A 57,671-nucleotide genomic window follows, 5' to 3' on the forward strand; every position below is an offset into this window, starting at 1 on the left:
CGCGCAGCGCTCCGGTAAATCGATATGGCCGATCGCCTCGCCTTGCGGGGTGAACACGCGCACGCCGTCCAGCTCGGCGTCGCCCATGCCCCAGCCGCACCACAGATTGCCGTGAATGTCGAGGCGAAAGCCATCGGGGGTGCCCGCTCCCGCATCGATCAGCGCACGCGGCTCGCCGAGTTTTCGGCCGCCGTCGAGCACGTCGAACGCGTAGATCTTGCGCGGCGTCGCGCGCGATTCGACGACGTACAGCACCGATTCGTCCGGCGAGAACGCGAGTCCGTTCGGACCGACGAAAGCGTCGATCATCATCGTGATTTCGCCGCTTCGGCCATCGACGCGATACACGCACGGCTTCAACTGCGCTTCGTGCTTCTCGCCTTCATAAAAGCCGTCGATGCCGAAGGTCGGATCGGTGAACCAGATCGAGCCATCCGACTTCACGACGACATCGTTCGGCGAATTCAACGGCTTGCCGTCGTAGCTGTCGGCGATCACGGTGATGGAGCCGTCGTATTCGGTACGCGTCACGCGCCGCGCCAGATGCTCGCAGGTCACGAGCCGGCCTTCGCGGTCGCGCGTGTTGCCGTTCGCGTTGTTCGACGGCTTGCGAAACACGCCGACCTGACCGCTTTCCTCGTCCCATCGCAGGATGCGGTTGTTCGGGATGTCGCTCCAGAGCAGATAGCGGCCGTCGCCGAACCAGACCGGCCCTTCCGACCAGCGCGCGCCCTGATAAAGACATTCCACCGACGCCGATGCGATGCGCAGCGCATTGAAGCGCGGGTCCAGCACGCGCACTGAGGGGTCGGGGTAGCGGCGCGAGTCGCTTGTCATGTGGGTTCATCTCCTTTTATGGATTTTTTGCAAACGCATTCTATTCGCTGCGCGGATCAATTCGGTCCGAGCTGGCCATCGCGCAAGCGCCAGAGCGACAGTGGATTGTCATCTGCCAGCGCCTCGGGCAACAGCGCCGCCGGCAAATCCTGATAACACACCGGCCGCAGAAAGCGTTCGATCGCCATCGCGCCGACCGAGGTCGAGCGGCTGTCGGAGGTCGCCGGATAGGGGCCGCCGTGCACCATTGCGTAGGACACTTCGACGCCCGTCGGAAAGCCGTTCGCGAGAATCCGCCCGGCCTTGCGCTCGAGCACCGGCAAGAGCCGCCGCGCGAGCTCTACATCGTCTTGCTCCATCAGGAGCGTGGCCGTCAGTTGACCCTCGAGACCGCGCGCGACGAGAATCATCTCGTCCTCGTCGCGGCATACGACGATCACCGAGGTCGGCCCGAAAATCTCCTCCGCCAGTTGCGGCTTCGCCAGAAACTCCTCCGCGCTCACGCGATACAGCGCCGGCAGCGCGCCGCTCGACGCCTCGCTCTTTTCACCCGTCGCAATGCGCTTCGCGGACGCATCGCGTTGCTTGACGCCGTCCTCGTAGGCCGCGGCGATGCCCGCCGTGAGCATCGTCTGCGTGCTCTTCTTTTCGATCGCCGCCGCGGCGTTGTCGATGAAGTCATCGAGATCCGGATCCGCGAGCCCGATCACGAGGCCCGGATTCGTGCAAAACTGGCCGACGCCGAGCGTGACCGAATCGATATAGCCCGCCGCCAGCGTATCGCCGCGCGCCGCCAGCGCGCCCGGCAGCGCGAATACCGGATTGACACTGCTCATCTCGGCGAAAACGGGTATCGGCACAGGGCGCTTCGCCGCGATATCGACGAGCGCCAGCCCGCCGCGCCGCGAACCGGTGAAGCCGACCGCCTGGATCGCCGGATGCGCGACGAGCGCCTCGCCGATTGCATTGCCCGCGCCGACGACGAGCGAAAACGTCCCCTCTGGCAAACCGCTGTCCGCGACCGCCTTCTGCACCGCGCGACCGACGAGTTCCGATGTGCCCAGATGGGCCGGATGCGATTTCACGACGACGGGACACCCCGCCGCGAACGCCGACGCCGTATCGCCGCCCGCCACCGAAAACGCCAGCGGAAAGTTGCTCGCGCCGAACACCGCGACCGGCCCGACGGGAATCTTTTGCAAACGCAGGTCCGAACGCGGCAGCGGCTTTCTGTCCGGCTGCGCGGAATCGAGGGTGGCGCAGAGCCATCGGCCCTCGCGCACGAGCGACGCGAACAGGCGCAATTGCCCGACCGTGCGGGCGCGCTCGCCTTCGAGCCGCGCCTTCGGCAGTGCGGATTCGGCCATCGCGCGCTCGATCAGCGTGTCGCCGAGCGCGGTGATGTTGTCGGCGATCGCTTCGAGAAACTGCGCGCGGGTTTCCAACGGTGCGTGGCGATAGTCGTCGAACGCCGCTTCGGCGAGCTCGCACGCGCGCGCGACTTCCGCCGCGCCGCCGCCGCCGAACGCGGGTTCGAGATCGGCATTGCGCGCGGGGTCGAACGCGCGGAGCGTGGCATCGGTGCCCCGCACGGCCGATGCGCCGATCAGCATGTCTCCGGTGATCTTCATGTCAGCTCCTCATCTCTGTTGGCGATGGGCGGCAAGCGCGTCGCGCGGCCGCCCGCACAAGCGAGTGACCCGCGGCCCGCGCAAGCGTTCCGCGCAGGACGTGCGAACCGCCGTCGAGGGAAGTGAAGCAAACGCGGTGCGCGGTCGCGGACAAGGCAGCTTCAGGCTCGAAGCTGTCCGTCCGGCGACGCAAAAACTATAGGCGCGACAAACCGCTTGTCAAAGAACCCGCGTCACGACTTCGGGACGGGCGTCGCGTGCTTCCTGAAGGTAATGTGCGCGATGCGCCGCACCAGCAGCGCGGCCGCGAGCGCCGCGACCGCCGTCAGCATCACGCCGATGTGGATCGACTGCACGAGCGCGTCGCGGGCGGCGTCGAGGAGCGCGGGCGCGTCGAGCCCGGCCGCGTTCAGTTCGGCGAGGATGCGCTCGCGCAGCGCTTCGTCGACGAGAATGCGCGGGTCGGAGAGGCGCGGCAGCCATTGCGTGGACGCCGACGCGCCGAGCACGCTGACCGTGCGCTGCACGACGCTCGCATAGTGATGCGCGACGATCGTCCCGACGATGCTCGTGCCCATCATGCCGCCGACCATGCGCGTCGATTGCAAGAGCGCCGTCGTGATGCCGAAGCGCTCGCGGCCCGCGATTTCCTGCCCGAAGATGTTCATGTTGTTCAGGACGAAGCCGAGGCCGATGCCGGTCGCGGCCATCGGCAGCTCGATCCACAGATGCGGCGTCGTCTCGCGTGCGAACGCCAGCGCGACCGACGCGAACAGGAGCAGCGTGAAGCCGATTGAAAGGATATTCACCGGCTTGCGCATATGAATGACGATGCGCGTATTGATGAAGCTGCCGAGCGCGATGCACGCGGCGATCGGCGTCGCGAGCAGCCCCGCGGCCTGCGGCGAAAGGCCGAAGCCGCCCTGCAGCAGGAGCGGCGCAAAGAAGATCAGCGAGAACATCACGAAGCCCGCCAGGAACGACAGCGTGAAAAGCGTGTTGAGCTGCGCGTCGCGGAAGATGTCGAGCGGGATGATCGGATGCGTCGCACGCCGCTCGCATATCAGGAGTGCCACGGCGCACACCGCCACGCCCGCGCCGAGCGCGAGATTGGCGGTCGTCAGGCCATCCTTCGGCAACGCCTCGATCAGCGCCTGAAAGCCGCCGAGGACCAGCGCGACGAGCGCAGCGCCCGTCCAGTCGATCTTCACGGCGCCTTCGCGCGGCCGGTGCAGGTTGGGCAGATGCGCCCATATGAAGTAGAGGGCGGCCGCGCCGACCGGCAGATTCACGAGGAAGGTCGAACGCCAGCCCCAGTGCTGGCTCATCCACCCGCCGAGCGACGGCCCCGCCGCCGTGCCGATGCCGTACGCCGCCGCGAGCACGACCTGCCAGCGCACGCGGGTGCGCGGATCGGGGAACATATCAGGAATCGCCGCGAACGCGGTGCCGACCATCATTCCCCCGCCGATGCCTTGCAGCCCGCGCGCGAGCACGAGGAACAACATGCTGGGCGCGAGCCCGCACAGCACCGACGCGACCGTGAACGTGATCACCGCCGCGAGCACGAAGGGCTTGCGCCCGAAATAATCGCCGAGCCGCCCGAATACCGGAACCGTGACGACCGACGCCAGCAGATAGGCGCTCGCGATCCACGCGTAGAACTCGAAGCCGTGCAACTCCGCGACGATCGAGGGCAGCGCGGTGCTGACCACCGTCTGGTCGAGGGCGACGAGCATGTTGACGAGACCGATGCCAAGCATCGCGTAGAGCGCTGTTCTGAACGGTAAAGCAGGCGGCGTTTGAGTCACGGTCGGTCGGGCGGGCTGGGTGGAGAAGTGCTAAAAAGAGGTCGCGCCGCCAATTTTTAAGCGGACGCTGATGTCGAAGAACCACGAATTGTACGGCCTGCCTTGCGCCGGATCGACTTATCGCCAAAGAGCGGCGCGGCGATGCAAGGCCCGGGCTCTATCATGCAAACGCATGAATGACAGCGCATGCCGCGCGCCAATCGATCGTTTCATGGGGAAAACCGACATGTTCAAACGCATTTTCGTCGCCATCGACGGCAGCCGGACTTCCGGGCGCGCCTTCACCGCCGCGTTGGATCTCGCCGTCACGCATCAGGCGATCGTGCAGCCGTATTACGTCGTCGAGTCCGGACCGATGTACTTCGACCTGCCCGGCTACGATCCTTCGTCGCTGCATGCGAGCCTGATGGAGCAAGGCGCCTCGCTCGCGCGCGAAGCCGCCGCGCAGATGAAGGCGCGCGGCGTGACGGGCGAAGTCGTGACCGTCGAGGCAACCGCGAGCGACGACGTCGCGACGCTCATCATCGACGCCGCCAACGCCTTCAACGCCGATTTGCTGATCATGGGCACGCATGGGCGCAAAGGCTTCCAGCGCCTGATTCTCGGCAGTGTCGCCGAGCGGTGTCTTCGTCAGGCCACACTGCCGGTGCTGTTGATTCCATCGGCAGCCGGCGAGGCCGTGGAAAAATCAACCCGATAAGGTAAAAAAGCTTGACGGATGCCCTGGCCGCGTCAATTTTTCACGCGGCCGGGCCGAGGGGCTATGGGACAATCGTTTTGTCATTCATCAACAAAACGAAGCCCAAATGACCGCCTTGTCTGACAACTCCCGCGCGCGTCGCAACTCGGCACATTGCTCGACGTGTGCGATGCGGCATCTCTGCATGCCCGAAGGCCTGTGCGCCAACGACATCGCCAAGCTGGAGAACATCATCTCCGTGACGCGCAAGGTCAAGCGCGGCGACGCCCTCTTTCGCGCCGGCGACCGCTTCGATTCCCTGTTCGCCGTGCGCTCCGGGTCGATCAAGACGGTCATCACGCACGACGGCGGCCGCGAGCAGGTGACGGGACTGTTGCTCGCCGGCGACGCGCTCGGCTTCGAAGGCATCGAGGAAGGCGAGCATACGTGCGCCGCGATCGCACTGGAAGACAGCTCCGTCTGCGTCGTGCCCTATTCGCTCTTCGAGCGCATGTGCCGCGAAACCGACGCGCTGCAAAGGCGCCTGCATCGCATGATGAGCCACGCCGTGAACCGCGAGGCGAACCATGTCGTGAGGCTCGGCATGTTGCGGGCGGACGAGCGTGTCGCGCGGCTGCTGCTCGATTTGTCGTCGCGCCTATCGAAGCGCGGGTACGCGTCCTCGGAGTTCACGCTGCGCATGACGCGCGACGACATGGGCAGCTACCTCGGCATGACGCTCGAAACGGTCAGCCGCACGCTGTCGCGCTTCGACAAGGCGGGTTTCATCGAAACGCAGGGCAAGTTCATCCGTATCCGCGACTTCGACGCCTTGCACGCCGTCTGAAGGAACAGCGCCCGCGATTATTGCGCGTGCGGAAATAATCGCCCTCCATATTTCGGTTGGCACGCGGTTCGCTAAGGTTTAGTCTCTTTTGTTCGGCCAAACGGGCGCTTCGGCGCCCTTTGATCGAATGCGAAGCCAACAGGCCAGCCACGGAGATTGGGCGACATGAACCGCGAACCTTCCCTGCGTCATCCGCTGCTCGAGCGCCTCGCCGAAGCGCGGCGCGTGACCGACGAACTCTTCGACGTCGTCAAACCCGAGCATCTCTACGACAGGCCGATCGCCGAGCGCCATCGCATCGTCTTCTATATCGGGCATCTCGAAGCCTTCGACCGCAATCTTCTCGATCAGCGCCTCTTCGACCTGCCGAGCCCGAATCCCGCCTACGACGAGCTCTTCGCCTTCGGCATCGATCCGGTGGACGGGGGGTTGCCTACCGATCAGCCGGCCGACTGGCCCTCGCTCGACGAAGTGCGCGCATACAGGGACGCGGTCCGCGCCGAGATCGACGCGCATTTCGATCCGATCAAAGTCGCCGCCGCGCCCGTGCGCGCTGGCGAATCGCCCGCGCAATTGCTGGAAGTGGCGATCGAGCATCGGCTGATGCATGCCGAAACGCTTGCGTACATGCTGCATCAATTGCCGGTCGATAGAAAAATTGCACCATCCGATGCCCGTTCGGAGCGCGCCTCCGATCGCGTGCCGACGCATGGAACCGTGCGCGTGCCGGCCGGCAGCGTGACACTCGGCCTGACGCGCGAAAGCGGCCGGTTCGGCTGGGACAACGAGTTCGGCGAGGAGCGCATCGACGTGCCCGCGTTCGAAATCGACCGCTTCATGGTGACCAACGGCGAGTACCTGCGGTTCATCGATGCGGGCGGCTACTGGAATCGAGATTACTGGGACGCCGCCGACTGGGCGTGGAAGGAAGAGCAGCGCATCGCGCATCCGGCCTTCTGGATTCCCGGCGCCGATGCGCAAGACACGTGGAAGCTGCGCACGATGTTCGATGAAATCGCGCTGCCGCCCGACTGGCCCGTGTACGTGAGCCATGCCGAGGCAAAGGCCTATGCACGCTGGTCAGGCAAGGCGCTGCCGACGGAGGCGCAGTGGCAGCGCGCCGCGCTCGGCACGCCTCACGTGACCGAGGGCAATTTCGATTTCCGCCGATGGGATCCGTCGCCGGTGCAGGCGCATCCGGAGAATCGAAGCGAGTTCGGCGTCGAAGGACAATTCGGCAATGGTTGGGAATGGACGTCGACCGAGTTCGGGCCGCTGCAAGGCTTCGAGCCGTTTCCGTTCTATCTCGGCTACTCGGCAAATTTCTTCGACGGCAAGCACTTCGTGATGAAAGGCGGCTCGCCGCGCACCGCCGCGTGCATGTTGCGGCCGAGTTTCCGCAACTGGTTCCAGGCGCATTATCAGTATGTCTATGCGGGGTTTCGGCTCGTTTCCTCGTCGTGATTTTTTGCCGAAGCGCCGGCCGATACGACATGCGGCCCCGGCGAGGTCGACGTTCGCGATCTCGTCACGACGATAACGATCCTCCGCGAGCCGCGCGCGCGCTCGCAACGGCCGCCGAATGACGGCGCGCGGAACGCTTCCTGAACCAGATGATGAGGCCCGTCGCGCTGAGCACCGCGACCGCGACGCCCAGCGCGCTCACGAGAATGCGCCCGCCGAGACCGACGATCCGCCCCGAGTGCAACGGAAACTGCGCCTGCATGAAGATGTCGCCGGCCGAGCCGCGGCCGGGAATCGACGAGCCCGCGAGCGTGCCCGTCTGCGCGTTGTAATAAAGCCATGCGTTGCCGAGTCCGACGTCGCCGTGATCGTGGCCGGGCGCGAAGAAGCCGACGCCGTAGGCCTTGAACATCGGCGCGTAGTAGAGCGCGCCCATCGGCTCGGTCAGGTTCTGGTGCTTCGCGTCGCGCGCGGCCATCTCCAGAATCTGCTCGCGCGTGGCGAGCGGCCTGCCCGGCGGACCGGCGCGCACGAGCTCCGCGTTATCGAGAAACGAAGGCGAGAGCTTCGAAAACATCGAAACGACCGGGCGCATCACAGGCTCGGAGAGATTCATCGAAATCGACGTGAGCGCCATCACGAGCAGCAGGCCCCAGATCCACACGCCGCCGGAGCGATGCAGGTCGAACGTGAGCGCATAGCCGCCGCGCTTCACGCGGAATGCGAAAGACTTGCGCCATGCCTTCACGCTCGGGAACGACAGGAACAGCGCGATACCGCTGTCGAAGAACCACAGGATGCCGACGATGCCGATCAGCCACGTGCCGATGTCGAAGCCGCCGACAACGGGCAGATGCAGCGTGTAATGCAGCTTGTAGAGGAACGGCATCAGGTCGATGCGCGCGAGCGACACGGCGCCCCACATGCGCCGCGCCTGCACCTGAGCGGTCGCCGGATCGACGGCGATCTGGTTGTACGCCACCTCGTAGGGCGCGTTCGTCGCCGGGTTCGTGCGCGGCATCACCATCATCTGCGCGGTGTGTCCCGGCTCGAAGCCGAGCGGCATATACGTCACTTCGATGCGCGGATCGGCAGCCTCGACGCGTCGCGCGAGTTCGAGCGGCGGCAGCGCGGGACCATCGGTGCGCGCGTGGAAGAAAGACGGATTGAGGAGCGCATCGATTTCATGGTCCCACGCGATGATCGCGCCGGTGAGACCCGAAACGAACAGAAAGAGCGCCGTCGCGACACCGAGCCAGCGATGCAGGCGAACCAAAACCGGCCTCATGCCGCCGATGCCTGGGTGCGACAGTTTTTTGCAACAGCGATCATTTTCTGGATGCCACGTAAATAGGAATTGTTCGCATTCTATCGACGTCTGACCGCACGCACAAGCTTGCCGTAAGCTGCTTACCTACATCACGATTGAGTGAATCGAGCGGCGCGGGGCCCGACTTCCTATAGCGGCCCTCGCGTCTTGTCCGGAAGCCCCGTCTCGAGCCGACATGCCTTGAAACAACTCCCGCGAATCGCCCGCCCCTTACGCCATAAGGCTTTGCGGCCGGCTCGTGACATTCCATGAAATAGTTTGTGCGTGGTTTTTAACCAGGCCGATCGCCACAATGGGCTCATTCGCAACCACCCACCAAGGCGAACCATCATGGAACTGGAACTGCTTGGAAAAATCTCGCTGTACGCGATGGGCATCGTTCTCACCGCGTCGATGATCGAAGCTGTCGTGCTGCATTTCAAAAACAAGGGCACCGACAAGGCATTCGACTGGCACGAGACGTGGATCTCGCTCGTCGATCTCATCGGCCGCAAACTGCTCACGTTCGTGCCGATCTCGCTCGCGACGCCGGTGTTCAACTTCGCGTGGGAGCATCGCGTTCACACTGTCACGACGAATACGGCGCTGACGCTCTTTCTGCTCTTCATCGGACAGGAGTTCTGCTACTACTGGTATCACCGCGCGTCGCACACGATCCGCTTCTTCTGGGCAAATCACGCGGTCCATCACTCGCCGAACCAGTTGACGCTGTCGTCCGCGTACCGTCTCGGCTGGCTGACCAAGATCGCGGGCTCGGCCATCTTCTTCACCCCGCTCGTGTGGTTCGGCGTGAAGCCCGATGTGGTGCTCGCAGTCGTATCGATCAACCTGCTCTATCAATTCTGGCTGCACGCGACGTGGATTCCGAAGCTCGGCTGGCTCGAATATGTGTTCAACACGCCGTCGTCGCACCGTGTGCACCACGCATCGAACGCGACGTATCTCGATGCGAACTTCGGCGGCGTGCTGATCATCTTCGATCGGCTGTTCGGCACCTACGTGGAAGAACGCGCCGAAGAGCCGTGTGTGTACGGTCTGACGACGCCGGTGACCTCGCATAACCCGATCGTCGTCGAGATGGAGCACTGGGTCAGTCTTGCGAAGGACATGGTCAACGCGAAGAGCGTGTCGGATGCCGCCGGCTTCCTGCTGCGTCCGCCGGGCTGGCTGCCGAACGGCGAAGGCCACACGACCGAAGAATTGCAAAAGCGCGCGAAGGCGATCGAACGACAACCGGCACACGCCGGCCAATAAGAAGCGCATCGAAAGCCGTACTTTCCAATCCCGATGACCGGTCTGGCCGGCATCGGGATTTTTTTATTTCTTGCGACGGATGGTTGCCGCGGCGACGCCCGCAGCCGCAAAGGCGCACACGGCGGACAGCGCGGCGACCGCGCGCAGGGCATCGGCGATGGCATCGGCCTGCGCGCGGGCGAGCGGCGTCGAAGGCGCGGCGGACTGTTCATCCGCATCGAGCACGCGCATGCGCTGGTGCGGCAAGTGCAGGCGATCGAGCCGCGCCGACAAGGCCGCATCGTGCGACCACACGAACGCGATGCCGAGCACCGCGACCGCGAGCAGGCTCGCCACGCGCGCAACAGCGTTGTTGATGCCGGACGCGATGCCCGCGCGTTCGCTGCCCACCGACGCCATCACGGTCGTCGTCAGCGGCGCGACGGTGATCGTCATGCCGAGCCCGAGCACGACGAGCGCGGGCAGGAACCCCGCCCAATAGCTGCCCGCGACGAACGGCAGCGCGAGCATCCCGAAGCCGAGACCCGCGACGCACGGCCCGGCGATCAGCAACGCCCGCGCGCCGAAGCGGCTCGTCAACCCTCCCGTGAAGCGCGACAGCAAGCCGATGATGAGCGGCATCGGCAGCACCGCCGCGCCCGCTTCGGTCGCGCTGAAGCCATACGCGCGGATCAACGTGAACGGCAGAAAGAACAGCACGCCGCCGAGTCCGAAATACAGCAGCAACGTGACGAGATTGGCGCCGCTGAAATCGCGCGAGCGGAAGATGTCGAGCGGGATCATCGGATCGCGGGATTTCGCTTCGATCGCGACGAACGCACCGAGCAGCACCACGCCCGCGCCGATCGTGCCGAGCACGAGCGGATCGGCGAAACCGCGCGACGGCGCCTCGGTGAGACCGTAGGTCAGCGCGGCGAGTCCCGCTGCCGCGCTCGCGGCGCCCGGCCAGTCGAGCGTCTGCGGCGCGTCGGCGTTGTGACTGTCGGGCACGGAGGCGACTGCCAGCGCGATCGTCGCGGCCGCGAGCGGCAGATTGAGGAAGAAGATCGCGCGCCAGGAAAATGCATCGACGAGCCAGCCGCCTGCCGCCGGCCCGACCGACGATGTGATCGCGCCGACGCCCGCCCATGTGCCGATCGCGCGTGCGCGTGCTTCGCCCTCGAACACCGCGCCGATGATCGCGAGGCTGCCCGGCACGAGCAGCGCCGCGCCGACGCCCTGCCACGCACGCGCCGCGATGAGCCAGCTCGTATTCGGCGCGAAGCCGCACGCCGCCGACGCGACCGTGAAGAGCGCGATGCCCGCGATGAACACTTTGCGCCGGCCGAGCTTGTCGCCCATCGAGCCGCCGACCAGCACGAGCGCACCCAGAAACAGCAGATACGCGTTGACGACCCATTGCATCGCCGCGATGCTCGCGCCGAGCTCGTTCTGGATCGACGGCAGCGCGACGTTGACGACCGAGCCGTCGATGAACGCCATGCTCGAACCGAGGATCGTCGCCGACAGAGCGAGGCGCTTGCGCCGGCACGGTGCGGCGACGGCGACGGGCTGCGCGCGAATGACGAGCTCATCGCAAGGACTGGCCTGAGCAGCCACGGCATGTGCGCGTTGCTCGTTGTCGAAATATCGGCTGGGCAATGTCGCTTCCTTGTCGTCGACGAAAGGCTTAAGTAGAGGCCAATTGCGTCCGCATGTCCACGCCCGGGACGTGGCAGGCGATCGAATGCCGGCCCGGCGCCCCGGGTCTCGCGCACTTCGGGTGCGCGAGTTAAGCCGGACGCTTCCGGTTCGCATCGAGACGACGCAATGAGACCAGCAGACCGACTCGCGCAAAGCCGATGGCTCGCCGATGCGCGCGAGGAAATCGCCGCCGCGATTCGAACGTCCGATGAAACGTGGCTCCATGACATGAGCATGCGCTGGCGATGCCGCCTCGCGATGCTCGTCGCCGATTTCAGCGTGCGCGTGATGCTCCGCGAAGAAGGCATTGTCATGAAGCTGGAGCCGCCATCGGCCATGGATGGCGCGCTCATCGACGGCGACGACGGCAGACCGGATTCCCTTGCCCGCGCCGCCTGGATCAAGCTGTCGAAATTCGAAGAGCACGCGACCGCCGTTCTCGAAGCGAGCGCGCTCATTCAGGGCGACGCGCAATGCAACGCCTGCCACGAAACCGTTCTCGCGTGGCGTCAGATGCTCATTGCGGCGAACGAGTGGCCGAGAGAGGAAGCCGACCCTTACATCAGCCACGCATGCCGGCCGATATTGAAGCGGTTCATGAAGCTCGCTTCGTGCGCGACCGGCGGAAAGCAATTCGATCTCGCACGCGAAGGTGACTACGATGAGGCGTGGCGAGAGTTCGAAAACTTCTGCACCGACGAACGCGCTTTGGCCGTGACAGAATGGGGCCGCAAATATCGGCATCGGCAAGATGCGCCAGTCGAAAGCGCGTCGATGCCGCCTTCATACGCGACTGACAAAGGCATTCGGCCTGCTGCCTGATCGACGGTAAAGCGCCGGCGCTCAGAAGCGATGGCGCAGGCCGACCGTCGCTTCGACCTGGTTGCTCGTGGATGACGGCGCCGTGAGACCGTTGATCCACGCGACGCCCAACGGCGAGTTGCTGCTCGCGCTCACGCCTTGCCAGACACCTTGCACATAGACATCGGTGCGTCGCGAGAAGCTATAGCCCGCCATCGCGCTGACCTGGTTCCAGTGCGGATTGCCCGCGCCCGCGAGGCCGCCCGCGCGCGAATACGTGTAGGCGGCGGACAGTTCGACCGCCGGGGTCAGCGCATAGCGCAAATTGCCTTCGAAGTTTTGAACGTGCGTGCTCAAACCGGTCTGGAACAACTGCGTCAGATTGGTTTGCGTGTAGACGAAGCCCGCCACCGCCGGGCCGAACGCATAGTTCACGCCCGCGCCCCACGTCTGCTGGCGGCTCGACAGCGCGCCCAGCGGTACGGCGGTCGTCGTGAGCGCGCCGATCAGCGAGGAGCCGGTCGTATCGGTGACGGCGCCGTTTGCGTTGAGTTGTCCCGGTGTCGCGGCGTCGCTGTTGAGCTGCAGGAAACCCGCGCCGAAATTGAGCGGTCCCCACAAATACGAAATGCCGAGGCTGTATGCGCGATTGTTCGAAAAACCGCCAGACTGATTGGAGAATCCATATAACGCCCCGAGTTTGAATCCCGCAAAATCCGGGCTCTGATACTTCACGGCGTTGTTGATCTGAAATGAATCGTTGAGATTATCGATATCGAACGGATGCGCGAAGTGCGTGCCGCCATACTCGGTGCCCGTCAATGAAAGCGGCGCGACAAAGTCCACCATGTCGTCGGTCTGGCGGCCGAACGTGAGCACGCCGTAATCGCGGCTCGACAAACCGACATAGGCCTGACGATTGAAGATGCGGTTGCTCGACGTGTACTGGCCATTGTTAAGGTTGAAGCCGCTTTCCAGATTGAAGATGGCTTTCAATCCCGCGCCCAGATCTTCCGCGCCGCGCAAACCCCATCGGCTGTACTGGACCGGGCCGCTTTTCAATTCCCAGTTGCTGTGCCCGCTGCCGGTCGTGTTGATCTGACTGTTCGAATAAGTAATGCCCGCGTCTATGAGACCGTAGAGCGTGACGCTGCTTTGCGCATGGGCCGCGCCGGCGAGCGTGAACATCGTCGTCGCGCCGGATATAAGCAACTTGTTCATTTGCCTGGGCTCCATCGATCACGAGAAAACACGCAGTGCTTCCCCCACTTTATGCGACTGAATCGGCAACCGGCAACCTCAAAATTTCGCGCGGGAAAGTGAAGTATGCGAACGCTCAGAAATCGCGGCGCACGGAAAAAGTCATGGCCTTTTCGTGCTCGTGATTCACACCCAATTGCGGGTTGGCGGAAAAATGCCAGTCGTCGTCAGGCGTGGTGTCGTCGCGCGGACGCACCGGAACAGGAACCGAAGTCGGCGAAGAGGGCAGCGGCGAAACGCGGGCGAGTTGACTCAGATCAGGATGGACGCTTTTGTCGTACTTCGACAACGTTACGGCGTCCAGCGCGTCCTGAGTGCCTTTGAAACCATATCGCGAATGATGAGGCTTGGCGGCAGTATGAGCGCCTGCGGTCGAGACGACGGCCGGATAGGGAAAGAACAGCACATCCGCAGCGACTCGCTGAATAGGGTTCAATCGAGTTTGTTCACTGGCTGATGCAAAGTTGCCGACTAGAAAAGCCACGATGCCGGCGACCCAATATCTACTGATATGGCGTGTCATCGAATGCCTGCAAGACGCTACGGTGGTAAGAAAGCCCAGCGTTGTTAAATCATTTTAATTCATTTGACGGCGTACTGGATGGCAATACTGTCATTGAAGAAATAGTGTCTCGGGAATGAGTCACCTCGATTGCGCGCATACGCACGGCACCGACAAGCCGGAAATCGCGCAATGGCTATGGCCGTTCCGATTCAGGGCGATTCCCGGAGCACACGGAGTTCCGGCTGCACGGCGCCGTCGGTTGCATGTCGGGCTTGCGCCTGAGCGCGCTCGTCGGGGCGTGTGCGCGCGTCGCGTGCGTCCGGCGACGCATGAAGCTGCATCTGCGGCAACAGCATTTCGATGCCTGCTTCATCCATCTTGAGCTTGAGCCTTGCATTGAACGCACGCGCCACGCTCCATTGCTGTAGCGGCCGCGTCTTGATCTGCCCTTTCACCACGATGCAGTTCGCCTCGAAACGATCGAGGCCCCACACGTCGACCGGCGCCAGTATCTCGTTGCGAAAGCGAAAGTCGCTGCTCAGATCGGCGCCAACTTCGGCGATCATGCGCGTGATGTCGTCCAGTTTCGCGGAGAACGGTACGCGGACCTCGAATACCGCATTGGCGAAATCGCGCGACAGGTTCTTCACGATCTTGATCTGCGAGAACGGAATGGTGTGAACCGCGCCTTGCCCGTCGCGCAGGCGAACCGTGCGGATCGTGAGGTCCATCACGGTGCCGGCATGGCCGCCGTCGATATCGATCCAGTCGCCGACCGAGATCGTCTCCTCGACGATGATGAAGAGCCCCGTGATCAGATCGGTGACGAGCGACTTCGCGCCGAAGCCGACCGCGAGACCGATCACGCCCGCGCCGGCGAGCAGCGGCGTCAGATTGATGCCGAGACTCGCGGCCGCGACGATGGCCGCGAGGCTCGCGACCGTCACGAAGATCGCGTTGCGCACGAGCGGCAGCATGGTGCGTGCGCGCACGCCGGGACTGAGCGCCTTGTTGCGCGAGCTATTCGGGCCGAGCGCTTCGAGAATCACCGTGTCGATGATGATCCAGATGAACCACGCGCCGAACACTGTCGCAACGACCGCGATCAGCGCGTGTCTGAAACCGGGTGTCATCGCGCTGTGCTTGATGAGCCGCGCGATCGGTCCGCTCCAGAGTTCCAGTTCGAAACGCAGGTAGGCGAGCCAGATCAGGAGCACGACCAGCGTGCACCCAAAGTGCAGGAGCCGCGTCAGATGCGGCGCGCGGCGGCGCGCACGCGTGTCGCGCCGGCGCGTCAGATGCAGCAGCAGCGCGGAGGCGAACAGCGTGAGCACGAGCAGCGCCGCGCTGAGCAGCGACGGCCGCAGCACGTCGCCTTCGGCACCGCGTCCGTCGATGATCGCGACGACCGACGCGACCGCGATCAGCAGTATCGGGATATGCCACAGCGACGCGAGGATATCGAGCGCTTCGGTTGCGAACTGATGATCGCGTCTGCGTGCATACGGGCGATTGCGAATCAGATGCGTGACGGGCCGCCTGTAAGCGAGCGCGAAATAGCCGGAGAGCAACGCCGCGGCGAGACTGGCGAAGGTCGACACGATGCCCGCGAGATTCGGGCCGAGCTGGCGCATGACATCGGCGTTGGCGGTCGCATCGCCGAGCGCGCCGCATGCGCCGATCACGAAGAGCGGCCAGGTTGTGCGCGCAAGCAGTTGCTGCACGGCGACGCGACGATGCGCCGTGCTGAACACCGAGAATACGATCATGCAGATTGCCGAGAAGATGGCGCCCGCGACGATCGCATAAGCAATGACGAGCCCGAGCGTGCGGCCGAGCGCATCGGGCATCGAGTGCCCGAAGATCAGCACCGCGAGGAATGCGACGAACCACGGCCCGGTCTGTCGCAACGCGAAAGCGAGCAGTTGCGTCGACGTAGGATTCGGCGCAAGCGTGACGTTCCTGCCGAAGCGCGCGAAGATGCGCCGCTGAATGCGAATCAGCACGAACGCGCACAGCCCCCAGCCCGCGAGCGTCGCGCCCATTGCCGCAAGGATCTTGCCGAAGCTCTCGCCTCGCGCACCCGTGACGACGGCCCGCAACTCGCTTGCAGCGGCGCTCGAACGGACCGTCCAGGCACGCAAGGGCGTGAGGCCTCCACTCAGATTCGTTTCGACCGATGCAATGCCCGATGCGATCGCGCCGAGCAGATCGGTATTGGCGGGTGCGGGCGTGGCCGGCGCGGCCTTCTGCGTCGCGTCACGCAGCATCTTCAGTTGCGCGACGAATGCGCTGCGTTGCGCATCGTTGTCGAGCGTGCCGATGAGGCTGTTCAGCGAACGCACCATTTCGGCCTGACTCGCGGGTGAAGGCGCAGAGGCAGCCGGCGCTTCGGAGGCCGGCTGTGGCGAGATGAACTTTTGCATCGCGGCAGGCAGCGGCGCGGCCATTGCGGGCGAGGGGCACGCCGCGCATCCGATGCAGACTCCGAGCGCGATCATCCATGCTCGAGCGCCAGTCAGGACATGCCCCGCTCTTACGCGCCGCGCGAATGCGCTCATGGAGATTCCCTCCAGGATGTCATCCCCGTTCCGCGAGATCGCAAGCGAACTCGAAACACTGCAAGCGCGGCCTCTGCGGCTCTCGCGCAAAGATTAGCGTATCGAGCTCATCCGTGCCACGGGCGATGCATGCTGGCAAAAAGCGCGTTCATCGCGATCTCGCCAGCAAGTCGAGCCGTCTTAGTCGGCTGCGGCGCTCAACACGACGCGCCGGAAGAACTGCGCAAGCACGTCCTCGGCGAATTGCGCCGGCACCGATTGCGGGTCGGAGGAATAGAAGAACTGCACGCCGTCGCACAGCGCGATGAGGCCGAGCGCCATCTGTTCCGGCGGCATCGTGAGCGGCGTGCCCACGCGCTCGGAGAATGCCCTGATGTAATCGGTCGTGGTCTGCCGCAGCTCGCGCATCAGCGCATTGAAGCTCGCGCGGAATTTGGCGTCGCGGCTCGCGTGCAGCTTCGCTTCGACCCACAGCAGGAAACACGCGTTGTTCTGATAGCACTCGCTGTAGTACTGCAGCACGCGCGCTTCCATGTCGGCGCGTGAGGCCTCGCCATCCTCGAAGATCGTGGAGAGGCGCTGCATGATGGTGTCGTGATCGCGCTTGAGCACTTCGAGCAACAACTCGGCCTTGCTCGAAAAGTTCGAATAGAACGCGCCGCGCGTATAGCCCGCGTCGGCAGCCACATCCTCGACGCTCGATGCACCGAATCCTTTCTGCGTGAAAACCGTCTGCGCAGCGTCGAGCAGACGCTGGCGCGTCTGGTCACGGCTCTGCTCGCGAGTGAGACGTACAGGTTTCATGCGCGAAGTGTAGCATCGCGCGCCTTACAAATCCGTCTTTGCATTCGAATACATGGCTGTATTAGAATTCACTTCGTATTCGCGTCCGGGTCTTCGAAACCCTTGCCGGGCGGGGCTTACAAGTCGATGTCTTGAACCGCCCCGCTTCCGCTCGGTTCTCTGAATTATCGCCGGATCACCCTTTCCCTTGCTTCGCCCATGAGCCGCGCGCAGCCGTTTCGAGCTCGCGGCACCATGCCCTTGCGGGCGCCGAGGTTCCTGTGAAGCTCTTGCACTCACCCGCGTCGGCCGTGGCGCGCGCGGCATTCGTTCCTATCGTCTGTGTAATGCTCTTCGCCTGCAAGCGGCATGAAGCGCCCGCACCCGCGCCGCGCCCGGTCGTCGCCGTCGCGGCGCAAGCGGACGGTCACGCGAATGCATCCAGCTTGCCCGGACAGATCCAGTCGCGCTATTCGACGCCGCTTTCCTTTCGCATCAACGGCAAGATTCTCGAGCGGCGCGTGCGCCTCGGCGACAGCGTGAAGGCAGGGCAAGTCGTCGCCCGGCTCGATCCCGCCGACGTCGAGAAGAACAACGCGAGCGCCCGCGCGCAGCTCGACGCCGCCGAACATCAGCTCGTTTATGCGAAGCAGCAACTCGATCGCGATCGCGCACAGGCCGCGGAGCATCTCATCGCGCCCGCGCAGCTCGAACAGACGCAGAACGCCTATGCCTCCGCGCTCGCGCAGCGCAATCAGGCGCAGCAGCAGGCGGGACTGTCCGCCGATCAACTCCGCTACGCGACACTCGCCGCCGATCACGCGGGCGTCATCACCGCCGAGCAGGCCGACACCGGCCAGAACGTCACGGCGGGCCAGGCCATCTACACGCTTGCCTGGAGCGGCGATATCGACGTGATCTGCGACGTGCCCGAAGCCGCGCTCGGCGCGTTCGCCATAGGCAAGGAGGCCAGCGTGCGGCTCGCGGCATTGCCCGGGCAAACCTTCAGGGCGCGCGTGCGCGAGCTCTCGCCCGCCGCCGACACGCAAAGCCGCACCTGGCGCGCGAAGCTCACGCTCGAAGCACCGACACCCGACGTGCGCCTTGGCATGACCGCGGATATCGCGTTCGCCGGGTCCAATGGCGCGAAGGGCGCATTCACCATTCCATCGACGGCGCTGTTCCACGACAACGGCCATCCCGCCGTATGGATCGTCAAACAGCCGGGCGATGCGCTCGAACTGAGGCGCGTCGAAGTCGCGCGCTACGGCGAGCGCACGGTGACGCTCGCGGGCGGCATCGAAGCGGGCGAGCGCATCGTGTGGCAAGGCGTGCATACGGTGTCCGCGGGAGAAAAAGTGCGCGTCGTCGCGCCGCTGCATCCCGAGGACTTCGCGTCATGAGCGACACTCGCGAAGACGACAACGCGCATCGACACGAGGAAGGCCGCTTCAATCTCTCGGCGTGGGCGCTGCGACATCGCGCGCTCGTCGTGTTTCTCATCGCGATGGCGACAATCTTCGGCATCCTCGCCTACACGCGGCTCGCGCAGTCGGAAGATCCGCCCTTCACCTTCCGCGTGATGGTGATCCGCACGTTCTGGCCGGGCGCGACCGCGCGTCAGGTGCAGGAAGAAGTGACGGACCGCATCGCGCGCAAGCTGCAGGAAACGCCGTACACCGATTTCATGCGCAGCTATTCGCGCCCCGGCGAATCGCTCATCTTCTTTCAGATGAAGGATTCCGCGCCCGCGAAGGACGTGCCCGAAGAGTGGTATCAGATCCGCAAGAAAGTGGGCGATATCGCCGCGACCTTGCCGCCCGGCGTGCAAGGCCCGTTCTTCAACGACGAATTCGGCGACGTCTACACCACCATCTACGCGCTCGAAGGCGACGGCTTCTCGCCCGCGCAACTGCACGATTACGCCGATGCCTTGCGCACGGTTCTATTGCGCGTGCCGGGCGTCGCGAAGATCGATTACTTCGGCGATCAGGAAGAGCGCATCTACGTCGAGCTTCCCAACACGACGCTCACGCGCCTGAACATCTCGCCGCAGCAGATCGCGCAGGCCGTCGACGGGCAGAACGCCGTCTCGGCCGCAGGCGTGCTGACGACGCCCAACGACCGCGTGTTCGTGCGCCCGAGCGGGCAATTCAAAAGCGTGGACGCGCTCGCCGATACGCTCATCAACGTGAACGGCCGCTCGTTCCGACTCGGCGACATCGCGACGATCAGGCGCGGCTACATCGATCCGCCCGCCACCCAGATGCGCTCGGCGGGCACGCCCGTGCTCGGCATCGGCATCACGATGCAGCCGGGCGAGGACGTCGTGCGTCTCGGCAAGTCGCTCGACGAAGCGATGATCAAGTTGCGTGCGCAACTACCCGCGGGACTGAAGCTCACCGAAGTCTCCAGCATGCCGCACGCGGTCTCGCATTCCGTCGACGACTTTCTCGAAGCCGTCGCCGAAGCGGTCGTCATCGTGCTGATCGTGAGTCTCGTTTCGCTCGGCGTGCGCACGGGCATGGTGGTCGTGATCTCGATTCCGATCGTGCTCGCCGTCACTGCGCTCTTCATGTATCTGTTCGACATCGGCCTGCACAAGGTCTCCCTCGGCACGCTGATTCTTGCGCTGGGTCTTCTCGTCGATGACGCGATCATCGCCGTCGAGATGATGGCCGTGAAGCTCGAACAAGGCTGGAGCCGCGCGCGCGCCGCCGCGTTCGCCTACACGAGCACCGCGTTCCCGATGCTGACCGGCACGCTCGTCACCGTCGCGGGCTTCCTGCCGATCGCGCTTGCGAAATCGAGCACCGGCGAATACACGCGTTCGATCTTCGAAGTGTCGGCAATCGCGCTGATCGCTTCGTGGCTCGCGGCAGTCGTGCTGATTCCGTTGCTCGGCTACAAGCTCCTGCCCGAACGGAAGAAGGAAGCGCATTTGCCGGACGACCACGAACACGATATCTACGACACGAAGTTCTACGGACGCCTGCGAGGCTGGGTCGGCTGGTGCGTGAAGCGGCGTTTCATCGTGCTCGCGATCACGGTCGTGCTCTTCGTCATCGCGATGGCCGGCTTCACGATCGTGCCTCAACAGTTTTTCCCGAGCTCGGACCGTCCCGAACTGCTGATCGACGTCAGATTGCAGGAAGGCGCATCGTTCGAAGCGACCTTGCGCGAAGCGAAGCGGCTCGAAGAAGCGTTGAAGGGACGCGAAGAAATCGACCATGTCGTGAGCTTCGTCGGCACCGGCGCGCCGCGATTCTATCTGCCGCTCGATCAGCAATTGCCGACGCCGAACTTCGCGCAGTTCGTCGTCACCGCGAAGTCGGTGCAGGCGCGCGAGGCGCTCGCGCGCTGGCTCGATCCGATGTTGCGTGAGCGCTTCCCTGCCGTGCGCACGCGTTTGTCGCGGCTGGAGAACGGTCCGCCCGTCGGCTATCCGGTGCAGTTTCGCGTGAGCGGCGACGATATCGGCACCGTGCGTCACATCGCCGAACAGGTTGCCGCCGACATGCGCGCCGATGCGCGCACGGCCAACGTGCAGTTCGACTGGGACGAGCCTTCGGAGCGTTCGGTGCGCTTCGAGATCGATCAGCAGAAGGCGCGCGATGCGGGCATCTCGTCGCAGGACGTCGCGAGCTTTCTCGCCATGACGCTGACCGGCACCACGGTCACGCAGTATCGCGAGCGCGACAAGCTCATCAGCGTCGATTTGCGTGCGCCGCGTGCCGAGCGCGTCGATCCCGCGCGGCTCGCCACGCTCGCGATGCCGACGCCGCACGGGCCGGTGCCGCTCGGCGCGCTGGGACGCGTCGTCGATACGCTCGAATACGGCGTGATCTGGGAACGCGACCGCCAGCCGACCATCACCGTGCAATCGGACGTGAAGGGCGATGCGCAGGGCATCGACGTGACGCACGCCATCGACACGAAGCTCGACGCGATGCGCCGCGCGCTGCCGGTCGGTTATCGCGTCGAAGTGGGCGGCTCGGTCGAGGAAAGCGGCAAGGGCCAGGCTTCGATCAACGCGCAGATTCCGGTGATGGTGATCGTCGTGCTGACGCTTCTGATGATCCAGTTGCAGAGCTTCTCGCGCGTGATGATGGTCGTGCTCACCGCGCCGCTCGGACTGATCGGCGTCGTGGTGACGCTGCTCGCATTCGGCAAGCCGTTCGGCTTCGTCGCGATGCTCGGCGTGATCGCGATGTTCGGCATCATCATGCGCAACTCGGTGATTCTCGTCGATCAGATCGAGCAGGACATCGCGTCCGGACACAAGCGTTTCGATGCGATCATCGGCGCGACGGTGCGACGTTTCCGGCCCATCACGCTGACGGCCGCGGCCGCCGTGCTCGCGCTGATTCCGCTTCTGCGCAGCAACTTCTTCGGCCCGATGGCGACCGCGCTGATGGGCGGCATCACGAGCGCGACCGTGCTCACCCTCTTCTATCTGCCCGCGCTCTACGCCGCGTGGTTTCGCGTGAAGCTCGACGAACGCGAAGGAGCATCGACATGAATCGCCGGCTTGTGATGACTGCGGCGTGCATCGCGCTCGGCGCATGCGCGTTAAGACCCGATGGCAAGCCGCCCGCGATGCCGCAACCCGCGCATTACGGCGCGCAGCCGCAAGCGCAAGCGAGCGTCACGGCCGAAGGCGCGTCGCAGCGCTTCGTCGCGGGCGCGCCGCCCGTGCCCGCATGGTGGAAGCTGTATCGATCGGATGCGTTGAATGCGCTCGTCGATGAAGGTTTGCGCGCGAGCCCGAATCTCGCGGCGGCCGACAAGAGCCTCGTCGCCGCGCGCGAACAGTTGCGTGCGCAAGTAGGTTCGTCGCTGTTGCCGCAGATCGACGCGGGCGCGCAAGCGACGCGGCAACGCGGCTTCGGCATTCCCGAAGCCGGCCCGCCGACCGTGCTCTACAACCTCTTCGTCGGGCAGATTCAGGCGCAATACACGTTCGATCTCTTCGGCGCAGCGCGTTTTGCGAATGCGGCGCTTGCCGCGCAGGTCGATCAACAGGCCTTTCAGCTCGACGCCGCACGTCGCGCGCTTGCGGCCAACATCGTGACGGGCGCGATCGGCGCGGCGGCGTTGCATGCGCAGATCGACGTGACCGAACGCCTCGTCGCGCTCGCCAACGACGATGCGCATGATGCGCAGCGCCGCTATGCGCTCGGTTCCGCGTCGCGTGCCGAGATGCTCAATGCGCAGCAGAACGCTGCGTCGCTCGCATCGCAATTGCCGGGCTTGCGCGCGCAATGGCTCGCGACGCGCCACGCGCTCGCGGTGCTGCTTGGACGCACGCCCGATCAGGCGCCCGGCGATCTCGATCTCGCGAGCCTCGCCGTGCCGTCCGATGTGCCGGTCGTGCTGCCATCTACGCTGTTGCAGACACGCCCCGACATCCAGGCCGCCGATGCCGCAGTGAAGGCCGCCGCCGCGCAAGTCGGCGTCGCGACCGCGCAGATGTATCCGAGCCTCTCGATATCCGCGTCGATGGGCAAAGGCGGCTTCGACTGGCCGACCGCGCTGTCAGGCGCGGGCGCGTTGTGGAGCGTGGGCGCATCGCTGTCGCAGCCGATTTTTCATGGCGGCGCGCTGCTCGCGCAACGCCGCGCGGCCATCGCCACGTATGACGCTGCCGTCGCGCAATACAAGCAGACCGTGCTCTCGGCGTTTCAAAACGTCGCGAACACGCTGGCGTCGCTCGAAACCGACAGCGAAGCGCTCGCCTTCGCCGACAGCGCGAGCAACGCGGCGCGCGATGCATCGGCGGATGCGGCGGCGCGTGTGCGGCTGGGCGCAATCCCGCCGCGCGCCGCACGCGGCAGCGAGCAGCAGTATCTCGACGCGCGCCTCTCGACGATCCGCGCGAGCAGCGCGCGCCTGAGCGACACCGCCGCGCTCTTTCAGGCGATGGGCTCGTCCGTTGCGCCGGGTGCGAGCGTCGCGCGTGCCGATAACGCGACGCGCGAGTAGAGCTCGGCCATCGCGCCTGGGTTTTGTCACCGCGATATCGAAAGGGCGCTCGTCGGTCACGGTGCCGTGGGCAACGCTGCTCGTCCCGGTCGGTCTGTACATCATCATTCACGTCATGCTCGCCCAATGGCTGCGGCGGCGACCATCCGCAAGGATTTGTTTCGATGCCCGGCATTGGGCGATCAGCACGGCTGCGGTAAATGCCGCAAGGCCCGCCATGACGAGACCGAAGCCGTGCGCATAACCCGCGTCAGTTCTTCTCCGCCACCACCTGATCGAACGTCCCGCCATCGGCGAAATGCGTCTGCTGCGCCTTTTGCCAGCTTCCGAACATCTGCTCGACGGTGAAGGTCTTCATCGGCCTGAACTCGGCCGCATGCCTGGCGAGCACGTCCGCGTTACGCGGCCGCAGATGATGCTGCGCGATGATCTCCTGCCCCGCGGGCGTGAACAGGAAGTCGAGATACGCCTGGGCTTCCTTGCGCGTGCCGCGCTTGTCCACCACCTTGTCGACGATCGATACCGGCGGCTCCGCGAGCAGACTCACCGACGGATACACGGCCTCGAAGTCCTTCGCGCCCGGCCCCGCGCTCATCAGACCGACTTCGTTCTCGAAGGTGACGAGCACATCGCCGATGCCGCGCTGCGTGAAGGTCGTCGTCGCGCCGCGCCCGCCCGTATCGAGCACGGGCACGTTCCTGAAGACGGCCTTCTCGAAGTCCTGCGCCTGCGCGTCCGTTGCGCCCTGCTGCTTCTTGTAGCCCCACGCCGCGAGATACGCGTATCGCCCGTTGCCCGATGTCTTCGGATTGGCGATCACCGCCTGCACGCCGGGCCGCGCGAGATCGCTCCAGTCCTTGATGTTCTTCGGATTGCCCTTGCGCACCAGAAAGACCATCGTCGTCGTGTAAGGCGCGCTGGCATCGGGCAGGCGGCTGCGCCAGTTGGCGGGCACGAGTTGCCCGCGCTCGGCGAGCAGGTCGATGTCGTTGGGCTGGTTCATCGTGACGACGTCGGCCTGCAATCCCTGCGTCACCGACAACGCCTGCGCGCTCGATGCGCCATGCGACTGCCGCACCGATACCGTCTCGCCCGTCTTCTTCTTGTAGTCCGCGACGAAGGCCGCGTCGATGTCCTTGTACAGCTCGCGCGTCACGTCGTAGGACACGTTGAGCAGCGTCGTGTCCGCCTGCGCGATGCTCGCCGCGATGCCGAGTGCAACGGTGATGACCAGCTTGTTATAGACCGCCATTTTTTCTCCAGAGACAGGGTTCGAATCACACCAACGAACAAAGGCCGCCCGAAGGCGGCCATGCATCCTACACACATCCTTGCGCTGCGGTATCAGCCGTAGGCGCGCGCTTCCTCTTCTTCGAATTCGGGCGCGGCACGGCGCGCGAGCGTTTCGACGAAATGCTTCGCGAGCGGCCACGGTCCGAATCCCGCCGATGTATTGATATGCCCCGCGTCGCCGAGATTCACGAACGCGCTGTTCCAGCGCTGCGCGAGCGTGCGCGCGTCGTCGAGCGGCATCCACGGATCGGTCTCGCTGCCGACGACGAGCGAAAGCGTATCGAGGCGGCGCGCGGTGAACGCGCCCGCGAAACGGAACTTCGCGGGGCTCGCGGGCGCAACGAACAGCACGCCCTTCACGTTCGCGGCATGCGCATCGAACGCGCCTGCGTGGGACAGCGCATGCGCCGTCGCGAGACACCCGAAGCTATGCGCCGCGATGACGACAGGACCGTCGATGCTCGCGAGCACGTCGCGAACGGCGTCGCTCCAGATGGCGAGATTCGGCGTACTCCAGTCGCGCTGCTCGACCCGCCGCGCGCCGGGCGTCTCGCGCTCGAGCCAGCTCTGCCAGTGCGCGTCCTCGCTGCCGTGCAGTCCCGGCACGATCACGAGCGTCACCGGCGGCAACGACGAAAAACCTGACGTTCCTGCGTCCCGCGCGTTGCGCTCATTCATCTTCGGTCCTCGCTCGCCTCGAACTAGCCAGACTCCATTCTCGGGCAGCGCAAGGGTGCGGCTAACCAATATTTCGTCATTTGTTTATGGCGATGACGTCGGGGGCGCGCCGCTATAATCGCAACTCGCCGCGACCGCCTCTTGCCCTTCCATTCTCATGTCCACTCGTCGCCCGTCCATTTCGCCCGATTCACACGTTCCGCTCTACACGCAAATCAAGGACGTGTTGCGCACCGGCATTCTCGATGGCCGCTATGAACCGATGAGCCGCATGCCTTCGGAAAGCGAGCTGATGGCGATGTTCGACGTCAGCCGCATCACGATCCGGCAGGCGCTAGGCGACCTGCAAAAGGAAGGGCTGATCTTCAAGGTGCACGGCAAAGGTTCGTTCGTGTCGCAGCCGAAGACGTTCCAAAACGTGACATCGTTGCAGGGTTTCGCCGAGGCGATGTCGGAGAGCGGACACGAGATCATCAACCGCGTCGTGCAACTGCGTTTCGTGCCCGCGCCCGCGGAAGTCGCGGCGCGGCTCGGTCTCGCTGAAGGCAGCAGCGTTGCCGAGATTCATCGTGTGCGTCTGCTCAATCGCTCGCCGGTTTCGTACGAAGTGACGTTTCTGCCCGAAGCCATCGGGAAACGCCTGAAACGCGCGGAGCTGGCGACACGCGATATCTTCCTGATGCTGGAAAACGACTGTGCCGTGCCGCTCGGTCACGCGCAACTCGCAATGGACGCCATCGCAGCCGCACCCGATATCGCCGATGCGCTCGATGTCAAGAAAGGCGCGCCGCTCCTGCGCATCGAGCGTCTCACGCACGATGCAGAGGGCAAACCCATCGACTTCGAGTACCTCTATTTTCGCGGCGATACATTTCAGTACCGGCTGCGCATCGATCGCGAACGAGCGGCCGCCGGCGCGCCGCGCGTTATTCGAAGCAGGCAGAAGCAAAGCAAAAACAATTGATTCCCACGCGGTTCGCGTGCTCCTAGAATCTGATCCTGACTTGTCATAACAAGTAGAGATTCCAGATCATGCAGACTCACGAACTCGAATACGACATCGTCGTCGTTGGGGGCGGCACGGCCGGCCCGATGGCCGCCATCAAGGCGAAGCAGCACGACCCGAGCCTGCGCGTGCTGCTCATCGACAAGGCGCACGTGAAGCGCAGCGGCGCGATCTCGATGGGCATGGACGGCCTGAACAACGCCGTCATTCCCGGCCACGCGACGCCCGAGCAGTACACGAAGGAAATCACCGTGGCGAACGACGGCATCGTCAATCAGGCCACGATCTACGCCTATGCACGCCACAGCTTCACGACGATCGAGGAACTCGACCGCTGGGGTGTGAAGTTCGAGAAGGATCACACCGGCGACTATGCGGTGCGCAAGGTGCATCACATGGGCGCCTACGTGCTGCCGATGCCCGAAGGCCACGATGTCAAGAAGGTGCTCTACCGGCAGTTGAAACGCGCGCGTGTGGACATCACGAATCGCATCGTCGCAACGCGCTTGCTGAATAGCCCCAACGGCGAGATCGCGGGCGTGATGGGTTTCGATTGCCGCAGCGCCGATTTCTACGTGATTCGCGCGAAAGCCGTGATTCTCTGCTGCGGCGCGGCCGGGCGACTGGGCTTGCCCGCATCGGGCTATCTGATGGGCACCTACGAGAATCCGACCAATGCCGGCGACGGCTACGCGATGGCCTATCACGCGGGCGCGGAACTCTCGAACCTCGAATGCTTCCAGATCAATCCGCTCATCAAGGACTACAACGGTCCGGCGTGCGCGTATGTGACGGGCCCGCTCGGCGGCTATACGGCGAACGGCAAGGGCGAGCGCTTCATCGAATGCGATTACTGGAGCGGGCAAATGATGTGGGAGTTCTATCAGGAACTCCAGAGCGGCAACGGCCCGGTGTTCCTGAAGCTCGATCATCTCGCGGAGGAAACGATTCAGACGATCGAGACGATCCTGCACACCAACGAGCGGCCGAGCCGCGGACGCTTTCACGCGCGACGCGGCAACGACTATCGCACGCGCATGATCGAGATGCATATCTCCGAGATCGGCCTTTGCAGCGGACACAGCGCATCGGGCGTATGGGTCGACGAACACGCGCGCACATCCGTGCAAGGGCTTTACGCCGCGGGCGACATGGCCGCCGTGCCGCATAACTACATGCTCGGCGCGTTCACCTACGGCTGGTTCGCAGGTGTCGACGCGGCCTCGCATGTCGCGGGCCGCGCATTGCCCGCGCTCGATGCATCGCAGATCGAGCGCGAACGTGTTCGCATCTTCGCGCCGCTGTCGCGCGCACACGGCCTGCCGCCCGGGCAGGTCGAATACAAGCTGCGCCGCTTCGTCAATGACTATCTGCAGCCGCCGAAGGTCACGCGGCGCATGGAAATAGGCCTGCAGCGTTTCGCCGAAATCCGCGAGGACGTCGATCGTCTCGCCGCCGCCGATGCGCATGAACTGATGCGCGCCGCCGAAGTCGCCGCGATTCTCGATTGCGCCGAAATGGCCGCGCGTGCATCGCTCTTTCGCACCGAGAGCCGCTGGGGTCTTTATCACCATCGCGTCGATTATCCCGAGCGCAACGATGACGAATGGTTCTGCCATGCGCATCTGAAGAAGGATGCAGCCGGGCGCATGATCTCGTTCAAGAAACCCGTGGAACCGTATGTGGTTCCCGTCGACGAGTCCGAGCGCGGCGCGTATTCGCGTTTGCGTGTGGCTCGCGCGTCGCAGCCCGTCGCTGCATAGGAGAAAGAAAATGGCCCTCGTGCCCCGCGAAGCGCGTCTGCGCTCGAGCCTTCCCGTGATGATCGACGAAGAGAAGTGCATCGCCGACAAGGGCTGCACGGTCTGCATCGACGTCTGTCCGATGGACCTGCTCGCGATCGACCCCGAAACCGGCAAGGCGTTCATGAAGTTCGACGAATGCTGGTACTGCATGCCCTGCGAGCGCGATTGTCCGACCAATGCCGTGCATGTCGACATTCCGTATCTTCTTCGATGATGACGCGCCCGCGCGCTTCGACTTCTCATACGGTTTTTTTTCATGACACTTGCCAGCACCCTCTCCGACCGCCTCGCGCATGACGACGCGGCCGTGCGCCGTCTCGCCGTGATCGAAGCCGCCGATCTCGAAGACGAAACGTGGCTGCCCTCGCTTGCCCATGCCTTGCGTCATGACGCGGATGCCAACGTGCGCCGCACGGCCGCGCAACGTCTCGGCGCATGGGATACGAACGAAGCCGTCGATGCGCTGTGCGCCGCGCTCACCGATATCGACACGGACACGCGCGAAGCCGCCGCCGAAAGCCTCGCCGCGCTGAAGGATCCGGCTGCGGGCGCCCGCCTGCTGCCGCATCTCGTTCATGCCGATGCCGATGCATACACGCGCGCAGCGCTTCTGCGTGCACTGCGCGAATTGCGCCTGCCGGAAGCGGCCGGGCCTGCGTTGAAGGCTTTGTCGGATGCGTCGCCGGTCGTAAGGCGCGAAGCTGTCGGCGTCCTCGGCTGGCTGCGTCATGCGCATGCACTGGAGCGATTGACGCAGCTTGCGCGCAGCGATACCTCGGTCGATGTGCGGCATGCCGCCGTCGGCGCGCTCGGCTTAGCCACGGACGACAGCGTGCTCGCCACGTTGACGCACGCGCTATCGGATGAAGCATGGCGCGTGCGGGAAGAAGCCGCCGCGACGCTCGGCAAACTGCGTCTCGTCGGCGCGCGCGATGCGCTCGAACGCGCGCTCGCCGACGACTACTGGCAAGTCGCGCTGCAGGCCGTGCGCGCGCTCGGACGTCTGCGCGATGTGGCGAGCACGCACGCGGTGTCACAGTTGCTCGTCTTCCCGATCAGCAACGTGCGCAAGGAGGCCGCACTCGCGCTCGGCGAACTCGGCAATGCCGATGCGCTGGCCGTCCTCGAAGCCGCGCTTCAGGACGGCGATCCGGAAGTGCGCAAGGCGGTGCGAATTGCGATCGCGCAGATCGGGGAACGATAAGCCGCACATCGCGAACCGACTGATCATTCACGGACGAGCGACTCGCGCGCAATATCAGGGTAAACATCCACTACAAGAACGTATCCAAATAGTTGGTGTACGGAGTATATTCCTCATCACACTGACGCACCGAGGAATGGAGGTCCACACCATGCAATTTCATCTGAACGGTTTCCGCGCTGGCGATCCGATGATCGAGCCCGCCGCCGAGGGCGCACCTCGGATCGGGATGCCCGACGCCGTCGACGTGCTCATCGTCGGAAGCGGGCCGGCCGGGCTCGTGCTGGCAGCGCAACTGTCGCAATTCCCGACGATTCGAACGCGCATCGTCGAACGTCGCAGCGGTCCGTTGCGCATGGGGCAGGCGGATGGCGTCGCGTGCCGCACCGTCGAGATGTTCAATGCATTCGGCCTCAGCGACCGCCTGTTGCGCGAGGCCTACTGGGTCAATGAGACGGTCTTCTGGCGGCCCGATGCGCATGATCGCGACGCAATCAGCCGTACCGGACGCGTTCAGGATACCGAAACAGGTCTCTCGGAGTTTCCGCATGTCATCGTCAATCAGGCGCGCGTGCAGGACTACCTGCTCGATGTGATGCGTCGTTCCGCGGAAAGGATCGAGCCGGACTACGATCTCGAAGCCATCGACATTCAACGCGACGAGACTGGAGAATTCCCGGTGCGGGTCACCTTGCGCCGCACCGATGCATCGCGGCTTGGCGAGCAAGTGACCGTGCGTGCGCGCTATGTCGTCGGTTGCGACGGCGCCCGCAGCGCCGTGCGCACGGCCATCGGACAAACGCTGCGCGGCGATGCCGCCAATCACGCGTGGGGCGTGATGGATGCGCTCGCTGTCACCGACTTTCCCGACATCCGGCTGAAGGCAGCGATCCAGTCCGCGAGCAAAGGCAATCTGCTCATCATTCCGCGTGAAGGCGGATATCTGGTTCGCTTCTATGTCGATCTCGGGGAGGTCACGCCGGAGAACCGCGACGGCATCAAGCAGATTTCCGTCGATCGCATCATCGAGACGGCGCAGCACATTCTGCATCCGTATTCGCTCGATGTGAAAGAAGTCGCGTGGTTCTCGGTTTATGAAGTGGGACAGCGTCTGACCGACCGTTTCGACGATGCGCTCACGGCCGACGGCACCGCTCGCGAACCGCGCGTGTTCATCGCGGGCGATGCGTGCCATACGCATAGCGCGAAAGCCGGCCAGGGCATGAACGTGTCCATGCAGGACGGCTTCAATCTCGGCTGGAAGCTCGGCGCCGTTTTGCAGGGCCAAAGCGACGCAGGCTTGTTGCGCACGTATTCGGATGAGCGCCAGCCCATCGCGAAAGCGTTGATCGACTTCGACAAAGAATGGTCGGCGATGATGGCCGCGCCGCCCAAGGATCCGAACCGGCCGGAAGCGGGCGGCGTCGATCCCGCGGAGCTTCAGGCGTATTTCGTGCGTGCGGGCCGCTACACGGCGGGCCTTGCGACCCATTACCGGCAGGGCGTGCTGACGGGCGCCGCGACTCATCAGGCACTCGCCGGGGGATTCGTGATCGGGACGCGCTTTCACTCATCGCCCGTCGTTCGCATCGCGGATGCCAAGCCGGTCCATCTCGGACACGCGGCCCGTGCGGACGGCCGCTGGCGCCTGTACGCGTTCTCGGATGCGAAGCGCAGTGCGCTTCAGGCGCTGTGCGCGCATCTCGCCACGTCGCCCGATTCCGTCTTGCGGCGCATCACACCAGAGAACGCCGATATCGACAGCGTGCTCGACTTGCGCGCGGTGCTGCAAGAGCCTCATCGTGACGTGCGTCTCGAAGACCTGCCCGCGCTTCTGCTGCCGCGCAAGGGACGGTACGGTCTCATCGACTACGAGAAGGCATTTACGAACGACGCAGCGACTGATATCTTCGGCGAGCGCGCCGTCGATCGCGAACGGGGCGCACTCGTGGTGGTCCGTCCGGATCAATACGTCGCTCATGTTCTTCCGCTGGATGCCTACGACGAACTGGCCGCGTTCTTCCGGCCGATATTCCGCATGCACTAACCCACTCCGACACTGCGAAATTGCCGATTAAAAAAGACGAGCCGCAAGCGCGCTCGACATTCACGGGCAGCCTCGTGCGCCGCGCCCAGCAGCGCCACGTAGCGGTGTGGCTCAGCGAAGTCTCCACCGAGATCACGAGCGTCCAGTACGCGGCGCTCGAAATCCTGCACAGGACGCCCGGCGTCAATCAGCGACAACTCGGCGATGAACTCGACGTGGACCGTTCGACGATCGCCGATCTGGTCGCGCGCATGGTGCGCAACGGCCTGATCGAGCGCTCCGACGATCCCGTCGACAAGCGCAGTTATGTGCTGTTCCTCACCGCAGCCGGCAAGAAACAACTGGCCGCCTTGCGCCCGCGTGTCGAGGAGGTCGAGCGCATCCTCACGGCCAGGCTGACCGCGCGCGAATGTGTGGAGTTGCGACGGTTGCTGTCGGCGCTATTGCCGCCGCGGGAATAGTGCCCGCCGGCGCGTCGCGGCGCCGGCCTCAGGGCCGGCCGTCGTGCTGAGGTGCGCGGACGTTGGCTTTCGTCACCGAACGCGATTCGGTCTTCCGCCAGCGCCGGGACGCGTTGAATTCTCACGCGGACCGGATGATTCGCGAAGATTCGGCCGACCGGCCGGGCCGTGATCCTCGCAGATCGTCGATATCGCGTGCTTGAACAGCACCTGCGACCCGCTGCTCGAATTGAGGTAGACCATGTACGTGTCGAACGACTGAATATGGCCGGTCAGCTTGATGCCGTTGACCAGAAAGATCGCGACGCGTTTGCGCTCTTTTCTGAGTGCGTTCAGAAAATCGCCTTGGATACCGGGAAGACTGTTGGACATTGATGACTCATGTTTGAACCGTACAAGAACCGTTAGCCGACGAAACTTCGTCAGCAGAGCCTGCGTCCTCGTCCGGTTGTATTTGCTCGATGAGCCATTATCGCCTTTCCGACGCGCCCGTCACCGAAAAAGAAAATCTCCGTCGTCACGAAAAGGCAAAGCGGCGCATGGCGTGACATGCGTAGGCGGCCCGTTCGGCCCGATTTTCCGCGTGCAGGCCGACGCGGCCGACACCGCGCCGAAAATCCCGCGCCGAGGCGTCAAACGACTACATTTTGTCGCCAGTCCAGAAAATTTTTCTGACAATCGACGCTTCGCACCACTTTTATCGCAGGCCGATCCGCACTAGAGCCGGTCACTCAATCGGCAGCCGTCAGTTCATCCGCTCTGGACAGAAACATTTTCAACACCGGCGATGTGTTCGACCGGCTATAGCCGATGGCGAGCTCGACGGTCGGCGCTTCGCCTTCCAGCGGGCGGCTCGCCACCGACCACGGCAGCAGATTGTTCGCGTACTCGGGCATCAGCGAAACCCCGCGCGTAGAAGCGACGAGCGACATGGCCATCGCCAGGTTGTCGACGCCATGCGCAGGCTTCGGGTCGATGCCGCTTTCCCGCAGATATTTCACGACCACATCGTGCAGCACGCGCGCCTTGTTCGATGCCATGACGAACGTCTCGCTCCGCAGGTCCGACGGACTGATCGCCGTTTTCGCCGTCAGCCGGTGGTCGCTCGGCATCAGCACGACGAGCTTCTCGCGATGGACCACGTGATAGTCGAGGTCGAGCCCCGGCTCCTTGCGCACGAACGCAAGGTCCAGCTTGCCGCGCGCCACGGCGTCGGCGAGATCGGGCGAGTAGCCGCTCGATATCGTGACGTCGATGTTCGGCAATTCATCGCGCAATACGCGCATGGCGCGCGGCAGCCACGTCATTTCCTGGCCGGTCAGAAAGCCCAGCGCGAAGACCTGCTTGGCGGGGCTCGCCGCGCGGCGCGCCGCCTCGACGGCCGCGTCGACCTGCGCAAGCGCAAGCCGTGCATGGTCGAGAAACGCCTTGCCGGATGCCGTGAGCTCGACCCCGCGCGCACTGCGGCTGAAGAGTTCCGCCCGCACTTCGTCCTCGAGATCGCGGATCTGCCTGCTGAGCGATGGCTGCGACGTGAACAGCCGCTGCTCGGCGGCGACCGTGAGGCTGCCCGTTTCCGCGACGGCAACGAAATAGCGCAGATGGCGCAGCTCCATCCTTTCTCCTGTCTTGCTCGTTCACGGGCCATGCTTTAAAGGCATGCCGGCCAGCCTACAAAGTCTTTTTTCTTTGTGCAAGCGAGGGCTAGATTCGCTGTCAGCAGTCGCATGGAGCGCGGCGAGCGCCAGCGAGGCGGTTTTGCCGCCATACGTGAAGGTTATTGCCGCGCGTCACCACAAGCCGATCAAGGAGTCTAGCCATGAATGACCTCGCCGGAAAAACCGCGCTCGTTACGGGCGCATCCCGCGGCATCGGCCGCGCCATCGCGCTCGCGCTGGGCAGCGCCGGTGCACGGGTGCTCGTGCACTACGGCAGCAACGAGGCGGCCGCCGACGCGACCGTCGCCGACATCATCGCGAGCGGCGGTCACGCGCAGAAGGTCGCCGCCGATCTGCGCAGCGCCGACGGCCCGCGCACGCTCGCCGGCCACGTGCGCGCCGCGGTCGGCGGACGGCTGGACGTGCTGGTTGCGAACGCGGGCATTGCGAAAGCCGCGAGCATCGAAGATACGACGGTCGAAGACTTCGACGCGCTCTTCGCCGTCAACGTGCGCGCGCCGTTCTTTCTTGTCCAGCAACTTCTGCCGATGCTGCGCCAGGGCAGCAGCGTCGTGCTGCTTTCGTCGCTGGCGGCGCGCGCGTCGGTCGGTGAACTGGCCGCGTATGCAGCGACGAAAGGCGCGGTCGATACGCTCGTGCGCCACTTCGCGTCCGCGCTCGGCGAGCGTGGCGTGCGCGTGAACGCGGTGGCGCCCGGCGTCGTCGAGACCGACATGTCGAGCTTCGCCAAAACCGATGAAGGACGCGACTACACGCTGAGCCTACAGGCTCTGAAGCGCGTCGCGCAACCCGATGACATCGCCGGTGCCGTGACCTTCCTCGCTTCGGACCGGGCGAGCTGGATCACGGGCGATACGCTGCGGGTCGATGGAGGATCGAAGCTCTGATCCGCGCATCCTGCTTTCATACGTTATCCGAACTATATATTCGCTAGTGAAAGTACGAGACGCCCTATCACGCGGTCGAGCCGATCCGCGATCACCTCGCGTTCTGCCCCGACCGCGTCGATTCGATCGAAGAACGTGCCTGAGAAACCGACACGAACCGTCAAATCTTGAAACTTTCCAGCGTGGCGGGATGAAACAATTCCTCCGGCTGGAGCAGGCGGCTCGACAAACCTTCCTCGTAGTGCCGCTTCAGAAAGCGCGACAGCACATGCCGGTTCGGCTCGAAACCGTACGACCAGAAATCGTGCCCCATGAGCCGCCGCGCATTGCGCAACTGTTCTTCCACGAAAGGAAGCGTCACCTTGGTCGCGGACGTGTCGCTCAGTTTTGCAAGCGCAACCGCCTTGCTCTTTTCGAAGGCTTTCGCCACCGCGCCCGGGAGCCACGGACGCTGCTCGGCGAGCGTGCGCCGCACGCCCAGCAGGTGCATGATCGGGAACAACTTCGTTCGCGTGTACCAATCGGCCGCGGCCTTCTGCGGATCGTCGTAGAGATACTTCACATTCGGATGGCCGTTCGTGAAGCACGAGGGCGCGCGCGGGCCGATCAGTGCATCGATTTCCCCGGATGCGAGCATGCCGGAGATCGTCGCGTTGTCGGGTGCATTTTCGAGTCGCACGTCGTCGGGCAGCTTGAGACCGATCTTCTCCAGACGGCCGGTTTCTTCATAGCCGCCGCGAACCCACGTCACGTCCGACGCCTTCACGCCATGATCTTCCTCCAGAAAGAGACGCGCCCACACGTTGGCCGTCAACTGGTACTCGGGCACGCCGATGCGCTTGCCCTTGAGATCGGCGGGCGTTTCGATGCCACGATCGTTGCGAACGTAAATAGAGGTATGGCGAAACGCGCGCGACGGAAAAATCGGCACGCCGATATACGGGCTCGTGCCCGCCGCCGTCTTTACGCTATAGCTCGACAAAGACAGTTCGCAGATGTCGTAATCGGCGTGACGGAACGCGCGAAAGAAGATCTCCTCCGGGTCTTGCAGCATGAAGAGCGGATCCACACCGTCGATCTGCACTTCACCGTCCACGAGCGGTCGCATGCGATCGTAGTTGCCCACCGCGACCGATAGATTGAGCTTGCCCATATTCAACTTTCCCTTGTGATTGACGTTTCTTCGCCGATGAGCACGTCGCGCTGCTCCGCGCTCGAACGCAACATCGCGAGACAGATTTCAAGCGTGCCGCGCGCCCATGCGCCGTCGTGCAGCGCAGCGGCGTTACCGCGCACGGCGGCAAAAAGTTCGTCGATGACTTCGGCGCGCGCAACCGCCGGCGCGTCGAGTTCGACACGTTCGCGCCGTTCGTCTCCGTACACGACGATGCCGTCCGGCATCGGCCGCAAATCGGCACGCTCGCATGAAACGATCAGCGGACCGAAATGCTGGTGCCTTCGCACGCCGCGGGTTTTCGACGCGGGCGTGTACGCGTCTCCGCCGTAGGTCCCTGCGGCCTTGAGCCGTGCCTCTTCTTCTCTCGACACGACCTGAGACAGCTTTCGACGGGCGGCGCCATATTCGTCCGCGCTGCGCGCCTGACCCATCTCACCGATCCAGCCGGTCCACTCGTCGGAATCGAAATGCGCATAACCGTTGTAGGAGAGCGTCGCGAATGCGCCGTTTTCGAACCACAGCGTGGCGGTGTAGGCGCCTTCGGTCGGACGCTGTGCGTCCCAGTTGCCCACTACGGCGCGGATGCGCGTCGCGCGGCTTCCCGCGAGCAGGCGCACGATGTCCACCTGATGCGCCGCCTGACTGAACACCGCGCCGCCGCCCTCGTCGGTCTTCAGTTCCTCCGGGCGTCGCGGCCGGTACAGATAGTCGGTGTAGTTGAGCGCGTGGATCATCTTCACGTCGCCGAACGCGCCCGATGCGATCAGTTCGCGCGTACGCAGATACGGCGTATCGAAGCTATGGCAATGGCCGACGATCAGATGCACGTTCGCTTCACGGCACGAGTCGATCATGTCGTCGCATTCGGCGAGCGACAGCGCCATCGGCTTTTCGACGAGCACGTGCTTGCCGTGCGATGCCGCGATCCGCGTATGCGCCGCATGAAACTGATGAGGGCTCGCGATATAGATCGCATCGATGTCAGGCCGCTGCGCGAGCGTGTCGATGTCGCGGTAAGCGGGCGCGTCGAAGTCGGCTTCGAATTGCGCGCGCGCCGTCTCGCGTGGATCGCAGGCCGCGACGAGCTGCACGCGCGCGTCGCCGAGAAACGTCGGCAGCATCAGCGAGAATGCGCGGCCCAGCCCCGCGATGCCGAGTCGGATTTTCTCCATCAGACCTGAACCTGATAGTTCGACTCGAGTTCCGTCGCAGTCTCGACCCACACCGGCTGCGCGGCGAACTGCTTCCAGTCGGTATCCTTCGGCACCATCGCCTGGAACGAGCACACGCTGCGCGGAATCGCGTTTTCGCCCGTACCGATCGCCTCTTCGCCCGCCTGGAACGCCTTCAGCGCGTCGAGCATGCGCCGGCGGAATTCGACCACGGCGACGTCGCTCGCGCCGAGCCGCTCTTCGGTGCGATCCGCGATCGGGCCCATCGTCACCCACATCGCGATGTCCTGATTTGGAAAGCCCTTGATGCCGGTGAAATTGCCCGCCTTCATGGCTTCGCGATCCTGCCAGAAACGGTTGTCGTGCGTGCGCAGCGGCCGGTAAGACGCATCGAGATCGATGCCGACCTGCTGCCCGAGAAACTTGCGCCACGTTTCGGTTTCCGGCGTCTTGTCGGGATGTCCCCACGCCATGAAATAGAACGCGGTGCTGGTGTCGTCGCACGGCACGTTGATGTTGGCGACGTTATACAGGTTGTTCGGCGGAATCAGCGCGGTGGCCGGCGCGACGAACACGGTCGAGCGCACGTAATCGTGCGTGGCCGCGTTTTGAATCGGGCGGCGCAGGGCGGCATAGCGAAAGCCGTAGCTCGTGCGATGAACCTGCAGGCGCGGCGCCTTGTCGGTCGATGGACGCAGCCAGTTCTTCGATGTCGCTTCCGCGCCGCCGACGCGCGCCGGCACGAAGTCCGACGAATGCAGGCTCGAGCTGTGCGCGGAATCGATCGCGCCTTCGAGAATCTGCGCCCAGTTGCACGGAAGAATCGCCTTCGCGATGCTCACACGCGTGTCTTCGGTCGGCGCCCACGCGGGCGGCACGAACTCGGGAATCGCGTCCTGCGGACCCATGTACGCCCAGACGAAGCCGCCCCATTCCTTCGTTTCATAGGCCTTGTGCTTCACCTTCTTCGTCATGTCGCTGCACGATGGCTCGGAAACCATTTCGATCACGTTGCCCTTCACGTCCATCTTCCAGCCGTGATAGAGGCAGCGCAGGCCGCAATCCTCGTTGCGCCCATACACGAGCGATACGCGCCGATGAGGACAGTATTCGTCCATCACGCCGACGTTGCCGTCGGTGTCCCGGAAGACGACGAGGTCTTCCCCGAACACGCGCGCCTTCACCGGTGCGCCGTCCGGCTCGCTGACTTCCTCGATGAGGCACACGGGCGTCCAGTGACGGCGCATTAGCTGACCCATCGGTGCATCGCCTTCGACACGGCACAGCAATTCATTTTCTTCATGCGTGAGCATTTACGCTTCTCCTGACCAACGTATTCAATGAGGATGTATTCAGAGGTCCAGCACGAGTTCTTCGCTCTTCGCACGCGACACGCAGATCATGATCTGGTCGCGCTTCTCGTCTTCGCCCAGCACCATGTCGCGGTGGTCCGCCACGCCCGCGCACAGCGTCGTGCGGCACGATCCGCATGTACCGCTCTCGCATGAACTCGGCGCGCGGATGCCGTTGTCGCGCAGGATTTCGAGGATCGAGCGGTCCTTCGGAATCTCGAACGAGCAACCCGAGCGCTCGAGCTTCACGCTGAAAGGCGTGTTCTGCGCCGCGCGCGACTGGTCCACGCCGAAGCTCTCGAAATGCACGCTGCCAGTCGGCCAGTGACCGGTCATGTCGCGCACGCCGTCCATCAGCGCACGCGGGCCGCAGCAGTAGACATGCGCGCCGCTGCCGGGCTTCTCGAACACCGGCCAGAAATCGAACGCGTTGGCGAGATCGCCATGATCGTGATGAATGACCACATGCGGCTTCCATTCCGCACTCGACAATTCATCGAGGAAAGCCGTCGTCTCCGGGCTGCGTGAAACGTAATAGAGCTTGAAACGCGGGCCGGCGGTGGCTTTGAGGTGACGCATCATCGACAGGACCGGCGTGATGCCGATGCCGCCCGCAACGAACACGAAGCTGCGCGCGCGCTCGCTCAGTTCGAACTCGTTGCGCGGCTCGGAGACTTCGATACGGTCCCCTTGCGCGACCTCGTCCGTCATGCTGACCGAACCGCCGCGACCCGCCGCGTCGCGCTTTACGGCGATCACGTAGCGGTCGGTTTCGGCCGGGTCGTTGCAGAGCGAGTAGTTGCGATTCGCGCCGCTCGGCACTCGCACCGTCAGATGCGCGCCCGCCGTGAAAGGCGGCAAGTCGCGCCCTGCCTCATCGCGCAGCTCGAAACGGAAGATGCCTTCCGCCACCGGGTCCTTCTTCGTCACCACGAGCGTTCTGAATGACACCTCGTTGCTGGCCGACTCGTTCATTGCACTTGCTCTCCGCTTGTCGCTCAATCGATCATCATGCCGTTTATATTAGATATCTAATCATTTAGACGCAAGCGGGTTTTCCCTGAAACGCTTTTTGCGTGAAGTGAAGCCAATGCCGCAAATGAAAACGGCGCCTTCATGACGAAGGCGCCGCCCCTGCTGCGAGAACCGATGCTTACGAATGCTTTTCCGCGTGCTCGCGCAGCGTGTTGGCCGGCACGCCGATCAGCACCGCGAGACCGCCGAGCAGTACGATCGCGGCGATGGCGGACAGACCGATGGCGAGACTGCCCGTCATCGTCTTGATCCAGCCGAGCGCGATCGGCCCGCAGAACGCGCCGACCTGACCCAGGCTGCTGATTGCACCGATGCCCGCGGCGGCTGCGTCATCGGAGAGATAGGCAGGCGGAATCGACCAGATGATGGCCGCGGCGCCGAAATATGAAATGGAGATCATGCCGAGACACACGATGGCGGCCGCGGTATTGCCCGACAGCACGGGCAGCAGAAAGCCGCCCAGCGCGCCGACGGCGGTGCACAGGAAGAAGTGCCAGCGCCGCTCGAGCGTCACGTCCGAACTGCGCGCCACCGCGAACATCCCGAGCGCGCCGATGATGTACGGCAGCGCCGACAGCAGCCCCACGTTGAGCACGTCCGACACGCCCGCCTGACGGATGATCGTCGGCGTCCAGTAGTTGAGGATCGTGCCGCACAGAGGCACCGTTCCCCAACCCGCCGCGAGGATATACACGCGAGGGTCTTTCAACGCGACGAGCAACTGGTGACTCGTGTGCTTCGCGGGTTTCTTTTCGGCGCGGTCGGCGGCGAGCGCATCGAGGATGATTTGCTTCTGCTCGTCGTCGAGCCAGCGCGCGTCTTGCGGACGATCGACGAGATAGAAGAACGCGACGATGCCCATCACCAGCGCGGGGAGGCCTTCGAGGAAAAACAGCCACTGCCAGTTCTTGTAGCCGAGCACGTCGACGAAGTTATGCAGGATCCAGCCCGACAACGGCCCGCCGATGATGCCCGCCGCGGCGATCGCCAGCAGAAAGCGCGACGTGATGCGCGCGCGCCGCGCGCCCGGATACCAGTACGTCAGGTACAGAATGATGCCGGGCCAGAAACCGGCCTCCGCCGCGCCGAGCAGAATCCGTGCGACATAGAATTGCGTCGGCGTGGTCATGAACGCCATCGCCGTGGAAATACCGCCCCACAAAATCATGATGCGCGAGATCGTCAGGCGCGCGCCGATCTTTTTGAGCCATAGCGTGCTCGGCACTTCCAGCGAGATATAGCCGATAAAAAAAAGACTCACGCCGAGCCCATATGCTGCATCGGACAAACCGAGATCCTGTTTCAAATGCAGCTGCGCGAAGCTGACGTTCACGCGGTCAAGATAGTTCAGCACCCAGCAGACGAAGATGAACGACATCAGCCGCCAGGTGACCTTGTGATACGTGGCCTCGACGCGCGCCGCGGCGGCGTCCGATTCCGACATGAATTGCGTGACTGTGGATTTGGCCACCAAACGTCTCCGATTCCCGTGCTCAAGAGGACGATGCGCCGGCGCGTGCGGTTGGACCGCGCATTCCGGGCATCTGCGCTTTTTTATTCGATATCTAATCATAATGGTAAGGAGACGAGCGGGCGGGAACAAGCTCGGGTTTGCACGGAGACGCCTGCCCGAACGCCGGACAGCAGGACGATCGGCCCAACGGCTATCATGTCGGGAATGGACCTGCTCTACTGAAAAGACACTGTCATGACACGAAAGAAGACTGTGGAAGGCGCGCCGGGAGAAACCGCGCAGATGCTGCGCCACTGGCACGAGTCCGTGCCGAACGACCGTCTTGCGCACCTCGTCAAGGACGCCGCCCGTTCGATGGTCCGTGCATTGCAGATGCGGCTCGCGGAGCATTCGGTGTCATTCGGGCACTGGACGTTCCTGCGCATCCTGTGGGAAACCGACGGCCTCACGCAGCGCGAACTCAGCGAGCAGGCGGGCGTGATGGCACCGACCACGTTCGCCGCCGTGACTGCCATGGAAAAGCTCGGGCTGGTCGAGCGTCAGCAGCGTCCCGAGAACAAGAAGAACACGCACGTGTACCTGACTGCCGAAGGCCGCGCGCTGAAAGACAAGCTCGTGCCGCTGGCGGAGGAAGTCAACGAGATCAGCGTGACGGGGCTGAGCGAACGCGATATCAAGGTCGCGCGCAAAGTGCTGCTCACGATCATCGAAAATCTGGCGGACGACGAGTCCGGCTCGACAAATCCGATGCGACGTGTGCTGTCGACTCGTGAACTCGGCAAGCTGATTGCCGAGCGTGGTGAAAGCCTGGAAGACGCTTGAGCGCGCTGTTGCGTGGCGCTTTCACGCGTTGAGGTCGCGCGTTGATCCCATGACTTGCGCCGTGCTTGCGCAACGTATCTTCGAAGAACGCAAGCGGCATCGGTTGCGGCGAACTATGTTGCGGTCCGAGTTCCGCGAGCGCCCGATCGAATCGCACGATGGTCGCCAAGTCACGCGGATAGCGCCGCGCATCGAAGCCGAGAAGGCGCCATTCGCGCGTCGCCCCGTCGAGCGACGCTCGTCGATCCGACGCCTTCGGTGCCGTGCGAGAACAGCATGTCGATTTCATCGAACGGGGCCATGCAGGCCGCGCGGCATTCACGCGGCGGGAGTCAGTGCGACCTTATCCATCCCGGCTGCCTGTGATCGAATGCAACGGGTCGAACGAGCCGTTGCGCACGCGCTCGATGAGCGCGGGCGTGATCGCACGATGGTTGGAGTTGCCCATCTTGACGGTGAGATTCTTGTTCATCGCGGCCTCGAGCAGAAAGAAGCGATCGTTCGGCGGATATACGCCGACCACCCCCAGCGTGCCCGCCTTCGCTCGTTCTGTAACGAGGTTCGCGTGGGATTCGAGCAATAGCCGCGCCCGCCTTGCGCCAGTTTTCATCGCGATGTCGGTCGCGCATGACCCTTTTTCCCTGACGATATCGCCTTCTTTTCGCATAGCAGGCCCGCTACGTGCGCGAGCCTGATGCAGTTGTCGAGTACATCACAGTACGACGTAACACCCGCTCGCGCATGGCGACCAAACCCCTGGGCGACGAAGCGGGCGGTACGTGTATTGCTCATATCACGCATCGCTCACGTTGAAGGACACAGCTCATGAAAGCGCTCATCTGGCAAGGCAAGAAAGACATCCGCTACGAAACGGTGCCCGATCCGCGCATCGAGCATCCGCGCGACGCGATCATCAAGGTGTCAACGTGCGCGATCTGCGGCTCGGATCTGCATCTGTTCGACGGCTTCATGCCCGGCATGACGTCCGGCGATGTCATGGGCCACGAATTCATGGGCGAAGTCGTCGAGGTGGGCAGCGAGAACTCCGCGCTCAAGATCGGCGAGCGCGTGGTGGTGCCGTTCACCATCATCTGCGGCGAATGCGATCAATGCAAACGCGGCAACTTCTCCGTCTGCGAGCGCAGCAACCGCAACAAGGACGAGGCCGACAAGGTCTTCGGCCACGCGACGGCGGGCCTCTTCGGCTACACACACCTGACGGGCGGCTATGCCGGCGGACAGGCCGAATATGTGCGCGTGCCGTTCGCGGACAAGACTCACGTCAAGATTCCCGATGGCCTTTCCGACGAGCAGGTGCTCTTTCTCGGCGATATCTTCCCGACCGGCTGGCAGGCGGCCGTGCAATGCGAAATCGAACCGACCGATACGGTCGCGATCTGGGGCGCGGGCCCTGTCGGACAGATGGCCGTGCGCAGCGCCATTCTGCTCGGCGCGAAGCAGGTCGTCGTGATCGATCGCGTACCGGAGCGTCTGGCGATGGCGCGCGCAGCGGGCGCCGTCACGATCGACTTCAAGGAAGAGAGCGTGCTCGATCGCCTCAAGGACCTCACGCAGGGCAAGGGACCCGAGAAGTGCATCGACGCGGTCGGCATGGAGTCGCATGCGACGCGCTCCTTCGATGCCCTCTACGATCGCGCAAAGCAGGCCGTGATGCTCGAGACCGACCGTCCGCACGTGCTGCGCGAGATGATCTATGTGTGCCGTCCCGCGGGCACGCTCTCAGTGCCCGGCGTCTATGGCGGGCTGATCGACAAGATCCCGTTCGGCGCGGCGATGAACAAGGGACTCACATGGCGCATGGGCCAGACGCACGTGAACCGCTGGACCGACGATCTCCTGCACCGCATTCAGGAAGGCCAGATCGATCCGTCCTTCGTCATCACGCACCGTGTTTCGCTCGCCGATGGCCCTGAAATGTACAAGACATTCCGTGACAAGGAGGATGGCTGCATCAAGGTCGTGCTCAAGCCGTGAAGGTCGCGCACCGCCGGGGCACGGCCATTGCGCAACGCTGCGCAGCCAACCACGGATGCGACCCTCATGCTGGTGATTTCTCCTCATCTCGACGACGCCGTGTTCAGTTGCGGCGCGGCGCTCGCCGCCTCGCCGGGCGCGGTGGTCTGCACCGTCTTCGCAGGCGCGCCCGGCGAGGCAGTCGTAACCGACTGGGACACGCAATGCGGCTTCGCCAACGCGCATCAGGCGATGCATGAGCGCCGCGCAGAAGATGCCGCCGCGCTGGACGCGCTCGGCGCGCGTCCAGTTCATCTGAACCTTCTGGATTCCCAGTACGCGGGCGATGCCAGCGCGTCACCCGAGGAAATCGCATCGGCGCTGGCCGGCGTGATCCGCGCGAAGGCGTTGCCGACGCTTTATATACCGCTCGGTCTCTTTCATTCCGATCACCGTCTCGTGCATGACGCGTGCCGCGAGGCTTGGCGCGCCGACCCTGCGCTAACGTGCATCGCTTACGAAGACGCGCTCTATCGGCGCATGAACGGCCTCGTGCAGTCGCGCCTGGCTGAGTTGGCGCAAGACGGCATCACCGCGACGCCCGTTTCCGAGCGCATCGACACCAACGCGCTCGCACGCAATCTCGCAGCGAAGCAACGCGCTGTAAGCCGCTACGCGAGCCAGCTCCGCGCTTTCGGACCGAACGGCTACGACGACGTCTTCGCCCCCGAGCGCTGCTGGACACTTCAACCCGTGCGCCATGACCGCTGAACGAGCCATGCGTTTGGAGGGAAGTCCCGCTCGGATTTCGGTCGTCGTCCTGACTTACAACCGTGCCGATCAGGTGCTCGACACCCTTGCAAGACTTGCCGCGCTTCCCGATCGCGTCCATATCGTCGCGGTAGACAATGCCTCCACGGACGGGACAGCCGCCCGCATCGCGGCACGATTTCCCTTCGTCGAGCTCGTCGTCGCACCGGCGAACCTCGGCGCGGCCGGGCGCAACCTCGGCGTTGCGCGCGTCAGGACGGAATACGTTGCGTTCTGCGACGACGACGTCTGGTGGAGCGCAGGCTCGCTCTCGCGCGCGGTCGAGATACTCGATGCCGCGCCGCGCGTCGCGGTGTTGAATGCGCGCGTCGTCGTCGGCGCACAGGGCGCGGTCGACGAGACCTGCGAGCGTATGCGCGAAAGCCCGCTTCGCAGCGCCGCGCTGCCCGCACCCGCGCTCATCGGGTATATGGCGGGCGCATGCGTCTTTCGAACGGACGTTTTCCGGCAAGTGGGCGGCTACGAGCCAAGGCTTTTCATCGGAGGAGAGGAAACGCTCGTTTCACTCGATGTGCTATCGGCGGGCTACGAGATGATCTATATCGAGGAACTGGTCATTCACCATCACCCGTCTGCGCTGCGCGACAGCGCACAGCGGCGCAGGCTGCTCGCGCGCAACGCCGCATGGGTGGCCTGGATGCGTCTGCCGCTGCCCGAAGCACTGAGCGCCACGCTCGACGCGCTCCAGACGATGCTCACCGAACGCTCGCCGTTGCGTGACGTGCCTTTGCTCATCGCCAGCATTGCATGGGCGCTGAGCAAGCGGCGTGTGATCGGCGAACGCGTGCGGTCCATGCGGCAACTCGTCCTCGACGACGACGCGCGCCGCGAGGCAGAGACAGACGAGCCACGCCCTTTCCGTTCTACACGCATCGAGTAAAAGCGTCCATGTCTCGCGCGTCGGACCAAACGATATTTGGTTCGTCTCGCAACGAACCGCAAATCGTTTCGTAGTTCTTTCGACCAGCACAACGAGTGGCACGTCGAATGCTGAAAGCCGATGACTGATCCAAGCGATTGTGCACCGTGCACGCGCGCCGATGGGGATCGTATGACAAGGGGGCTCCCGTGAAAATCGCATTGATCAGTGAACATGCTTCGCCGTTGGCTGTTGCCGGCGGCGTGGACAGTGGCGGCCAGAACATCTATGTAGCGAATGTCGCGCGCCAGCTCGTGCGCATCGGTCACGATGTCGACGTGTTCACGCGCTGCGATCGCTCCTTATTGCCGCTCGTCTCACGCTTCGAAAACATCCGCGTGATAAACGTACCGGCAGGGCCGCCCGTGCAACTGCCAAAGGAGCAGCTTCTACCGTACATGGACGCGTTCGCGAGCTTCATGATCGACTTCATGAAGAAAGAAGCGCAGCCGTATGCGATCGTGCATGCGAATTTCTTCATGTCGGGCGTCGTTGGTTTGCGCATCAAGGATGCGTTAGGCATTCCGCTCGTCACGACGTTTCATGCGCTCGGGCGCGTGAGACGGCTGCATCAGGGCCAATCGGACGGCTTTCCGAATGCCCGCTTCGAGATCGAGGACGAACTGGTAAGGCGTTCCGACTCGGTGATTGCCGAATGCCCGCAGGACGAAAACGACCTGATCCATCTCTACGATGCCGATCCCGCCCGCATCGATCTCGTGCCGTGCGGTTTCGACCGTGTCGAGTTTCACCCGCTGGACAAAGCAGCGGCAAGAGAACGTCTCGGCTGGCCGCAGGACCGCTTCATCGTGCTGCAACTCGGGCGCATGGTGCCACGCAAGGGCGTCGACAACGTAGTGCGCGCGCTCAGCGTGTGCCGTTCGGAACATGGCGAAAGCGCCGAACTTTACGTGGTCGGCGGCAATTCCGACGAGGCCAACGAGATCGCGACACCGGAGATCGTTCGTCTGCGTGGCATCGCGCGCGAATGCGGCGTCGAGACGCATGTGCATTTCGCCGGCCGTCATGGACGCGCCGAGCTGAAGCACTTCTATAACGCGGCCGACGTATTCGTGACGACGCCGTGGTACGAGCCCTTCGGCATTACGCCGCTGGAGGCGATGGCGTGCGGCAGGCCGGTCATCGGCGCGGACGTGGGCGGTATCCGCTATTCGGTTGCGCACGGTGAAACGGGTTTGCTCGTCCCGCCGAAAGATCCCGCCGCGCTCGCACATGCGATCGCCGTGCTCAAACGCGATCCGGCGCTCGCGCGCCGCATGGGCGAAGCGGGCCTTGCACGCGCCAGCGCGATGTTCACCTGGTCGAATGTCGCGCAGGCGCTCGCGGACGTCTATGCGCGCGTGAGCGGCGAGGACGCGCAGGCCGCGGCGCGCGTGGCAATGGGCGGAGCGTCGCGATGACGTCCTTGCCCCCGATGCCGCGCGCCGCCATCTTCATCGACAAGGACGGCACCCTGCTCGAAGACGTGCCCTGGAATGTCGATCCCAAGATGATGCGTCTTGCCCCCGGCGCGTTCGATGCGCTGCGTCTGTTCGCCTCGCGCGGCGTGCCGCTTTTCGTCGTCAGCAACCAGAGCGGCGTGGCACTCGGCAAGTTCGAACGGCATGCGCTCGATGGCGTCGAGACCCGTATGCACGAACTCGCAGCCGAAGCGGGCGCCGCAATCGAGGGCGTCTATTGGTGTCCGCACCATCCGCAAGGCATCGTCGCTGAATTCACGCGTGTTTGCGAATGCCGCAAGCCCGCGCCCGGCATGCTGCTGCGCGCGGCGCGCGAGCATCGCCTCGATTTGTCGCGAAGCTGGTTCATCGGCGACATACTCGATGACGTCGAAGCGGGCAGGCGCGCGGGCTGCCGCAGCGTGCTCATCGATAACGGCAACGAGACCGAATGGCTGCGCGGCCCGGGACGCGAGCCGGATATCGTCGTGAGGGACATGCACGAAGCTGCGATAGCCATCGTCAACGCGGAGTGTCCGGCATGAAGCGCGACCCGGTAAATTCATCGACGTTGCCTCCGGTCGTCGCGGCGCATGCGCGCAAAAGCGCGGCGAATCAGGCGCGTGACTGGGGCGCGGACGTGAAGCGCATTCTTTGCATCCGGCTCGACAACCTCGGCGATGTGCTGATGACCACGCCCGCGCTGCACGCCTTGCGCACGGCGCAGCCCGGGCGCCATCTGACCTTGCTCGCATCGCGCGCGGGCAAGGCGGCAGCGCCCTTCATCGATGCGATCGACGACGTGATCGAATACGACGCGCCGTGGGTCAAGCAGGATGCGCCTATCGACGCCCTTGTGGATCTCGCGATGCGCGCGCGTCTCAACGCGGCGCATTTCGATGCAGCCGTGATCTTCAGCGTATACAGCCAGAACCCGCTGCCCGCCGCGATGCTGTGCCATCTCGCCGGCATTGCGCTGCGGCTCGCGCATTGTCGCGAGAACCCCTATGGACTTCTGACCGACTGGGTGCCCGAGACCGAGCCGCAGCAAGGCACGCGGCATGAAGTCGAACGTCAGCTCGCGCTCGTCGAACGAGTCGGCGCGCGCACGTCGGATACGCGCATGCGCTTCAACGTGCGGCCCGAGGATGCGATGTCGCTTGCACAAAAGCTGCGCGCGCGTGATGTCGATCTCCATGCGCCATTCGTCGTGGTGCATCCGGGCGCAAGCGCTGCATCCCGTCGATATCCGGTCGAGCGTTTCGCGCAAGTGATCGAGCGATTGCGCACGCAGCTTCAATGGCCGGTGCTCGTCACCGGCTCACGCAGCGAAGGCGCGCTGTGCCGCGATGCATGCGCTGCAAATCCAGGCGCGATAGACCTGTCGGGCGCGCTAGAACTCGGCGAACTCGCCGCATTGATTCAACGCGCGCGCGTGCTCGTATCGAATAACAGCGGCCCGGTGCATCTTGCGTCGGCGCTCGGCACGCCCGTCGTCGATCTGTATGCGCTCACGAATCCGCAGCACATGCCGTGGCAAACGCCGCATCGCGTGCTCTATCACGACGTGCCTTGCCGCTGGTGCTATCGCAGCGTGTGCCCCGAAGGACATCACGCGTGCCTCGCAGGCGTCGGCGTGGATGAAGTCGTGTCGGCGGTGCTCGAACTGATCGAAACACATCCCTTGCATATCAACTCGTCAATACGGACCGGCTAACCATGTACACACTTGGAATCAATGCCGTTTATCACGACAGTGCGGCTGCGCTCGTCAAGGACGGCGTCGTCGTCGCGGCGGCCGAGGACGAACGCTTCACGCACGTCAAGCATGCCAAGCGCCCCGTGCCGTTCTCGACGTGGCAGCTTCCATTCGATGCAATCGACTATTGCCTGAAGGAAGCGGGCATCGAACTGGCCGATGTCGATCACGTCGCGTATTCATACGATCCGCAACTGTTTTCGGGCATGCCGAAGGAGGTGAAAGCGAGCATCGCGTTACCGATGATGCCGTCGGCTCAGCCCAGCAACAATCCTTCTGAATCGCCGTGGGACCCCTTGTTTCTCAGCTATATCGTCAACGCGAAGGCGCAGTTGCTCGACGGCGCGCCGCATCATCTGAAACGGCGCTTTGCAAGCGGCGGACGCGCGCCGCGCTTTGCATGGCACCACGTCGATCATCATCTCTGTCATGAAGCCAGCGCGTTCCTCGCGGCGCCCTTCGACGACACCGCCGTCCTCACGATGGACGGACGCGGCGAAGGCGTCACGACGAGCCTCGGCCAATTCGTGAACGGCGAGTATCGGCGGCTGAAGCAAGTGGAGCTGCCGCATTCGCTCGGCTTGCTTTATGAAGCCGTGACGGGCTATCTCGGCTTTCTTCACTCGTCCGACGAATACAAGGTAATGGCGCTCGCGTCGTTCGGCAAGCCCGCTTACGTCGACCAGTTTCGGGAAATCGTGAAGTATCGGCACGATGGCAGCTATACCGTGGATGCACCGCGTCTCGTCGAACGATTCGGTCCTCCGCGCGAACGTGGCGGCCCGCTCACACAGCATCATTTCGATATCGCGCATTCGCTGCAAGTGGTGCTCGAAGAAACCGCGCTCGAACTCGCGAAGTGGCTTCATGAGCGCACCGGTTTGCCGAATCTCGCGATGGCGGGCGGCGTCGCGCTCAACTGCGTGATGAACGCGCGGCTGCGCGATCGCGGACCCTTCGAGGAAATCTGGGTACAACCCGCCGCCGGCGACGCCGGCACGGCACTCGGCGCCGCGTTGTGGACCGACTATCGCGAGCGTGCCAAAGCGGGCGATGTCAGCCGCAAGTGGCGCATGGACCACGCTTATCTCGGCCCCGAATACGGCGATGAAGAGATCGAAGCGTTCCTGAAATGGACGCGCGCACCTTATCGCAAGCTCACGAACATCGCTGAAGAAACCGCCGACATTCTCGCGCAGAACCGCGTGATCGGCTGGTATCAGGGTCGCACGGAGTTCGGGCCGCGGGCGCTCGGCGCGCGCTCGATTCTCGCCTCGCCGCTCGACGCGTCGATGCAGGCGCGTCTCAATGAAATCAAGGACCGCGAGGATTTTCGTCCGGTGGCGCCCGTCGTAATGGAAGAGCATGCGGCCGACTGGTTCGTCGATGCGCGCGTCGCACCGTTCATGCTGTTCGTGTTCGACGTGCGTGACGAGATGAAAGCACGCATACCGGCCGTCACGCATATCGACGGCACGGCCCGTGTGCAGACCGTCAATCGTGCGCAGCATGCGCTCTATTACGACCTGATCGCCGCGTTCAAGGCGCGCACCGGCGTGCCGGTCCTCGTCAACACGTCGTTCAATACGCGCGGCGAGCCGATGGTAAACACACCGCGCGATGCGCTCGAATCGTTCTGGACGTCACCGCTCGATGCGCTCGTGATCGGTTCATTTCTCATCGAGAAGCCGGGGGCGCGCGCATGAGCACGTATGCCGGTCTGTTCGAAAACGCGGAGATGAACGCGACGGCGGCGCCCGTTCCATCACGCGACGGTTTCATCCCCGACGTGTCGGTGATCGTGCCGACCTATCGCCGTCCCGCGATGCTCGAGCGCTGCGTGTGCGCCATTGCCGCGCAAACATACGATGCGTCGCGCTACGAGATCATCGTATGCGACGACGGACCCGACGAAGCAACGAAGGCATGCGTGCAGCGTCTTGCCGCCTTGCATGCGCCAAGCGGGCCGAAAATCCGCTATGTACCGGTGACGGCGACGCAAGGCCCGGCGGGCGCACGCAACGCGGGCTGGCGCGCATCGCTTGCAAGACGCATCGCGTTCACCGACGACGACACCATCCCCGATCCGCAATGGCTCACGAACGGCATGCGCGCGCTCGATGCCGGCGCGGACGCCGTCTCAGGGCGTATCGTCGTGCCGCTGCCGAAGCGCCCGACCGACTACGAACTCGACGCGGCCGGACTCGCGAACGCGGAGTTCGCGACCGCCAATGCGTTCGCAACACGCGCCGCACTCGAACGCACGGGCGGATTCGATGCGCGCTACACGTCCGCATGGCGTGAAGACTCCGATCTGCACTTCGCGTTGATGCGAGCGGGACTCGTCATCGCACGCGCCGACGATGCGATGGTGCTGCATCCCGTGCGGCCCGCGCGCTGGGGCGTGAGCCTGTCGCAGCAGAAGAAGAGTCAGTTCGACGCATTGCTCTACAAGAAACATCGCACGCTGTTTCGCGAGCGGATACGGCGCCATCCGCCGCTTCTCTACTATGCGATGCTCGCGGCACTCGTGGCGGCGGTCGTATCGCTGGCGGCGGGCGCATCGCAAGTTGCAATCGTCGCGGCGCTCGCATGGATCGCGATGACGATCTGGTTCTGCATGCAACGCCTCAGGACTACCGCGCGCACGCCAGCGCACATCGCGGAGATGTTTTGCACGTCGGCGATCATTCCGTTTCTGTCGATCTACTGGCGCATTCGCGGCGCGTTCAAGTTCAGGGTGTTCTTTTTATGAACATCGAGCCGGTCGAACGCATCGTCGTTTTTCGCGCGCTGCAACTCGGCGACATGCTGTGCGCCGTGCCCGCGTTGCGCGCGTTGCGGCAGGCGTTTCCGCATGCTCGTATCGCACTGGCCGGCTTGCCCTGGGCCGCGCGTTTCGTCGAGCGGTACGGGCATCTGCTCGATGAGCTGATCGTGTTTCCCGGTGCCATCGGCTTTCCCGAACAGGAAGAGACCGATGCGCATCTTCCCGCGTTTCTGCACGCGCTGCGTGAGCGGCGCTTCGATCTCGCGATTCAGTTGCACGGCAGCGGCGGCGTCGCGAACGACATCGTCGAGGGCATGGGTGCACATCTGAACGCGGGCTTTCTGAAGCCCGATGAAGCCATGCGCGAAGGCGTTTTCATGCCGTGGCCCGATGACTTGCCCGAGCCCGCGCGATACACCGCCTTGATGGAACGTCTCGGCATCGACGTTCGCACGCTCGATCTCGAGATCCCGCTGACCGATGACGACGAACGCGAATGCAATGCGCTCGTCGATGCCTGTGCGATAGACCAGGACAAGCTCATCGTCGTGCATCCGGGCGCGCAGTTGCCTTCGCGCCGATGGCCCGTCGAACGCTTCGGCGAAGTGGCGCGCGCGCTATCGGACGCGGGCTGGCAGGTTGCCATCACCGGCAGCGCGGGCGAAGCGCATCTCACCGCATGCGTGACACGCGACGCCGGCGCGCATGCCATCGATCTCGCCGGGCGGACGTCGCTCGGAGCGCTGGCCGCGCTAGTCGCGCGGGCAAGGCTCATCGTCTGCAATGACACAGGGCTCTCGCATGTCGCCGCGGCGATGCGCACGCCGAGCGTCGTGATTGCATCGGGCAGCGATACGCGGCGCTGGGCACCACTCGATCACACGCGTCATCGTGTGCTCGCAGACTGGCCCGCATGTCGGCCCTGTGCCTTCCGCGAATGCCCTTACCACCACGAATGCGCGCTGAACGTAAGCGTGCAAAGCGTGCTCGATGTCGCATTCGCACATCTGCAGGAGGCGGTTTTTCATGCCCACGACTAGTTCACGGCGCCTGCGAGTGCTCACATGGCATATCCACGGCAATTACCTGTATTACCTGAGCCAGGCGCCGCACGACTTCTATCTCGTCACGCGCCCCGGCTATCCGCCCGGATACGCGGGCACGGCGGGCGCGTTGCCCTTCGGGGCGAACGTGCATGAAATGCCGGCGAGCGAGGTGCCGTCGCAGTCATTCGACGTCGTCCTCTTTCAGCACAAACGACAATGGGACGATGACCGTCTCAACCTTCTCACCGACGCGCAACGGCGCCTGCCGCGTGTCTATATCGAACACGATCCGCCGCAGGAAAATCCCTTCGAGCAGAAGCACTGGGTGCAGGAGCGCGACACGCTGCTCGTGCATGTCACGCACTTCAACCGGCTGATGTGGGACAGCGGCGACACCCCGACGCGCGTCATCGAACATGGCGTGGTGGTGCCGGAACACGTGCGCTACAGCGGTGAGCTGGAGCGCGGCATCGCGGTGATCAATCATCTGCGTCAGCGCGGCAGGCGACTCGGGAACGATGTCTATGCGCAGGCCGCCGCGTGCGTGCCGCTCGATCTCGTTGGCATGGACGCGCAATCGGCGGGCGGGGTCGGCGAGATCGGCAACCTGGAGCTTGCGGCGTTCAGCGCCAGATATCGCTTCTTCTTCAACCCGATTCGCTGGACGAGTCTCGGGCTTGCGATCGTCGAGGCGATGACGATCGGCATGCCGATCGTCGGACTCGCGACGACCGAACTCGCCACCGTGATCCGCAACGGTGAGAACGGCTTCGTCCATACGGATACGCATGCGCTCATCGACGCCATGCAGCAGATGCTGCGCGATCCCGCTGAAGCACGGCGTCTCGGCGAAGGCGCTCGACGGACTGCGCTCGAACGCTTTCACATCGCCCGCTTCGCCCGCGACTGGGACGAAGCGCTACGCCACGTATGCAGCTAGCACGCATCATCACGGGAACATTTGAACATGAAAGAAGCTTATAGAAAGCGCATTCTGGTGACGGGCGGCGCAGGCTTTCTCGGCTCGCATCTGTGCGAGCGACTCGTGGCACAAGGTCATGACGTGTTATGCGTCGATAACTTCTACACCGGCACGAAGGACAATATCGCGCATCTGTTCGACAGCCCTAACTTCGAGCTGATGCGCCATGACGTCACCTTTCCGCTCTATGTGGAGGTGGACGAAATCTATAACCTCGCGTGCCCCGCTTCGCCGATCCATTACCAGCACGACCCGGTGCAGACGACGAAGACGAGCGTGCACGGCGCGATCAACATGCTCGGGCTCGCCAAGCGCGTCCACGCGAAGATCTTCCAGGCGTCGACGAGCGAAGTCTATGGCGACGCGCACGTGCATCCGCAACAGGAAGCGTACTGGGGCAATGTGAATCCCATCGGGCCGCGTTCGTGTTACGACGAAGGCAAGCGCTGCGCCGAAACGCTCTTCATGGATTACCGGCGGCAGCATGGGCTGTCGATCAAGATCGCGCGCATCTTCAATACGTATGGGCCGCGCATGCATCCGTCGGACGGGCGCGTGATTTCGAACTTCATGATGCAGGCGTTATCGGGCCAGCCGATTACGGTGTATGGCGAAGGCACGCAAACGCGCTCGTTCTGTTATGTCGATGATATGGTCGATGCGTTCATCCGCCTCATGAATACGCCCGACGAACTGACGGGCCCGGTGAATCTCGGTAATCCGCACGAACTGACGATGCTCGAGGTCGCGCGGCGCATCATCGCGTTGACGGGCTCGTCGTCGGAGATTGTGTTCAAGCCTTTGCCGATGGATGATCCATGGCATCGACAGCCGGATATTGCGCTCGCGCGCGAGGCGCTCGGCTGGTCGCCGACGACGCCGCTCGACGAAGGGCTGCAGCGCACGGCGCAACATTTCCGGCAGATCATCGAAGCGTCGGAGTCGCGCGCGGCGCAGCACATTTAGTCCGTGCGCGCCGTCACCGCACCGATCGTCCCGATCAGCTTCGGCGCAGGCACGGGCTTCGTGAGATGCGCCTGAAAGCCCGCCGCTTGCGCGCGTGAGCGCGCTTCGGCCTGCGTATGTCCCGTCAGCGCGATCGCGGGCATGCGTTCGCCGAGCGACGCCCCACGGCTCGCCTCTTCCTCACGAACGCGTCGCAGGACTTCATAGCCGTCCTGCTCGCCGCCGAGCACGATATCGCAGAGCAACACGTCGGGCCATTGCGCGCCCGGCAGCGCTCGCAGTTTCGCGAGTGCCTCATCGCCCGATGCGCACAACACCACATGCGCACCGACCGATTCGAGCACACCCTCCAGCGCATCGCGTGCTTCCTCCTGATCGTCGAGCACCATCACCGTGACGCCGGCGAGCGCATCGTCGTGCGCGGCTTCGGCGGTGGCCGTATCGTCGAGCACCGGGCGCAAGGGCATCGTCGCGACATAGGCGACGTGCTTGTCGATATAGCGCACAGCCAGGCTGCCGCCTGACTCCGTCAATGCGTTCTCGAGACGCCGCACCTGTTGCTGCGACAGATCCGCGGGATTCGGGCGTTGTCCCATCACTGTGAGGCTCGCGTGATTGCCTTCGCGGAACACGCGCAACTCGATGCGCTCACCGCGCATCGCGGCGCCCATCTGCGCGCGGCACAACTCGGCGACGATCTGCTGCAGCACACTCGCATCGCCGGATACGCGCAAGCCCGGCTCGGTGATGACGGTATATAGATTCACGCCGCGCGCCGCGATCTCTTCGTGCAGCGCATCGACGACGCCCGCGACGATCGCGTCGAGCCCGACCGCCTGCGCCGAGACCTTTCGTTGCGCGTGCTCCAGCTCGCCCTGCTGCCACTGCAGCGACCACATGCGCGCATACACGCCGTCGCGTGCGAGCAGCTCATGGTGCTGTCCCTGCTCGACGATACGCCCGTGCTCCATCACGAGTATCCAGTCCGCATCGACCACGGTCGAGAGCCGATGCGCGATGACGATTGACGTGCGTCCCTTCGCGAGACGATCCAGCTCGTTCTGGATCGCGCGTTCAGAACGCGTATCGAGCGCGGAGGTCGCCTCGTCGAACACGATGATGCGCGGATTCTTCAGTATCGCGCGCGCGATCGCGATGCGCTGACGTTCGCCGCCCGAGAGCCGCACGCCGCGCTCGCCGACACGGGTCTCGTAGTGATCCGGCAGGCGCTCGATGAAGCCATCGAGTTGTGCGGCGCGCGCGGCGTGCACGATATCCGCGCGCGTGGCCTCGGGACGGCCATAGCCGATGTTGTAGGCGATCGTATCGTTGAAGAGCACCGTGTCCTGCGGCACGATGCCGATAGTCTCGCGCAGGCTGTTCTGCGTGACGTGCGCGAGGTCCTGTCCGTCGATCCGTATCGCGCCCGCGGTCGGCTCATAAAGCCTGAACAACAGCTTCACGAGCGTCGACTTGCCTGAGCCGCTGCCTCCGACTACGGCGAGCTTCTTGCCTGGATGCGCGCGAAAATCGACGTCGCGCAAAATCTGCCGCGCCGGATCGTAGCCGAACTCGACATGATCGAACTCGATTTCACCCGCCGTCACGACGAGCGGTTGCGCCCCTGCCTCGTCCACATCCTCGCGCACGCGGCCGCGCGACAGAAGAATGTTGAACATGCGCTCGACGTTCACGAACGCGTCGTTGGTCTCGCGAAACACGAAGCCGAGCGTGTTGAGCGGGTTGCAGACTTGCACGATATACGCGTTCACCAGCACGAGGTCGCCGACGCTCATCGTGCCCGCGACGACCTGTTGCGCGGCGCGCAGCATCACCGCCGCGATGCCGACGGCGATGATCGTGCTCTGCCCCACGTGCAGCAGCGTCAGCGCGCGTTGATTGGCGACACGCGCATGCACCCAATCGTCCAGCACGCTCGTGAGCCGGTTCGTTTCGATGCGCTCGCTCGCGAAGAACTTCACGGTTTCATAGTTGAGCAGGCTATCGACGAGCCGGCTGTCGGACTGGGCCTCGAGCTTGTTGACCGCGCGCTGGAAGCGCATGCGATAGCGCGTGAAGATGAGGGTCCATACGGAATACAGCACGAACGTCGCGGCGATGATCGAAATGAATTCGATAGCATAACTGCTCATCATCACGGCGACGACCGTGCCGATTTCGATCACCACCGGCACGATCGTGAAGAATGCGGTGCCGAGCAGAAATCCGACGCCGTCCGCGCCCTTTTGCACGTCCCGCACGACAGCGCCGGTTTCGCGCTGCGCATGAAAGCGCGCGCCCAGGGCATGAAGATGAGCGAACGTTCGCTCTGCAAAGGACGCCACGGTGCGCTGCGTGACGATGCTGAACACCACGTCGCGTGCCTCGTTCAGCACGTCGCCGAGATAGCGCAACAGAACGTAGGCGAGCACGAGAAAGACAGGAAAGACGACGGCCGATGCAGGATGACTGAACTCGTCGATGACGCGCTTGAGCATCAACGGCACGGCTACGACCGCGAGCCGCGCGCCGATCATCAGGACGATGGCGGCGGCGGTCTGATAACGCCACGCCCACACCGCGCGCCACAGGTCGGCAACGATGCGGCGGCGCACCTGGGTACGCGCTGCATCGGTCGATACGCCCGGCGTCACTCCTTCCAGTCCTTGCGCTTGCGGGTGTCGGAAGAAGCCGATGCGCCCTGCGCGTTCTTGTTCTGAACGCGCTGTTCTTCGGTGCGGCTCAACGTGGCGGGGTCCGTTCCCGACTGGCCCGCCGCACCCGCGCCGCCCTCCACGCCGGCGGACTTCCCGGACTCGCCGCGCGTTGACGCATTGCCCGGCGGCCCCCCGTTTTGCTGGGCCCATGCATTGGCGCCACCCCACATGCAGGCGCACGCGAGCGTGACAATCGTTACAAGGCGAAATTTGCGGTTCATCTGCACCTTCCGTTTGCGCGAACACTGCACATGCAGACGCGGTTCGCACGAGTGTTTCGATAGTCGTTCATAGCAATGCACGCGCCAGAATGCGCGACGCGTCGAACCGGAGCGGCTTCGTTGCATGTTAGACGGGTTTGCCCATCGCGCGGTCGATTTCTTCGTGCTATTGGGGGCTTCAGGATGACGCAGCGCCACTTCGCTTCAGATACCGCGCGATGAACGTGCGCGTCACATCGTGAGGAAAACGCACGGCCACGCTTTCGCCGCTGACCATTTCCACGACACCTTCGCCATAGCGCCGCACGAGGACGCGCTCGCCCCGCTCGAATGCGGGCACCGTCCGCTTCGGTCTTGCCCCGCCTTTCAACCGGGCCTGTTCGACAAGCTCGCGCGGGCTTTCGATGACCTCGGGCGGATGCAGGCAGTTGTCGCACTCCCCACAGGTCTTTCCCTCGAGTTCGTCGCCGGGCATGACGTAATGCGCGCCAGAGGCGGAGACC

The 57,671-nt window shown here is 64.1% G+C and carries 48 protein-coding genes and 1 pseudogene (2 of these 49 cut by a window edge); 27 read left to right on the forward strand and 22 right to left on the reverse strand.

Annotated elements, in window-relative coordinates; translation table 11 throughout:
* The 3 genes from NCT32_RS18865 to NCT32_RS18875 form a co-directional block, all read right to left on the reverse strand.
* Window positions 1-837: the 5' portion of an SMP-30/gluconolactonase/LRE family protein gene (locus NCT32_RS18865; RefSeq protein WP_061118020.1), read on the reverse strand. The gene continues 102 nt to the left of window position 1, outside the view; only the first 837 of its 939 coding nucleotides appear in the window; the start codon lies at window positions 835-837; its stop codon lies beyond the left edge, outside the window.
* Window positions 838-893: 56 nt separating this feature from the next.
* Window positions 894-2,468 (reverse strand): aldehyde dehydrogenase (NADP(+)), encoded by a 1,575-nt coding sequence (locus NCT32_RS18870; protein WP_250477462.1) that lies wholly within the window; start codon window positions 2,466-2,468, stop codon window positions 894-896.
* A gap of 233 nt (window positions 2,469-2,701) precedes the next feature.
* Window positions 2,702-4,231, reverse strand: a complete 1,530-nt coding sequence (locus NCT32_RS18875; RefSeq protein ID WP_061118018.1) for an MFS transporter — start codon at window positions 4,229-4,231, stop codon at window positions 2,702-2,704.
* Window positions 4,232-4,505: 274 nt separating this feature from the next.
* Here NCT32_RS18875 and NCT32_RS18880 point away from each other — a divergent pair, with 274 nt between their 5' ends.
* From NCT32_RS18880 to NCT32_RS18890, 3 genes are all read left to right on the forward strand, one after another.
* Window positions 4,506-4,979, forward strand: coding sequence for a universal stress protein (locus tag NCT32_RS18880; RefSeq protein ID WP_061118139.1), 474 nt, complete (start codon window positions 4,506-4,508; stop codon window positions 4,977-4,979).
* Between the two features lie 106 nt (window positions 4,980-5,085).
* A complete protein-coding gene (locus tag NCT32_RS18885; protein ID WP_086960996.1) occupies window positions 5,086-5,805 on the forward strand; it encodes a helix-turn-helix domain-containing protein in 720 nt (239 codons plus the stop codon).
* Between the two features lie 165 nt (window positions 5,806-5,970).
* Window positions 5,971-7,269 (forward strand): SUMF1/EgtB/PvdO family nonheme iron enzyme, encoded by a 1,299-nt coding sequence (locus NCT32_RS18890; protein WP_061118138.1) that lies wholly within the window; start codon window positions 5,971-5,973, stop codon window positions 7,267-7,269.
* A 64-nt stretch (window positions 7,270-7,333) separates the two neighbouring features.
* Here NCT32_RS18890 and NCT32_RS18895 read toward each other — a convergent pair whose 3' ends face one another.
* The gene (locus NCT32_RS18895) at window positions 7,334-8,557 is read right to left on the reverse strand and encodes a PepSY domain-containing protein (protein WP_061118016.1); all 1,224 of its coding nucleotides are present in this window, start codon (window positions 8,555-8,557) and stop codon (window positions 7,334-7,336) included.
* Window positions 8,558-8,929: 372 nt separating this feature from the next.
* Here NCT32_RS18895 and NCT32_RS18900 point away from each other — a divergent pair, with 372 nt between their 5' ends.
* Entirely contained in the window at window positions 8,930-9,853 is a 924-nt protein-coding gene (locus NCT32_RS18900) for a sterol desaturase family protein (RefSeq protein WP_250477463.1), read from the forward strand.
* 63 nt (window positions 9,854-9,916) lie between these two features.
* Here the strand turns inward: NCT32_RS18900 and NCT32_RS18905 are convergent, their stop codons facing one another.
* Window positions 9,917-11,494 carry an MFS transporter gene (locus NCT32_RS18905; RefSeq protein WP_061118015.1) on the reverse strand — a complete coding sequence of 526 codons (1,578 nt, stop codon included), beginning with the start codon at window positions 11,492-11,494 and terminating at the stop codon, window positions 9,917-9,919.
* Window positions 11,495-11,662: 168 nt separating this feature from the next.
* On the opposite strand from NCT32_RS18905, the gene NCT32_RS18910 reads away from it, so the two are divergent.
* Entirely contained in the window at window positions 11,663-12,358 is a 696-nt protein-coding gene (locus NCT32_RS18910) for a hypothetical protein (protein ID WP_061118014.1), read from the forward strand.
* 21 nt (window positions 12,359-12,379) lie between these two features.
* Here NCT32_RS18910 and NCT32_RS18915 read toward each other — a convergent pair whose 3' ends face one another.
* The 4 genes from NCT32_RS18915 to NCT32_RS18930 form a co-directional block, all read right to left on the reverse strand.
* The gene (locus tag NCT32_RS18915; RefSeq protein WP_061118013.1) at window positions 12,380-13,558 is read right to left on the reverse strand and encodes a porin; all 1,179 of its coding nucleotides are present in this window, start codon (window positions 13,556-13,558) and stop codon (window positions 12,380-12,382) included.
* Window positions 13,559-13,673: 115 nt separating this feature from the next.
* A complete protein-coding gene (locus NCT32_RS18920) occupies window positions 13,674-14,120 on the reverse strand; it encodes a hypothetical protein (RefSeq protein WP_250490476.1) in 447 nt (148 codons plus the stop codon).
* 191 nt (window positions 14,121-14,311) lie between these two features.
* Complete coding sequence (locus NCT32_RS18925; RefSeq protein WP_061118012.1) at window positions 14,312-16,663, reverse strand: mechanosensitive ion channel family protein; 2,352 nt, start codon at window positions 16,661-16,663, stop codon at window positions 14,312-14,314.
* Window positions 16,664-16,843: 180 nt separating this feature from the next.
* Window positions 16,844-17,467 (reverse strand): TetR/AcrR family transcriptional regulator, encoded by a 624-nt coding sequence (locus NCT32_RS18930; RefSeq protein WP_061118011.1) that lies wholly within the window; start codon window positions 17,465-17,467, stop codon window positions 16,844-16,846.
* 260 nt (window positions 17,468-17,727) lie between these two features.
* Here NCT32_RS18930 and NCT32_RS18935 point away from each other — a divergent pair, with 260 nt between their 5' ends.
* Genes NCT32_RS18935 through NCT32_RS18945 form a run of 3 tightly spaced genes read left to right on the forward strand, consistent with a single transcriptional unit; the run spans window position 17,728 to window position 23,431 of the window.
* A complete protein-coding gene (locus NCT32_RS18935) occupies window positions 17,728-18,849 on the forward strand; it encodes an efflux RND transporter periplasmic adaptor subunit (RefSeq protein WP_061118010.1) in 1,122 nt (373 codons plus the stop codon).
* Entirely contained in the window at window positions 18,846-21,968 is a 3,123-nt protein-coding gene (locus NCT32_RS18940; protein WP_061118009.1) for an efflux RND transporter permease subunit, read from the forward strand. The genes NCT32_RS18935 and NCT32_RS18940 overlap by 4 nt, the downstream gene beginning before the upstream one ends.
* On the forward strand, window positions 21,965-23,431 hold the full coding sequence (locus tag NCT32_RS18945) for an efflux transporter outer membrane subunit (RefSeq protein WP_061118008.1): 1,467 nt from the start codon (window positions 21,965-21,967) through the stop codon (window positions 23,429-23,431). Before NCT32_RS18940 ends, NCT32_RS18945 begins: the two co-directional genes overlap by 4 nt.
* Window positions 23,432-23,681: 250 nt before the next feature.
* Here the strand turns inward: NCT32_RS18945 and NCT32_RS18950 are convergent, their stop codons facing one another.
* Both NCT32_RS18950 and NCT32_RS18955 read right to left on the reverse strand, forming a co-directional pair.
* The gene (locus NCT32_RS18950) at window positions 23,682-24,683 is read right to left on the reverse strand and encodes a sulfate ABC transporter substrate-binding protein (protein WP_061118007.1); all 1,002 of its coding nucleotides are present in this window, start codon (window positions 24,681-24,683) and stop codon (window positions 23,682-23,684) included.
* A gap of 92 nt (window positions 24,684-24,775) precedes the next feature.
* On the reverse strand, window positions 24,776-25,402 hold the full coding sequence (locus NCT32_RS18955) for an alpha/beta hydrolase (RefSeq protein ID WP_061118006.1): 627 nt from the start codon (window positions 25,400-25,402) through the stop codon (window positions 24,776-24,778).
* A gap of 157 nt (window positions 25,403-25,559) precedes the next feature.
* Here NCT32_RS18955 and NCT32_RS18960 point away from each other — a divergent pair, with 157 nt between their 5' ends.
* The 6 genes from NCT32_RS18960 (at window position 25,560) to NCT32_RS18985 (ending at window position 31,925) form a co-directional block, all read left to right on the forward strand.
* The gene (locus tag NCT32_RS18960; RefSeq protein WP_250490477.1) at window positions 25,560-26,366 is read left to right on the forward strand and encodes a GntR family transcriptional regulator; all 807 of its coding nucleotides are present in this window, start codon (window positions 25,560-25,562) and stop codon (window positions 26,364-26,366) included.
* Between the two features lie 68 nt (window positions 26,367-26,434).
* The gene (locus NCT32_RS18965; RefSeq protein WP_250477466.1) at window positions 26,435-28,171 is read left to right on the forward strand and encodes a fumarate reductase/succinate dehydrogenase flavoprotein subunit; all 1,737 of its coding nucleotides are present in this window, start codon (window positions 26,435-26,437) and stop codon (window positions 28,169-28,171) included.
* A 10-nt stretch (window positions 28,172-28,181) separates the two neighbouring features.
* The gene (locus NCT32_RS18970) at window positions 28,182-28,427 is read left to right on the forward strand and encodes a ferredoxin family protein (protein ID WP_061118003.1); all 246 of its coding nucleotides are present in this window, start codon (window positions 28,182-28,184) and stop codon (window positions 28,425-28,427) included.
* Window positions 28,428-28,469: 42 nt separating this feature from the next.
* Complete coding sequence (locus tag NCT32_RS18975; protein WP_061118002.1) at window positions 28,470-29,417, forward strand: HEAT repeat domain-containing protein; 948 nt, start codon at window positions 28,470-28,472, stop codon at window positions 29,415-29,417.
* A gap of 151 nt (window positions 29,418-29,568) precedes the next feature.
* Entirely contained in the window at window positions 29,569-31,464 is a 1,896-nt protein-coding gene (locus NCT32_RS18980) for an FAD-binding monooxygenase (RefSeq protein ID WP_061118135.1), read from the forward strand.
* A 20-nt stretch (window positions 31,465-31,484) separates the two neighbouring features.
* Entirely contained in the window at window positions 31,485-31,925 is a 441-nt protein-coding gene (locus NCT32_RS18985; protein ID WP_061118001.1) for a MarR family winged helix-turn-helix transcriptional regulator, read from the forward strand.
* A gap of 72 nt (window positions 31,926-31,997) precedes the next feature.
* On the opposite strand, the gene hfq is transcribed toward NCT32_RS18985, so the two are convergent.
* Window positions 31,998-32,297, reverse strand: coding sequence for an RNA chaperone Hfq (gene hfq / locus NCT32_RS37610; RefSeq protein WP_061118000.1), 300 nt, complete (start codon window positions 32,295-32,297; stop codon window positions 31,998-32,000).
* A 359-nt stretch (window positions 32,298-32,656) separates the two neighbouring features.
* Window positions 32,657-33,541 (reverse strand): LysR family transcriptional regulator, encoded by an 885-nt coding sequence (locus NCT32_RS18995; RefSeq protein ID WP_061117999.1) that lies wholly within the window; start codon window positions 33,539-33,541, stop codon window positions 32,657-32,659.
* 203 nt (window positions 33,542-33,744) lie between these two features.
* Between NCT32_RS18995 and NCT32_RS19000 the strand changes: the two genes are divergently transcribed.
* Window positions 33,745-34,491 (forward strand): SDR family NAD(P)-dependent oxidoreductase, encoded by a 747-nt coding sequence (locus NCT32_RS19000; protein ID WP_061117998.1) that lies wholly within the window; start codon window positions 33,745-33,747, stop codon window positions 34,489-34,491.
* Between the two features lie 160 nt (window positions 34,492-34,651).
* On the opposite strand, the gene NCT32_RS19005 is transcribed toward NCT32_RS19000, so the two are convergent.
* From NCT32_RS19005 to NCT32_RS19025, 5 genes are all read right to left on the reverse strand, one after another.
* Complete coding sequence (locus tag NCT32_RS19005) at window positions 34,652-35,644, reverse strand: ABC transporter substrate-binding protein (protein WP_061117997.1); 993 nt, start codon at window positions 35,642-35,644, stop codon at window positions 34,652-34,654.
* A 2-nt stretch (window positions 35,645-35,646) separates the two neighbouring features.
* Complete coding sequence (locus NCT32_RS19010) at window positions 35,647-36,840, reverse strand: Gfo/Idh/MocA family protein (protein WP_061117996.1); 1,194 nt, start codon at window positions 36,838-36,840, stop codon at window positions 35,647-35,649.
* Entirely contained in the window at window positions 36,840-38,153 is a 1,314-nt protein-coding gene (locus NCT32_RS19015; protein WP_061117995.1) for a Rieske 2Fe-2S domain-containing protein, read from the reverse strand. The genes NCT32_RS19010 and NCT32_RS19015 overlap by 1 nt, the downstream gene beginning before the upstream one ends.
* Before the next feature lie 39 nt (window positions 38,154-38,192).
* Window positions 38,193-39,167, reverse strand: a complete 975-nt coding sequence (locus NCT32_RS19020) for a PDR/VanB family oxidoreductase (RefSeq protein ID WP_061117994.1) — start codon at window positions 39,165-39,167, stop codon at window positions 38,193-38,195.
* 178 nt (window positions 39,168-39,345) lie between these two features.
* A complete protein-coding gene (locus tag NCT32_RS19025; RefSeq protein WP_061117993.1) occupies window positions 39,346-40,671 on the reverse strand; it encodes an MFS transporter in 1,326 nt (441 codons plus the stop codon).
* Window positions 40,672-40,935: 264 nt separating this feature from the next.
* Between NCT32_RS19025 and NCT32_RS19030 the strand changes: the two genes are divergently transcribed.
* Window positions 40,936-41,523: a MarR family winged helix-turn-helix transcriptional regulator gene (locus NCT32_RS19030; RefSeq protein ID WP_061117992.1), complete on the forward strand. Its 588-nt coding sequence runs from the start codon at window positions 40,936-40,938 to the stop codon at window positions 41,521-41,523.
* A gap of 361 nt (window positions 41,524-41,884) precedes the next feature.
* Here NCT32_RS19030 and NCT32_RS19035 read toward each other — a convergent pair.
* A pseudogene (locus NCT32_RS19035) lies at window positions 41,885-42,067 on the reverse strand (glutathione-dependent formaldehyde dehydrogenase); the annotation flags it as partial.
* A 281-nt stretch (window positions 42,068-42,348) separates the two neighbouring features.
* On the opposite strand from NCT32_RS19035, the gene NCT32_RS19040 reads away from it, so the two are divergent.
* From NCT32_RS19040 to NCT32_RS19090, 11 genes are all read left to right on the forward strand, one after another.
* Window positions 42,349-43,518 carry a zinc-dependent alcohol dehydrogenase gene (locus NCT32_RS19040; RefSeq protein WP_061117990.1) on the forward strand — a complete coding sequence of 390 codons (1,170 nt, stop codon included), beginning with the start codon at window positions 42,349-42,351 and terminating at the stop codon, window positions 43,516-43,518.
* A 66-nt stretch (window positions 43,519-43,584) separates the two neighbouring features.
* A complete protein-coding gene (locus NCT32_RS19045) occupies window positions 43,585-44,268 on the forward strand; it encodes a PIG-L deacetylase family protein (RefSeq protein WP_061117989.1) in 684 nt (227 codons plus the stop codon).
* A gap of 7 nt (window positions 44,269-44,275) precedes the next feature.
* Complete coding sequence (locus NCT32_RS19050) at window positions 44,276-45,208, forward strand: glycosyltransferase family 2 protein (RefSeq protein ID WP_250490478.1); 933 nt, start codon at window positions 44,276-44,278, stop codon at window positions 45,206-45,208.
* 188 nt (window positions 45,209-45,396) lie between these two features.
* Entirely contained in the window at window positions 45,397-46,668 is a 1,272-nt protein-coding gene (locus NCT32_RS19055; RefSeq protein WP_061117987.1) for a glycosyltransferase family 1 protein, read from the forward strand.
* A 14-nt stretch (window positions 46,669-46,682) separates the two neighbouring features.
* A complete protein-coding gene (locus tag NCT32_RS19060; RefSeq protein WP_061117986.1) occupies window positions 46,683-47,252 on the forward strand; it encodes an HAD-IIIA family hydrolase in 570 nt (189 codons plus the stop codon).
* On the forward strand, window positions 47,249-48,424 hold the full coding sequence (locus tag NCT32_RS19065; RefSeq protein ID WP_061117985.1) for a glycosyltransferase family 9 protein: 1,176 nt from the start codon (window positions 47,249-47,251) through the stop codon (window positions 48,422-48,424). The genes NCT32_RS19060 and NCT32_RS19065 overlap by 4 nt, the downstream gene beginning before the upstream one ends.
* 2 nt (window positions 48,425-48,426) lie before the next feature.
* On the forward strand, window positions 48,427-50,172 hold the full coding sequence (locus NCT32_RS19070) for a carbamoyltransferase C-terminal domain-containing protein (protein WP_061117984.1): 1,746 nt from the start codon (window positions 48,427-48,429) through the stop codon (window positions 50,170-50,172).
* A 32-nt stretch (window positions 50,173-50,204) separates the two neighbouring features.
* Window positions 50,205-51,221: a glycosyltransferase family 2 protein gene (locus tag NCT32_RS19075; RefSeq protein WP_061118134.1), complete on the forward strand. Its 1,017-nt coding sequence runs from the start codon at window positions 50,205-50,207 to the stop codon at window positions 51,219-51,221.
* Complete coding sequence (locus NCT32_RS19080) at window positions 51,218-52,276, forward strand: glycosyltransferase family 9 protein (protein WP_061117983.1); 1,059 nt, start codon at window positions 51,218-51,220, stop codon at window positions 52,274-52,276. Before NCT32_RS19075 ends, NCT32_RS19080 begins: the two co-directional genes overlap by 4 nt.
* A complete protein-coding gene (locus NCT32_RS19085) occupies window positions 52,263-53,222 on the forward strand; it encodes a glycosyltransferase family 4 protein (RefSeq protein ID WP_061117982.1) in 960 nt (319 codons plus the stop codon). Before NCT32_RS19080 ends, NCT32_RS19085 begins: the two co-directional genes overlap by 14 nt.
* 27 nt (window positions 53,223-53,249) lie before the next feature.
* Complete coding sequence (locus NCT32_RS19090) at window positions 53,250-54,230, forward strand: UDP-glucuronic acid decarboxylase family protein (RefSeq protein WP_061117981.1); 981 nt, start codon at window positions 53,250-53,252, stop codon at window positions 54,228-54,230.
* On the opposite strand, the gene NCT32_RS19095 is transcribed toward NCT32_RS19090, so the two are convergent.
* From NCT32_RS19095 to NCT32_RS19105, 3 genes are all read right to left on the reverse strand, one after another.
* Entirely contained in the window at window positions 54,227-56,884 is a 2,658-nt protein-coding gene (locus NCT32_RS19095) for an ATP-binding cassette domain-containing protein (protein WP_061117980.1), read from the reverse strand. The genes NCT32_RS19090 and NCT32_RS19095 overlap by 4 nt on opposite strands.
* The gene (locus NCT32_RS19100) at window positions 56,881-57,168 is read right to left on the reverse strand and encodes a hypothetical protein (RefSeq protein ID WP_143756326.1); all 288 of its coding nucleotides are present in this window, start codon (window positions 57,166-57,168) and stop codon (window positions 56,881-56,883) included. Before NCT32_RS19100 ends, NCT32_RS19095 begins: the two co-directional genes overlap by 4 nt.
* A gap of 178 nt (window positions 57,169-57,346) precedes the next feature.
* On the reverse strand, window positions 57,347-57,671 hold the final stretch of the coding sequence (locus tag NCT32_RS19105) for an ATP-dependent DNA helicase RecQ (protein ID WP_061117978.1). The gene runs 1,481 nt beyond the window's last position; only the last 325 of its 1,806 coding nucleotides appear in the window; its start codon lies beyond the right edge, outside the window — the gene reads right to left on this strand; its stop codon occupies window positions 57,347-57,349.

This window comes from Caballeronia sp. INML2 (assembly GCF_023631365.1).
GTDB lineage: Bacteria > Pseudomonadota > Gammaproteobacteria > Burkholderiales > Burkholderiaceae > Caballeronia > Caballeronia turbans.

Coding starts and splice junctions, on each gene's coding strand:
- NCT32_RS19005 (WP_061117997.1), bottom strand. CDS start 35,644: ATGGGCAAGCTCAATCTATCGGTCGCGGTGGGCAACTACGATCGCATG.
- NCT32_RS19070 (WP_061117984.1), top strand. CDS start 48,427: ATGTACACACTTGGAATCAATGCCGTTTATCACGACAGTGCGGCTGCG.
- NCT32_RS18950 (WP_061118007.1), bottom strand. CDS start 24,683: ATGGCGGTCTATAACAAGCTGGTCATCACCGTTGCACTCGGCATCGCG.
- NCT32_RS18975 (WP_061118002.1), top strand. CDS start 28,470: ATGACACTTGCCAGCACCCTCTCCGACCGCCTCGCGCATGACGACGCG.
- NCT32_RS19015 (WP_061117995.1), bottom strand. CDS start 38,153: ATGCTCACGCATGAAGAAAATGAATTGCTGTGCCGTGTCGAAGGCGAT.
- NCT32_RS19100 (WP_143756326.1), bottom strand. CDS start 57,168: ATGAACCGCAAATTTCGCCTTGTAACGATTGTCACGCTCGCGTGCGCC.
- NCT32_RS19085 (WP_061117982.1), top strand. CDS start 52,263: ATGCCCACGACTAGTTCACGGCGCCTGCGAGTGCTCACATGGCATATC.
- NCT32_RS19040 (WP_061117990.1), top strand. CDS start 42,349: ATGAAAGCGCTCATCTGGCAAGGCAAGAAAGACATCCGCTACGAAACG.
- NCT32_RS18920 (WP_250490476.1), bottom strand. CDS start 14,120: ATGACACGCCATATCAGTAGATATTGGGTCGCCGGCATCGTGGCTTTT.
- NCT32_RS18885 (WP_086960996.1), top strand. CDS start 5,086: ATGACCGCCTTGTCTGACAACTCCCGCGCGCGTCGCAACTCGGCACAT.
- NCT32_RS18890 (WP_061118138.1), top strand. CDS start 5,971: ATGAACCGCGAACCTTCCCTGCGTCATCCGCTGCTCGAGCGCCTCGCC.
- NCT32_RS19080 (WP_061117983.1), top strand. CDS start 51,218: ATGAACATCGAGCCGGTCGAACGCATCGTCGTTTTTCGCGCGCTGCAA.
- NCT32_RS18995 (WP_061117999.1), bottom strand. CDS start 33,541: ATGGAGCTGCGCCATCTGCGCTATTTCGTTGCCGTCGCGGAAACGGGC.
- NCT32_RS18955 (WP_061118006.1), bottom strand. CDS start 25,402: ATGAATGAGCGCAACGCGCGGGACGCAGGAACGTCAGGTTTTTCGTCG.
- NCT32_RS18925 (WP_061118012.1), bottom strand. CDS start 16,663: ATGAGCGCATTCGCGCGGCGCGTAAGAGCGGGGCATGTCCTGACTGGC.
- NCT32_RS18910 (WP_061118014.1), top strand. CDS start 11,663: ATGAGACCAGCAGACCGACTCGCGCAAAGCCGATGGCTCGCCGATGCG.
- hfq (WP_061118000.1), bottom strand. CDS start 32,297: ATGTCCAACAGTCTTCCCGGTATCCAAGGCGATTTTCTGAACGCACTC.
- NCT32_RS18900 (WP_250477463.1), top strand. CDS start 8,930: ATGGAACTGGAACTGCTTGGAAAAATCTCGCTGTACGCGATGGGCATC.
- NCT32_RS19090 (WP_061117981.1), top strand. CDS start 53,250: ATGAAAGAAGCTTATAGAAAGCGCATTCTGGTGACGGGCGGCGCAGGC.
- NCT32_RS18895 (WP_061118016.1), bottom strand. CDS start 8,557: ATGAGGCCGGTTTTGGTTCGCCTGCATCGCTGGCTCGGTGTCGCGACG.
- NCT32_RS18970 (WP_061118003.1), top strand. CDS start 28,182: ATGGCCCTCGTGCCCCGCGAAGCGCGTCTGCGCTCGAGCCTTCCCGTG.
- NCT32_RS19045 (WP_061117989.1), top strand. CDS start 43,585: ATGCTGGTGATTTCTCCTCATCTCGACGACGCCGTGTTCAGTTGCGGC.
- NCT32_RS18930 (WP_061118011.1), bottom strand. CDS start 17,467: ATGAAACCTGTACGTCTCACTCGCGAGCAGAGCCGTGACCAGACGCGC.
- NCT32_RS19010 (WP_061117996.1), bottom strand. CDS start 36,840: ATGGAGAAAATCCGACTCGGCATCGCGGGGCTGGGCCGCGCATTCTCG.
- NCT32_RS18915 (WP_061118013.1), bottom strand. CDS start 13,558: ATGAACAAGTTGCTTATATCCGGCGCGACGACGATGTTCACGCTCGCC.
- NCT32_RS18940 (WP_061118009.1), top strand. CDS start 18,846: ATGAGCGACACTCGCGAAGACGACAACGCGCATCGACACGAGGAAGGC.
- NCT32_RS19075 (WP_061118134.1), top strand. CDS start 50,205: ATGAACGCGACGGCGGCGCCCGTTCCATCACGCGACGGTTTCATCCCC.
- NCT32_RS18945 (WP_061118008.1), top strand. CDS start 21,965: ATGAATCGCCGGCTTGTGATGACTGCGGCGTGCATCGCGCTCGGCGCA.
- NCT32_RS18875 (WP_061118018.1), bottom strand. CDS start 4,231: ATGCTTGGCATCGGTCTCGTCAACATGCTCGTCGCCCTCGACCAGACG.
- NCT32_RS19060 (WP_061117986.1), top strand. CDS start 46,683: ATGCCGCGCGCCGCCATCTTCATCGACAAGGACGGCACCCTGCTCGAA.
- NCT32_RS19050 (WP_250490478.1), top strand. CDS start 44,276: ATGCGTTTGGAGGGAAGTCCCGCTCGGATTTCGGTCGTCGTCCTGACT.
- NCT32_RS18965 (WP_250477466.1), top strand. CDS start 26,435: ATGCAGACTCACGAACTCGAATACGACATCGTCGTCGTTGGGGGCGGC.
- NCT32_RS19000 (WP_061117998.1), top strand. CDS start 33,745: ATGAATGACCTCGCCGGAAAAACCGCGCTCGTTACGGGCGCATCCCGC.
- NCT32_RS19030 (WP_061117992.1), top strand. CDS start 40,936: ATGACACGAAAGAAGACTGTGGAAGGCGCGCCGGGAGAAACCGCGCAG.
- NCT32_RS19025 (WP_061117993.1), bottom strand. CDS start 40,671: ATGTCGGAATCGGACGCCGCCGCGGCGCGCGTCGAGGCCACGTATCAC.
- NCT32_RS18880 (WP_061118139.1), top strand. CDS start 4,506: ATGTTCAAACGCATTTTCGTCGCCATCGACGGCAGCCGGACTTCCGGG.
- NCT32_RS18960 (WP_250490477.1), top strand. CDS start 25,560: ATGTCCACTCGTCGCCCGTCCATTTCGCCCGATTCACACGTTCCGCTC.
- NCT32_RS18980 (WP_061118135.1), top strand. CDS start 29,569: ATGCAATTTCATCTGAACGGTTTCCGCGCTGGCGATCCGATGATCGAG.
- NCT32_RS19065 (WP_061117985.1), top strand. CDS start 47,249: ATGAAGCGCGACCCGGTAAATTCATCGACGTTGCCTCCGGTCGTCGCG.
- NCT32_RS18870 (WP_250477462.1), bottom strand. CDS start 2,468: ATGAAGATCACCGGAGACATGCTGATCGGCGCATCGGCCGTGCGGGGC.
- NCT32_RS19020 (WP_061117994.1), bottom strand. CDS start 39,167: ATGAACGAGTCGGCCAGCAACGAGGTGTCATTCAGAACGCTCGTGGTG.